Origin of the sequence: Rhodococcus sp. 05-2255-1e (genome assembly GCF_002259025.1) — a bacterium.
GTDB classification, from domain to species: Bacteria; Actinomycetota; Actinomycetes; order Mycobacteriales; family Mycobacteriaceae; genus Rhodococcoides; species Rhodococcoides fascians.
In genome coordinates this window covers 1-57,671 of record NZ_NOZE01000006.1, presented here as the reverse complement: position 1 = coordinate 57,671, position 57,671 = coordinate 1, and the positions used below count along the sequence as shown (strand labels likewise).

The following is a 57,671-nucleotide window of genomic DNA, read 5'->3' as shown; positions in this document are numbered from 1 at the left end:
CTCGCGCTCGTAGTCCTCGATGAGCCGGCGGAACAGCGCCAGATTCTCGTTGCCGAGGCTCTCGGTGATGGAGTCCTTGAACTTCGTGACGCGCTGCGCATTGACGTCGTCGACGCTGGGGAGCTGCATCTCGGTGATCGGCTGCCGCGTCGCACGCTCGATGGCCTTGAGCAGGTGACGCTCGCGGGGCGCAACGAACAACAGGGCCTGACCGGCGCGACCCGCGCGGCCGGTACGGCCGATGCGGTGTACGTAGGACTCGGTGTCGTGCGGGATGTCGTAGTTGATGACGTGCGAGATGCGGTCGACGTCGAGACCACGAGCCGCCACGTCGGTGGCCACCAGAATGTCGATCTGGCCGTTCTTGAGCTGGCCGATGGTGCGCTCACGCTGTGCCTGCACGATGTCGCCGTTGATCGCGGCGGCGGAGAATCCCCGGGCGCGCAACTTCTCGGCGAGCTCTTCGGTGGCCTGCTTGGTGCGCACGAACATGATCATGGCCTCGAACTCTTCGACCTCGAAGATTCGAGTGAGCGCCTCGAGCTTGCGCTGATGCGCCACCTGCACGTAGCGCTGCGTGATGTTCGGTGCCGTCGACGTCTTGGTCTTGACGGTGATCTCCACCGGATCGTGCAGGTACTGCTTGGAGATCTTGCGAATCGCGGCCGGCATCGTGGCCGAGAACAACGCGACCTGCTTGTACTCGGGAGTGTCGGACAGGATGCGCTCGACGTCCTCCTGGAACCCCATCTTGAGCATCTCGTCGGCCTCGTCGAGCACGAGGTACTCGAGCCCGGACAGGTCGAGCGTGCCCTTCTCGAGGTGGTCGATGACGCGACCCGGGGTGCCGACGATGATCTGCGCACCCTTGCGCAGGCCGGACAGCTGGATCCCGTAGGCCTGACCGCCGTAGATGGGCAGAATGTGCAGACCCGGAATGTGGGTGGCGTACTTGCCGAACGCCTCGGCCACCTGCAGTGCGAGCTCGCGGGTCGGTGCCAGCACCAGCGCCTGCGGCGTCCGACGCGAGACGTCGAGACGGGACAGGATCGGCACTGCGAACGCAGCGGTCTTACCCGTTCCGGTCTGCGCGAGGCCGACGACGTCGTTGCCCGCCATCAACGGCGGGATGGTGGCCGCCTGGATGGGCGACGGGCTCTCGTATCCGACGTCGCGCAGGGCCTTCAGGACCCGCTCGTCTATTCCGAGATCGGCAAAAGTGATGTCGTCATCCGCTGTCGAAGAAGACTCACCTGCGTGGACGGGAGGGGACGAACTCGTCTCGTCAGACGTCACGGCGGCATCCTGATCAGATTCTGAAGTGCTCATATACACCCGAGTTTAGTACCTGCCCGGCCCCCGCGACTCCTTCTGCGCTGATCAGGTGACGAAAACAGCGGCGGTGGACGGCAGGTCCGAGCGTTCTCACGACGGCAACCCGACGGAGATGCACGACCGGACACCGTTATGTTGTACCCCGAGTCACACTCAACTCCACTCGAAACGACGGAAAATCGACAAACCGGACAACCTCGGTGGTGCGTTACGGACTCGGGTGTGATGAAATGCACAACTACCACGCTATTTATCCGTAAGGGGTCCAGCAGTGCGCGAATATTCTGTGCCGGCGTCATTCACCATTCCCGACGACGCATCCATGGCCGACACCGTCTTCCGGTACGAGAAGGAAGCACCGAATCTCGTCCCGTTCCAGCGCCTGGTGAACGGGACCTGGACCGACGTCACCGCAGGTCAGTTCGCCAAAGAGGTCACCGCGGTGGCCAAGGGTCTGATCGCGTCGGGCATCGAACTGGGCGACCGCGTCGCCATTCTCAGCGCGACTCGCTACGAGTGGGTCGTCCTGGACTACGCCATCTGGACCGCGGGCGGATGCACCGTCGCGATCTACGAGACCTCGTCGCCCGATCAGGCGCAGTGGATCCTCGAGGACTCCGCGACCAAGCTGCTGATCGTCGAGACCGCGTCTCACGTCTCGAACCTGAAGGACGTCACCGACGGAGCCGCCGACCTGCGTGAGGTACTCCAGATCGACGGCGGTGCCATCGACGAGCTGACCACCCGCGGCGCAGGAGTCAGCGACGAGGACGTCCATACCCGTCGACACCAGGTCACTGCCGCCTCCCCCGCGACACTGATCTACACCTCGGGCACCACCGGCCGCCCCAAGGGTGTGCAGCTGACACACGCGAACTTCTACGCCGAGGTCCAGGCCACCCAGATCGCGCTGCACGACTCCATGCGCGAGGGCAACCGCACCTTGATGTTCCTGCCGATGGCGCACGTGTTCGCCCGCGCGGTGTCGTTCGGCTCGTTCGAGTCGAAGGTGACCGTGGGCCACACCTCGGACGTATCGACCCTGGTGGATCAGTTCGCCGTCTTCAAGCCGAACTTCATTCTGTCGGTGCCGCGCGTGTTCGAGAAGGTCTACAACTCGGCCAAGCAGAAGGCACACGACGGCGGCAAGGGCAGCATCTTCGACAAGGCCGCCGCGACGGCCATCGAGTGGAGCGAGGCCCAGGAGAAGGGCGGCGCAGGCCTGGTCCTCAATCTCAAGCACACCGTCTTCGACAAGCTCGTCTACTCCAAGTTGCGGGCAGCACTCGGCGGCAACTGCGATCGTGCGGTCTCGGGCGGCGGCCCCCTCGGCGCTCGCCTCGGCCACTTCTTCCGCGGCGCAGGGGTACCGGTCTACGAGGGCTACGGACTGACCGAGACCAGTGCGGCCGTCACCGTCAACACCACCAAGGAACAGCGCGTCGGCACCGTCGGCAAGCCCATCGACGGCCACGCGGTCAAGGTCGCCGAAGACGGCGAACTGCTGCTCAAGGGGCCGGTGGTGTTCAGCGGCTACTGGCACAACGAGAAGGCCACCGCCGAAGCGATCGTCGACGGCTGGTTCCACACCGGCGACCTCGGCTCGATCGACCAGGAAGGCTTCGTCTCGATCACCGGCCGCAAGAAGGAAATCATCGTCACCGCAGGCGGCAAGAACGTCGCCCCTGCGGTACTCGAGGACGCGCTGCGCGCCAACGCGATCATCAGCCAGTGCCTCGTCGTCGGTGACGCCAAGCCGTTCATCGGTGCGCTCATCACCCTCGACCCCGAAGCAATGCCGGGCTGGCTCGAACGCCACAACCTCGCTGCCGACATCCCGTTCTCGGAGCTGTCGAAGAACGCCGACCTCGTCGCCGAAATCGACAAGGCCGTGGCCGAGGCCAACAAGAAGGTCTCCAACCCCGAGCAGATCAAGAAGTACACGATCCTCGAGAACGACTTCACCGTCGAGACCGGCGAGCTGACTCCGACGATGAAGCTCAAGCGCAACATCATCCACACCGAACGTGGCAGCGACATCGAGGCCATCTACTCGTAGATCTCCCAGCACGAGTGCCGAAGGGCCCGACGCGAGCAATCGCGTCGGGCCCTTCGTCGTACAGCATGTGATCGTCAGTGCATGTGAGTGTCGAGGAATTCGGCGACCACCGTGGTCACGGCCTGATGAATCTTTTCGTGCAGCAGATCGTGTCCGCCGTCCTCGAACTCGCGCAGGCTCGCCTGCGGAACGCGCTCGATCCATTCACGCACGGCGTCGACCGGTGCCAGACGATCGTCGACCCCGTGCACGGCCAGCAACGGGATGACGTTGTCGGACAGGTCGTCGGCAGAACCGGTCACGGACTTGGGCGTGCCGCACAGGATTGCGCATCGGACGGCCTCGGGATGCGCACCCAGCGCTGCGATGGCCGTCGCGGCACCGAGCGAGTGGCCCATCAGAGCGAACGACAGCTCGGGGTGCTCGGCCTCGGCGATGTCGATCAACTGCAGCGCGTTCTGGGCCAGACCGGGGATCTGTGCTGCGTCGGTCAGTTCACCCTCGGTCAGGCCGTGCCCCACGTGATCGACAGCCCACACGTCCACCCCGCGCTCGTTCAGCAGCCGCGCGAAGCGGTGGTAGTGGGCGCTGTTCTGGCCGAGACCGTGCAGGAAAACGAGACCGAATCGAGCGTCGGCGACGGTCCAGGTTCGATAGTGGACAGCACCGGTGGCTCCGTCGAAAAAAGGCATTGGATCATTTTGCCTGTTCCCGCCGGCTTCCGCGCGCAACGTGACCGGTGCCGCTGTCGTGGGTCGCTAGGGTGGACGCTTGTGTTCCTCCTCGGCGATCAGGTCGTCTACAGCGCCAGCGACCTCGCCGCGGCGGCGTCCTGCGAATTCGGCCTGCTCCGACGACTCGACGCTGTCTCCGGCCTGATCCCCCGACAGAGCGTCGCAGCCGATCCGATGCTCGACCGCACGTCCACACTCGGATTCGAGCACGAACGACGCCAACTCGACGCGTTCGAGCAGCGCTTTCCCGGTGGCGTCCTGACCATGGACCGACCGGGCCGCACCGCACAGGAACTGGCGGACGCGGCGTGGGCGACCTTCACCGCCCTGACCTCCCGCATGCCGGTGCTCTACCAGGCCACCTTCTTCGACGGACGGTTTCTCGGTTTCTGCGACTTCTTGGTTGCCGACGGTTCTCGTTACACCGTCTACGACACGAAACTGTCGAGACACGCGAAGGTGCCGGCGCTGCTGCAGTTGGCCGCGTACGCAGACGCGCTGCAGGCCGGGGGTATCACTCCGAGCGAGCAGGTCCATCTGATGCTCGGCGACGGCAGCGACTCCGCGCACGCACTGGCCGACATTCTCCCGGTCTACCGGCAGTCGCGAGCACACCTGCAGCACATTCTCGACGAGCACCACGCCGAGGGCACCGTCGTCGAGTGGTTCGATCCGCGGTATTCGGGATGCGGGCAGTGCGATGCCTGCACCGCCGAGGTGGAGCAGCATCGCGATCTGGTGCTCGTCGCCGGCATGCGCGGCAGCACCAGGGACCGCCTACTGGACGCAGGTATTTCATCGATCGACGAGCTCGCCGAGTCGAGTACCCCGGTGGACGGCATGTCCTCCCGGACACTGGAGAACCTGCGGTCGCAGGCGGCCTTGCAGGTACGCCAAGAGCGCAGCGGGGCAGCCGAATTCGAGATCTTCGACGCCGAGGCACTGGGGGTCATTCCCGAGCCCGACGACGGGGACATCTTCTTCGACTTCGAGGGAGATCCGCTGTACGCGGAATCCGGTTCGTCCGACTGGGGTCTCGAGTACCTGTTCGGCGTCTACACCGCGGACGGCGACTTCCTGCCGTTCTGGGCGCACGACCGTGCGCAGGAACGTCGTGCGCTCATCGACTTCCTCGACTATGTCGCCGCCCGCCGAGCCCAGTATCCGAAGATGCACGTGTATCACTATGCGCCGTACGAGAAGACGGCTCTGCTGCGGCTGGCCGGACGGTACGGAGTGGGCGAGGACGCCGTCGACGATCTGCTGCGGGAGAACGTTCTCGTGGATCTCTACCCCGTCGTGCGGTCGGCTGTTCGGATCGGTGCCCGCTCGTACAGCATCAAGAAACTCGAACCGCTGTACATGCCCGCGGCCCGTGACGGAGACGTCACCGACGCGGCGGCGTCGATCGTCGAATATGCGCACTGGTGCGAACTGCGCGATCGAGGCAAGGACGCCGAGGCGGCAGCTCTACTCGCCGACATTGCCGAGTACAACCGCACCGACTGCGAATCGACACTGCGACTGCGTGATTGGTTGCTCGATCGGGCATCGGACGCTGGGGTGGCACCGCGGTCCCCGCAGCAGCTGGACCTCGAGGAGGTCGTCGACCGCACCGCGACCCCGCTCGAACTCGAACTGGCCGAGCACGCCGGACTGCCGTGGGATCGCACGCCGACGCAGCACGCGCTCGGATTGTTCGCCGGTGCCATCGGATATCACCGACGAGAGAACAAGCCGTTCTGGTGGGGCCACTACGACCGCCTGACCCATCCGCTCGACGAATGGGCCGACGCCGCGGACGTATTGAAGGTCGAGCGCGCCGAGCTGGTGCACGACTGGATGAAAACTGCACCCGGACAACGGGTGCTGCGTCGTCAGGTCAAACTGGTCGGGCACCTGAGCAACGGCGTGCTGTCCGGCTCGAAGGTGAAGCTGCTGTACGAGAACCCGGCGCCGGAGGGGTTGACGAAGCAGCAACCGACGCATCGGGCCACCACATCGGTCGAGATCGTGCAGACCGGGTACGAGGGAACCCTGGATGTGGTTGTCGTACAAGAGAATCTACGCAAGGGCGTGGAGGAGTACACCGATTTCCCGGTTGCCACCGCGCCCGAGCCGCCGCCGAACACCAAGCATCTCGAGCAGGCGATCGTCTCCGTCGCGACCGAGGTTCTCGGCGGGTTGCCGGAACTACCACGTACGGCTGTCGCCGATCTGCTGACGCGCTCGACGCCCCGAACTCGTTCCGGCGCCGGCCTTCCCGTGGTCCACGACAACGACTACGCACATGCGATCACGGCCGCGCTGCTCGATCTCGACAATTCGTACGTCGCGGTGCAGGGCCCGCCCGGCACCGGGAAGACCTACACGGCGGCGCGCGTCATCGAACACCTGGTGAACACACAGCATTGGCGGATCGGGGTGGTCGGCCAGTCGCATCACGTGGTGAACAACCTGCTCGACACCATCGTCGGTGCCGGGGTCGACGCCTCGAAAGTGGGCAAGAAGGCCCCGACCGCGCACACCGTCGTGGACATCGCCGGATACTCGCACTTCGTCACCGAGGCCGACGAGGGCTGCGTCATCGGCGGCACCGCTTGGGATTTCTCCAACCCCGGCCGAATTCCACCCGGCTCCCTCGATCTACTCGTCGTCGACGAGGCCGGTCAGTTCTCCCTCGCCAACACCATCGCGGTCTCGGTATCGGCGCGCAATCTGCTGCTTCTCGGCGACCCGGCGCAGCTCCCCCAGGTCAGTCAGGGCACCCACCCCGAGCCCGTCGACGAATCGGCCCTGGGATGGCTGACGACCGGGCACGCTACCCTGCCCGCCGACCGCGGCTACTTCCTGGCGACGACGTGGCGGATGCATCCGGATCTGTGCGCGCCGGTGTCGACGCTGTCGTACGAGGGCAAGCTCGAATCGAACAAGGATGTGACACAGTCACGTTCGCTGTCGGGTCTGGAACCGGGCCTGCACGTCGTCCTTCTGGACCACCACGGCAATTCCACCGACTCGATCGAGGAAGCCGACGAGATCGTCACGCGCGTCCGGTCGTTGCTCGGTCGGCCGTGGGTGGACCCCGCACACGGCACCGACCCGCGCCCGATGCAGCAGTCCGACTTTCTGGTGGTCGCGGCCTACAACGCACAGGTTGCCGTCATCGTCGCGCAACTCGCAGCCGCCGGGCTCGACGAGGTGTCGGTGGGGACCGTCGACAAATTCCAGGGCCGTCAGGCACCGGTGGTCCTCATCTCCATGGCAGCGTCGGCCATCGAGGACGTGCCCCGCGGAATGGGATTCCTGTTGTCGCGCAACAGACTCAACGTCGCCATCTCCCGCGGTCAGTGGGCCGCGATCCTGGTGCGCTCGCGCGCGCTGACCCATTATCTGCCGTCGACCCCGGACGGACTCGTCACGCTCGGCACGTTCATGCGGCTGTGCGAGAACGCACGTCAGCCGAACGCCATACCCTCGCCGCGGTAGGTGGGAACGGCGTCGACCGATCCGTCGGAATGCACCAGCGACAGAGTGTCGAACCGCTCGCACAACTCCCCGGCCTTGGCGTGGCGGAACCAGATTCGATCGCCGATGCGCACCTCCTCGGCGCCGATCACCGGGGTCTGCACCTCCCCCGCGCCCTCGTTGCGCAGCAGTTTCAGGCCCGACGTGACAACGCCCGCTGCCCTCCTGGACCAGCCGACCGGTCGGGGTGATCGCGACCAGGACGCCGGGCCCGACGCGATGTAGCCGCCGCCGAACGCGGTGGCGATCCGCGCAGTCGGCTTGCGCACCACCGGCAGTGCGAAGAACAGCGAGGGTTCTGCCGAGAAGGCGCGATACCGATCGAACAGGGTCGGCGCGAACAGACCCGAGCCCGCGGTGACCTCGGTGACAGCCGGATCCGCGGCAGAGAAATCGATCGACCCGGTACCACCGCTGTTGACGATCTCGAGCGGCCCGATCGCCGCGGTCACGGCGTCCACCACTGCTGTTCTCCGCGCACCGATCTCACGAGACGACAGCGACTTCATCAGCTCGACAGCGACGTTGGCGTCGGGAACACCGGCGATCTGCGCCTCGTAGAACATCAACCCCACCACCCGGAACCCCCGCGCGCGAGCCTGACGGGCGAACTGCGCCACCTGCTCCGGATCCCGAAGCGGAGAGCGCCTGACCCCGATGTGCAGCGGCCCCACCCGCAACGAAGCGTCCACGTCGATACAGACGCGGGGCTTGAGCAGGTCGCTCCGAGCGGCGTCTCGGACGAGGTCCAGTTGCGCGACGTCGTCGACCATCAACGTGATGCGCCCCGACAGCACGCGGTCGTTGACCACCTCGGCGAGCGCCGTTCGATCGACTGTCGGGTACCCCATCAGAATGTCGTCGACGCCGGCCCGCGCCAACCAGATCGCTTCGCGCAGCGAATAGGCCATCACTCCGGATACGCCCTGCGCCGCGAGGACCCGATTCAACACGGCTCGGCACCGCACCGACTTGCTGGCGATCCTGATCGGTACACCGTTCGCGCGGGCGCGCAGTGCTGCAGCATTGGCATCGAGAGCTGTCAGATCGACTGCTGCCGAAGGAGATTCGAGACCCTCGGTGGCTGCGGCAATGCGGGACAGCGGGGTCGTAGCGGTGGTGGTGTCACCGGCGATCGAACTCATTCGGCACATTCCTTCGTCGTCGTTGCCGGGCCGACACAGTCAAACACTCCGCAGCCGAGAAGTCCCGTCGAGCGGTTTTCCACTCAGCGATCTTCTGCCTTCGCGGCGATCAACCCGGACAGGTCGTCGATCTGGGCCAACACTTCGAGATCGTCGCCGTCGACCAACCACCGCAGCACCAAACCGTCGAGAGTCGCCATCCCGAAGCGGGCGATCGACTCCACCGGTTCGAGCCACCGCGTGCCGGTGTGGTCGGAACAATTCTCGAAGAACAGCTGCGCCTCGGAATCCCGGATTCGATACTGCCCGCTGGCGATCTCGGCGGCCGTGGCCGAACCCAGTGCGCGATGCCGCAACAGATACGTCTTGATCTCGTACGCCAACAGCTGCCGACCGTGCGATTTCTCGATCAGCAGCCACACCGCGCTCAGCCCGCTGTGCACCAGCTCGCGCAGCCCCCGAACACCGGGTAGTTCGTGTGTTCCGACCGCGCTGTCCAACGCGGCGTGCAGTATCTCGGTGACGTCGACGATGAGGTGCTCGCCCATCGCGATCACCAGATCCTGCTTGGTCTCGAAGTGGTATTGCACGATGCCTTTGGTGACGTCGGCATATTCCGACAGCGCCCGAACGGTGAGCGACTCGATACCGACCCGCTCGGCGACGTCGATTGCCGACTGCACCAGTTGTGCGCGGCGCACGTCGGCGGGCAGCCTCGATTGCATGACCCGATACTAGGTCGCGGTCGACATCTGTGCCTTGGATTGCCCCAGGGGAGCGCGCTGCGAGATAGTGATTCGATGATCGAGCGGTCGTGGCAGAACTGGGCGGGCAATCAACATGCATTCCCGGCGCGTCGAGCCGAGCCCTCGTCGGTCGAGGAGCTGCGTGCGATTCTGCGCGATGCCGCCGAACGCTCTCTGCCGGTGCGCTGCGTCGGGGCAGGGCATTCCTTCACTCCCATTGCCGTCACCGACGGTATCCAGATCGTCTTGGACGCGCTGAGCGGTATCGAATCCGTCGAACGCGACGACGACGGATCTGCTCAGGTGACGGTGCTGGCCGGCACTCGACTCCGGGAGTTGTCGGCGCGGTTGTGGGAGCTCGGTCTGGCGATGACCAATCTGGGCGACATCGACGAGCAGTCCGTCGCCGGGGCCATCTCGACGGGCACTCACGGAACCGGTGCCGGATTCGGCGGCATCGCCACCCAGGTGCACGCGCTGGAGCTGATGACCGCAGACGGACAGTCGGTGCAGTGCTCCCGAGACGAGAACACCGAACTGTTCGACGCGGCCCGCATCGGTCTCGGCGCTCTCGGCGTCATCACGCGTGTGACGGTGAACTGCGTCGCGGCGTTCGCGCTGCAGGCCGTCGAGACGCCGTCGACGCTGACGGCGACGCTGCGTGATCTCGATGCCACCGTCGCCGGCGTCGACCATTTCGAGTTCTATTGGTTTCCGCACACCGATCGTGTGCTCACCAAACGCAACACCCGCCTGCCCGGTGACACCGATCTGCGTCCGCTGGGCAAGGTGCGCTCGTATCTCGACGACGAACTGCTGTCCAACACGGTCTTCGAGGGCCTCAACCGAGTGGTGACGCGGGTGCCTGCGTTGATTCCCAGGGTGAACGCGGTCTCGGCCCGAGCACTGTCGGCTCGCGAGTACACCGACCGCTCGTACCGGGTGTTCGCGTCGTCGCGGACGGTCAAGTTCGTCGAGATGGAATACGCCGTGCCCGTCTCCGAGATCGCCTGGGTGCTGCGCGAGGTGGATCGCTGGCTCGAGCGTTCGGCAATCTCCATCGCGTTCCCGGTCGAGGTGCGGTTCGCGGCCGCCGACGACATCTGGCTGTCCACGGCATCCGGGCGGCCGACGGCGTACATCGCCGTGCACCAGTACCACCGGCGTGATCATCGCGAGTACTTCGACGCTGTCGAAGCCATCTGCCGCAGCGTCGGAGGTCGACCACACTGGGGCAAACTGCACTCTCTCGGCAGCGCCGAGCTGCGCGATTCCTACGAGCACTTCGACGACTTCCTCCGCATCCGCGGTTCCCTGGACCCGATGCAGCTGTTCCGCAACGACTACCTGGACCACCTGCTGTCGTGAGCGGTATCTCGTACCCTGCTACGAAATACCGCGCACGACGAGTTCGCTTACATTGGACTCGGTGAGCACAGGAAAACGCGCGCTGTCCGGCATCATCGCCGCCGGAGTCGTCCTCGGCGTCGGCGAATTGATCGCCGTCCCCATCGGACCGAACTCGTCACCACTGACCGCCGTCGGATCCTCGGCCGTCGACAACAGTCCGGCGCCGGTCCGTGAATGGGCCATCGACACGTTCGGCACCTCCGACAAGCTCGCCCTGTTCATCGGTATGGCCGTGGTCATCGGTGCTATCGCCGCCGCGGCAGGAATCGCTCGCAAACCGATCGGGGCCACGGTGTTCGCCGCCCTGGGCGTAATCGGCGTCCTCGCCGCGGTGACCCGACCCGACGCGACGGTGTTCTATGCAGTCCCGACCATCGGCGGCGTCATCGTCGGCATCGTCGTGCTGCACGCCCTCATCGGATCCGCCACCCCGGCGACCGACGGAATGAACCGACGCAGTTTTCTGACCCTCGCCGCCGGTGCCGCAGTACTCGGAGTCGTCGCAGGGACGGCCGGACGAATGCTCACCTCGGCGCGAGCGGTCACCGCCGATCGACTCGGCTTCATGCTCCCGACCCCGACGCCGCAAACGCCGATACCGGCGGGGGCGGACCTGAAGATCGACGGCCTCGCGTCGTACATCACCCCGAACGAGGACTTCTACCGCATCGACACCGCGTTGGTCGTGCCACGCGTGGCGTCGGATACATGGTCGCTGCGGATCCACGGCATGGTGGACCGCGAGATCGAGTTGACGTTCGCCGATCTGGCGCAGCGTCAGGCGGTGGAGAAAACAGTCACGTTGACGTGCGTGTCCAACATCGTCGGCGGCGACCTCGTCGGCAACGCGACGTGGATCGGCTACCCACTGAAGGACATCCTCGAAGAAGCGGGCATCTCCCCCGACGCCGACATGGCCCTGTCGTCCAGCAGCGACGCCTTCACCGCAGGCACTCCCCTCGAGGTGCTGCTCGACGGCCGGGACGCACTGTTGGCCGTCGGGATGAACGGCGCCCCGCTACCCGTGGAGCACGGTTACCCGGCCCGACTGGTCGTGCCCGGACTGTACGGATACGTCTCGGCCACCAAGTGGGTCACCGACATCGAAATCACCCGATTCGACAAGGTGACGGCGTACTGGACCGACCGCGGCTGGGGCGTACTCGGTCCGATCAAGACCGCTGCCCGCATCGACACTCCGCGGTCGGGCAGCTCCGTATCCGCGGGTAAGACCGTGTTCGCGGGCGTCGCCTGGGATCAGCACACCGGCATCGAAGCCGTCGAAGTACAAGTGGACGAGGGCAATTGGATGCCGGCAACCCTGTCGGAGGAGTACTCCAAGGACACGTGGAGGCAGTGGATGATAGAGCTCGACCTGCCGGCGGGACAGCACGCGATCCGCGCCCGCGCTACCAACTCCGCCGGGGAGCTGCAGACCAACAAGACTGCAGACACCGTCCCCGACGGAGCAACCGGCTACCCGAAAATCTCGGTGACGGCGAACTGATTCAGGAACTCGCGAAGCTGGCGCGAACCGAGTTCTCCGCCAACTGTGTGCGCTCGTCCGCGGTCAGACCCATGCCCTCTTCCAGCGCGGAGAAGTTGTCGTCGACGTACCCGCCGAAGTATGCGGGGTCATCGGAATTGATCGACACCGACAACCCACGTTCGAGCATCTGCCGTAGCGGCAACTGCGCGACATTGTCGATCACCTTGAGCCGAACGTTGGACAACGGGCAGACGGTGAGCGGAATCTGTTCCTCGACAAGTCGATTCACCAGCGCCTCGTCTTCCAGGCATCGCACGCCGTGATCGATGCGCTCGACCTTCAGCAGATCCAATGCCTGCCAGATGTAGTCGGGCGGGCCTTCCTCACCGGCGTGGGCGACCACGTGCAGGCCCTCCGCGCGTGCCTTCGCGAACACGTCGACGAACAGCGACGGCGGGTAGCCGACCTCGGCGGAGTCGAGACCGAGACCGATGATCGGTGCCTTCATCGCCAACAGGTCGTCGAGCAATTGGTTGGCGTGCAGCACCGGCTTGTCTCGCAGGATCGACGCGATCAACCCGCTGGTGACGCCGAACTCGCGCTCACTGGTCGCGCAGGCGTCGGCCAATCCCTCGACGACGGCCTGGAGCGGTACACCGCGCTCGGTGTGCGCCTGTGGATCGAAGAAGATCTCCGCATGCGTCACCCCGGCCTGCGCGGTGCGGCGGAAGTACGCGCGCGCCAGATCGGCGAAGTCCTCGGCGGTGCGTAACACGGCCATGTTCGCGTAGTACAGATCGAGGAAGGACTGCAGGTCGGTGAACTCGTACTTCGCCTGCAGTTCGTCGATATCGTTGTACGGCAGCGTGATTGCGTTGCGCTCGGCGAGATCGAAGATCAGCGGCGGTTCGAGCGACCCTTCGATGTGCAGGTGCAGTTCGGCCAGTTGATCATTACTCACTCATACGATTCTACTTGCCGGTGTACGTCGCCTTACCAGGGCCGACCTCGAGGAAGCTCGTCACCGCACCGCGCAGATCCTCGGTCTCGAACAATGCGCCCGACACCTCCGACGTGATGTCGTCCGCGTGCGCCACACCGCCCGAACGCCACGCCGCCACAATCTGTTTCGTGGCCGCATGGGCGACGGTAGGGCCGTCGGCCAGTCGATGTGTCAACGCGAGCGCCGCGGCATCGACGTCGTCGTGGATCTGGTTGACCACGCCCCACTCCTTCAACGTCTGGGCGTCGTAGAGATCTCCGGTCATGACGAATTCACGTGCCCGACCCGACCCGGCCCGCTCGGCCAGACGCTGCGGTCCGCCCATCGACGGCGTCAACCCGACGACGGTCTCGACCAAACCGAACTTGGCCTTGGGTCCGGCGAGAACGATGTCGCAGGCCAGCGAGATCTCGAACGCCGCGGTCAGCGTCAAACCGTGCGCGGCGTAGATCACCGGACACGGCAACGCCTCGAGCGGGTGAATGATGCCGGCGAACAACCCACGCCACAGATCGGCACCCTCGGCCGCGGACAATCCCTCGAACACGTGCACGTCGACGCCCGCCGAGTTGACCTTGCCCTCGGCACGCAGCAGAAGCGCACGTGGCGGGTTCGCGGCCAAATCGGCAACGTTCGCGGCCACCGCGTCGAACATGGCCTGATCGAACAGATTGAGGGGGCCGTGATCGAAGGTCAGGACAGCGACCTCGGCGCCGGCCGCAGTGGTCGATCGGACGAGCGAGGTAGGTGCGTCAGCCATGCCTCGCATAGTGCCATACGCGTTCCGGGGCGTAGTTACCGACGAGTATTGTGCGCGTATCAGCCGTTACCGAGAGGAACAAGTAAGTGAAGCGCAGCCTGTTCGAGTCCGACCACGACGACTTCCGCGCATCGGTACGCGAGTTCGTCACCAGGACGATCACACCGGTCGAGGAAAAGCTGGTCGAACAGCGATACATCGACCGCGAGATCTGGCTCGAAGCAGGACGCAACGGTTTCCTCGGCCTCGAAGTGCCCGAAGAATACGGCGGCAGCGGAGCCGAGGACTACCGATTCAACGCCGTCCTCGGTGAGGAACTCGCCCGCTCGAGTGCCGCGGTGGCGTCGTGCTTCGGTATCCACGTCGACATCGTCGCGCCCTACCTCGTCAAGCTCACCACCGAGGAGCAGAAGAAGCGCTGGTTGCCCGGGTTCTGCAGCGGCGAGATCCTCACCGCCATCGCCATGACGGAGCCCTCCGGCGGTTCGGACCTGGCCGCGCTGAAGACCACCGCCGTCAAGGACGGCGACGACTTCATCATCAACGGCTCGAAGACGTTCATCACCAACGGCAATTCCGCCGACCTCGTCATCGTCGCCACGCGCACGACGCCCGAGAAGAAGGCGAAGGGCATCACGCTGTTCGCCGTCGAGAACGGAACCGAGGGATTCACCCGCGGCCGCAAACTCGACAAGGTCGGCCAGCCCGAATCCGACACCGCGGAACTGTTCTTCGAGAACGTGCGAGTACCCAGCGCCAACATGATCGGCGAATTCGACGGCGGCTTCATCCACATGATGCAGCTGCTCCCCCAGGAACGCATCAGCTGCTCGGTGGCCAACCTCGGACACGTACGGCCCATTCTCGAAGAGACGCTGCAGTACGCCAAGGACCGCAAGGCATTCGGTCAGCAGATCGGCTCGCTGCAGTGGAACAAGTTTCTGCTCGCCGAGCTCGTCACCAAACTCGATGTGGCACAGGCATACATCGACAACTGCATCGTCGCCCACGGCCAGGGCGAGCTGACGGCCATCGATGCAGCCAAGGCCAAGTGGTGGAGCTCGCAGGTGCAGAACGAAATCCTCGACCACTGCGTCCAGCTCCACGGCGGCTACGGATTCATGAACGAATACCGCGCCGCCCGCGCGTGGAAAGACGCTCGCGTGACCAAGATCTGGGCCGGATCGAACGAAATCATGAAGGAACTGATCGGCCGGGATCTGGGGCTGTAGAGCGGCTTCGCCGCATGTGAGTGGAACTTCGTAGCAGGGGTCGAGGTTCCACTCACATGGGTTTCTCGAACGCGGGCCGGGCGTAGAAGCAGACCGCGACCATGCCGACCAGGAGCACGACGGCGGGGAGGATCAGCGACTGCGCCATGGCGGTGGTGAAGCCGTCACGCAGCATCTCGGGCACTCGGCCGGCGAATTCGTTTGCTCCCGAAGCCGATCCACCGGTAGGTAGTTCGGCGGCCAAGCGCGATTGGATGAGCGCGCCGATGCCCGCGCTGCCGAGCACGGACCCGATCATGCGGGTGGTGTTGTAAATTCCCGAACCCGCGCCCGCCTGGCTCATCGGAAGATTACGAGTGGCCGTCGCTGCCAACGGAGACCAGATCAACGCATTCGCCACACCCATTGCAGCGACGGGGAGCAGCAACTTCCAGATGGCCGTCGTCGGCGTCATCTCGTAGGCGAACCACAGCAGCGACGCGGCGAGGATGAACAGTCCCGATCCGGCGATGTACCGCGGATGAGTCCTGTCGACGAGCTTGCCGATATTGGGTGCGAGCAGTCCGGTGAGCAGCGCCATCGGAACGAACAGCAATGCCGATCGGGTGGGCGTCAGACCGGTGACGCTCTGCGCGTAGAACATTATCGGCAGCATCATGCCGGACATCGCGAAACCCATTGCGGCGATACCGATATTGGACAGCGAGAAATTGCGGTCGCGGAACAGGGCCAAGGGCACCAGCGGCTCGCTGGTGTTCACGGACTGCCAGTAGACAAACCCCGCGAATACCAGCAGACCGACACCGATGAGGATCCACACGCCGGTACCCCAGTCGTACTTCTGACCTTCCTGGATACCGAAGACGATGCAGAAGAGTCCGACAGCGCTGAGCGCAACGCCCAGCAGATCGAACTTGTGATCGTGGGTCGGCAGCACCGGAACGAATTTCAGCGCCAACGCAATTGCGAGAATGCCCACCGGCACGTTGATGAAGAAGATCCATTCCCAGCCGAGCGAGTCGACCAGCACACCGCCGAGAATCGGCCCGACGAGCGTTGCGACGCCTGCAACGGCACCCCATGCCCCCATCGCCGTTCCACGCTTCTCCGCCGGGAACACACGAGTGATCACCGCCATCGTCTGCGGGGTGATCATCGCCGCGCCGAGACCTTGAACCGCGCGCGCCGCGATGAGCATCTCGATCGATCCCGACAGTCCACACCACACGGACGCGAGAGTGAACAGCACCAGGCCGGCGATGTACAGATTCCGCGGACCGAACTTGTCACCCAATCGGCCCGTGACCAGCAGTGGAACGGCGTAGGCGAGGAGATACGCGCTGGTGACCCAGATGACGTTGTTGATGTCGGTGTTCAGCCCGGTGAGGATCGCAGGTTGCGCGACCGCGACGATCGTCGTGTCCACCAGGATCATGAAGAAGCCCAAGCACAGTGCCCACAGCGCCGGCCACGGTCTGATCTCGTGCTGCGACGGGGCAGTCTCGACGGAATTCATGTAGCGCTCCCTATCCCCGAAGTCGGGTTCGTGTGATGTGCGGAGATGTGATGCGGCCAGTCGAGCTCGCCGCTGTCGATCCGATCGAGGTAGCGCGTCAGCCACTGCACTTCTGCGCGCAGCATGTGGTGAATGTAATCGATTCCGGCCCAATAGATTTCGGATATCTGGCGATCTGCTGCGAGCTGTTGATAGCCCGACAGTTCGTCGATGTCCGCGGTCAGGTCCACGATTCGCTCCCGTAACAGGGCGGTCGCGTCGGATGCGGGTAGGTTGTGCATTTCGGACAGGCCGAGGACGAACTGCGGGTATTCCCGCACCGGGGTTCTCAGAATTTCGGTCAGCCGATCGGTCAGCACGTGCCGTCCGGCCGAGGTGATCCGATAGGTGGTGCGCTCCGGACGGTTGCCACCCCGGTCGGTTCCGACCTCGTCGACCAGTTCCTGCTCGTGCAGACGTGCGACCGCGTGATAGAGCGAACCCGGGCGAATCTTGACGATTCGATCTTCCTTGCGGGAGAGCAGCAATTGATACATCTCGTAGGGATGCATCGGGCCCTCCGAGAGCAGAGCCAGAATCGAGACGCCCAGCGGATTGACGGTTCCGGCTCGCATCGATCCCCCTGTCACCTATCCCGCACGAATTATTCCAACTGGAATATAGGGCCGGCGATAGCCTCGGAGCAACCCGGACAATGCGCCCACCAGGGGACAAAGGCGTCTTTCGACGCAGAATGGGCACCGACCGCGGTCGATGCCCTCACCGAACAGACGAAGGCCGGATACTCGGAAATACTTCCGTGTATCCGGCCTTGTCACCGAGTTTCTGGTGCTGAAAAAGTCTAGAGTTTCAGTCCACCAGGAGAAATCGGGTTACGAAGCTTGAATCAGATGGCGCGGACGCCGGTAGCCTGGGGGCCCTTCTGACCCTGGCCCACCTCGAACTCCACGCGCTGGCCCTCGTCGAGCGACTTGAAGCCGCTACCCTGAATCTCCGAGTAATGAACGAAAACGTCCGGTCCGCCACCATCCTGCTCGATGAAGCCGAAGCCCTTTTCGCCGTTGAACCACTTCACACTGCCCTGCGTCATTCTGTAAACCTTCTGTAAGCGAGCTAGATCTTCACGTCGAAGCTCTAATCTCAAAACCGAGTCTGCCATCTATTGGCGCTGAGCGAAACACCGGGGGCGAAAAAGTTCGAAAGATTGCTTTGGGACGGTGAAACAGAAATGCCGCCACAGCTGCCGCAGCCCGTCGGTTCAAGTGCCGTCGCTACTGTCGAACCGTGGAATTGCCTGCCTACGATGCCGACCGATTCGATCCCCACCGATTCGATCCCCACCGACTCGACATCGTCCGACTCGCCTGGTGCCGACGGCTGTCGTTGGACGACCGTGCCCTCGATACCACCGCGGACCGCGTCGAACATCGGACCGACACCGAGAACATCGTCGTACTCCGACTGGCACAGACCACCCTGATCGTCGGTCCTTCCTGGGCCGTGGACGCCGCACGCGGCGTCGAGGGCCAGGCAGACACCGGTCGGACGTGGTTGTCGACGCTGCTGGGCGATCGCGTCGAGCAGTACGAGATCGACTCCCACACGCTGGCCTACGGATCCGAGATCGGCCACACCATCGACGTCCACGATCCGCTGATCTCCCACGAAGCGGAGCACGCCCGCGCTCTGGCGGAGCACTGCAGCGAGGCCGACGTGACGGAGGCATTCGGCGAGCCGGTGTCGCGGCACTGGTTCACTTTGCTCGGAGACGACCGACCCGCGGATTCGGCGCGATCCCTGGCCTCGGCCGGGTACTCGGAAGAAAACATGATCCTGGCCGACATGCGCGTTCTCACCGACCCGGACCACCGACGACACGGATACGCCGCGGTCGTCGGGCGGCTCGCGACCAACGATGCCATCGACGACGGCCTGATACCGCAGTGGCGCGCGCGACCGGAGAACACGACCGCTCGACGCCTTGCCGCCCGGCTCGACTACGTGGAGATCGGCGCCTGCCACACCGCCGTGCGTCGAACCTAGGCGCTTGAATCCGGTCCGGACTGGGTAGCGTTCGTGAAACCGACCGATGTGAGGAGTTCGATCATGGCCGAGGACGCCACCTACGTGAAGCCGGGCGAGGAATTCAAGCGCGATACCAACTACATCCCGACGCGCATCACCGCCGACGGCCGGGACGGATACCCGGTGGAGCCCGGGCGTTACCGGTTGATCGCGGCGCGGGCCTGCCCGTGGGCCCATCGATCCATCATCGTGCGTCGACTCCTCGGACTCGAAGATGTTCTGTCCCTTGGCATTCCGGGTCCGACCCACGACCCGCGCAGCTGGAACTTCCAGGAGGAGCCGGGCGGCGTCGACTCGGTTCTACAGATCCCTCGGCTGCAGGACGCATACTTCGCACGGTTCCCGGACTACGAACGAGGCATCACCGTGCCGGCGATCGTCGACGTTCCCACCGGCCAGGTCGTCACCAACGACTACCCACAGATCACCCTCGATCTCAGCACCGAGTGGACGCAGTACCACCGCGAGGGCGCGCCCGATCTGTACCCGGAGGCGCTCCGCGGCGAGATCGACGAGGTGGCCGATCTGGTGTTCAAGGACGTCAACAACGGCGTCTACCGATGCGGATTCGCCGGCTCGCAAGAGGCATACGAGAAGGCGTACAACCGCCTGTTCGCTCGCCTCGATTGGCTCGTCGAACGGCTGTCCACCCGGCGGTATCTCGTCGGCGAGCACATCACCGAGGCCGACGTGCGACTGTTCACCACCCTCGTCCGTTTCGATCCCGTCTACCACGGCCACTTCAAGTGCAACCGCAGCAAGCTCACCGAGATGCCGGTGCTGTGGAACTACGCACGCGACCTGTTCCAGACCCCCGGATTCGGTGACACCGTCGACTTCGATCACATCAAGCGGCACTACTACGAGGTGCACACCGACATCAATCCGTCGGGCATCGTGCCGAAGGGGCCCGATCTGGCCGGCTGGCTCGAACCGCACGGACGTGAATCACTCGGCGGATCGCCCTTCGGCGACGGCACCGCGCCGCAGCCGCCGAAGCCGGACGAACTGGTCCCGCCCGAGCACTGGGTGTAACAGTGACGGCTATGCCCCGGCGTAGGTACCGAAGCTCCAGTAGACCCCCTCGGCGTCGCGGCAGGTGAAGCCGCGGCTGCCGTAATCCTCCTCGCGCAGGCCCTGCGTGACGGTGCCGCCCGCCGCGACCACGCGATCGTGGATGCCGTCGGGGTCGTCGGTGACGATGTAGATCGACCCGACACCCGGCGGCAGTTCGCCGATGGCACTCCCGTCGCGAACACTGCCCAGCATCACCCCGCCGCCGTCGGGCCAGCGCAGTTCCGCATGATCGACGCGGTCGCCTTCGCCGTGAACCGCGCACTCCTCGAATCCCAACACGTCGACGATGAATCGAATTGCGTCGCGTGCGTTGTCGTACTTCAGAGTGGGCCAAACGTGTGTCGTCATGACGCCATACCTTCCTCGTCGGCCGCGCGGATCGTCACCGGCGACGCCGCGATGCCGCTCGACAGAGTCTCGAACATGCCCGCACCCCGACGCGGCGCGCGCCACCGGACACCACCTCGCTCGCAGGAATCTGCACGCCACCAGTCTAAATTGCCCCGAACGTGTGCAACGAGGAATTCGCGGGTAACTCCCCCGACCAGCGTCACCGACGCTCGCAACCGAAAGAGGTATCGATGGCAGGCAAGAAGGACGACGCTCAGGTCGAGATCTCGAGCGGAGGCAAGCTCGAACGGGCCCTGGTCAACATCCTGGACAACGCCAGCCGCCTACAGGGGCCGGCCGTCGACAAATACGTCGCGCACGTGCGTCGAGCACACCCGTACGACACCCCGGCCCAGATCATCGAACGGCTCGAGAAGCGATTTTTGCTGGCGGTCACCGGCAGCGGATCGGCAGTGGGAGGCGCAGCGGCGGTCCCCGGAATCGGTACGGTCGCATCGCTCGCCGCCGTCGGTGCCGAGACCGCGTTCTTCATCGAGTCGTCGGCTCTGCTGACGCTGTCGGTCGCCTCCGTGCACGGCATTCCCGTCGAGAATCACCAGCAGCGACGCGCGCTGGTGCTCTCGGTGGCACTGGGCGAATCAGGCATGCAGATCGTTCAACGAACAGTGGGCAAGACAGCCAAGAACTGGGGCCCGCTCATCACCTCACGCATTCCGGGCGGCTCGATGGCCAGCATGAACAAATCGCTGGTGAAGAAGTTCGTCACCAAATACCTGGCCAAGCGCAGCGCACTGCTGGTCGGCAAGATGCTTCCCGCCGGAATCGGCGCGGCGATCGGCGGCGCGGGCAACCGAGTGGTCGGCAAAGGCGTCATCAAGAACGCCCGTGACGCCTTCGGCCCGCCGCCCGCACGGTTCCCGGAAAATCGCATCATCGAACCGGACGAATGAGAATGCCCGGAATCTTCGAGAGGCTGCTGCGTTGACTTCGAACATGACTTCCACACCTGAACTCGGCAAGTACGGCGTCTGGCGACTGCACTCGGCGTTCACGCCGGAATTGTCCCGCGCCATCGAGTCCTTCGGCTACGGGACCATCTGGCTCGGCGGATCCCCGCCCGCGGACCTGACGACCACCGAGGAGATCCTCGACGCCACGGACACCATCGTCGTCGCCACCGGCATCGTCAACATCTGGTCCGATGCAGCCGCCGACGTCGCCGCGTCGTATCACCGCATCGAGAGCAAGCACCCCGGACGGTTCGTCCTGGGCATCGGTGCCGGTCACCCCGAGGCCACCCAGGAATACCGGAAGCCGTACGACGCATTGGTGAGCTACCTCGACGACCTCGACGAGGCCGGAGTCCCGATGGAGCGTCGGGTCCTCGCCGCGCTCGGCCCCAAGGTGCTCGCGTTGGCCGCGAGCCGGACCGCAGGCGCGCACCCCTACCTGACCACTCCCGAACACACTCGTGAAGCCCGAGAAGCAGTGGGGCCGAACAAGATTCTCGCTCCCGAGCACAAGGTGGTGCTCGAGACCGATCTGGAGAAGGCACGCGCGATCGGTAGGCCACCGGTGAACAATCCCTACCTGCATCTGCGTAACTACACCAACAATCTGAACCGGCTCGGCTACTCGGACGAGGAAATCGGCGACGGCGGCAGCGACCGACTGATCGACGCGCTCGTCGCACACGGCGATGCCGACGCCATCGCGGCGCGACTCGACGAACACCTCACTGCAGGCGCGTCGCACGTGACGCTGCACTCGCTGCCCGACGACGCCGACCCGCTCGAGACGTACCGGGAGATCGCTGCGGCGTTGCATCGCTGAAACCGGGGTCATCCTGCCCGTCGGTCCTACCCCGTAACCTCGTATACCGGTTGCCGCCAAGCAACCGGCACACGAGGTGCACCGACGGCCAGGGGGACACCGCACAGATGACCAGCTACTCGGCTCCGGCGCTGGAAGCGCAGGCTCTGACGAAACAATTCGGTACTGTTCGCGCGGTCTCGGACCTGAGCTTCGTCGTTCCACGCGGAACCGTCACCGGCTTTCTCGGGCCGAACGGCTCCGGCAAGTCCACGACACTGCGGATGCTGCTCGGCCTCGTCGCCCCGACTTCGGGCGTCGGCCTCGTCAACGGCGTTCCGTTTCGCACGGCGACCCACCCGGCCCGTACCGTCGGGGCCGTTCTCGACTCGCTGAGTCTGCACCCCAAACGCAGCGCCGAGCACCACCTGAAGATCTACACCGCGGCGATCGGGGTACCCGACAGCCGCGCCCTCGACGTCCTGAACCTCGTCGGTCTGGGCGACGCCGCGCACCGCGCAGCAGGCGGGTTCTCTCTCGGCATGCGTCAGCGACTGACGCTGGCGACAGCTCTACTCGGCGATCCCGAGATCCTCGTACTCGACGAACCCGCGAACGGCCTCGATCCCGAGGGGATCGCCTGGCTTCGAGACTTCCTCAAAGCGTTCGCGGCATCGGGGAGAACCGTCCTGGTATCGAGCCACATCCTGCGCGAGATCGAGCAGACCGTCGACACTCTCGTCATCGTCAGCGCCGGCACCCTGATGTACCAGGGATCCATCGCTCAGCTGCGATCCACCCGCCCGAGTCGCGTGCTCGTCGCCGCGTCCGACCCGGCGAAACTAGCCCTGGCATTGGCGTCCACCGGACTCACCGACACCCAACTGCTGCCCGACGGCCGCATCGGCGTCGCGGGTGCCGACGCTGCCACCGTCACGCGCATCGCGGCCGACGCTGGGGTCACGGTCTTCGGCACCACCAGCGAACACGTCGACCTCGAGCAGGTGTTCCTCTCCATGACCGCCGGTCAGTACACCGCAGCACCCGTCCAACCCACTGCATACGGACCGCCTCCGGGATACGGGCCGCCGCCTGGTTACGGGCCGCCGCCTGGATACAACCAGGGGTATCCACCGCCGCCACAGAACTACGGACCACCGCAGAACTGGACCGGGGGTTCGCGATGAACGCGCTGTTGACATCAGAGATCCGCAAGGTCACCACACTGAAGTTCTGGTGGGCGCTGGCGATCGCACCGATCGTTGTCGGCGTGTTCGCGTCCGTCATCACCTCGGTGATCGCGAACCAGCTGGGCGAGTTCGAGGAAGATCTTCAGATCGCCGGCGGTGTCGCCTCCATCGGCCTGTACGTCGCCGCGGGTGCCGCCATCCTGTTCGCCGGCATCTTCGGCGCGGTCAACGCCGGTACCGAGTTTCGACACAAGACCATCACCACCAGCTTCCTGACGGCCCGCGGCAGGGACGGCGTCATTGCCGCCAAACTCATCGTCACCGCCCTGTTCGGCCTGGGGTACGGCCTCGTCGTGCTCCTGGCGAGCCTGGTGTGTCTGCTGATCTTCAGCCAACGAACAATCGTCCTCGACGGCGCTTTCATCGGCGTCGTCGCGTCGTGCTTGCTCGCCGTGGTGCTGTGGTCGCTCATCGGAGCCGGGCTGGGGTTGCTGCTCAAATCCCCGACCTGGGCCGCCATCGTGCTCGTCGCCTGGCTGCCGTTCGGTGAAGGACTGCTGTCCCTGATTCTGTTCGGAGTCGGTTTCGGACCGGTGGCAACCGCGCTGCCGTCGAACCTGACATTGCCGACGATGGCAGCGACACAATTGGACGATGCGGGCGACCTCGCGTCGTGGCCGTGGGCTCCGCTCGGACTTGCCCTGTGGGCCGTGATCCTCACCGGTGGCGGTTGGTTCCTCGCCCGTACCCGGGACATCGACTGACCACCGCATCGGTGGGGATGTTCGCCCGATCCTGCTGTCGGTAGCCAGGTCTACCGTGTGAATCGATGGCACACAGCGAATACGTGAAGGATCGAGCAGCGTCGGGCAGCAATACGGGCAGTACCCGTCTGCTGGAAACCGACCCCGGCTCGTCCGGCGTACCCACCGACTCCCGGCCGACCACCGCGTCGTCGATCACCGCGTCGTCGATCACACGGCGTGGCTGGATCAGACGTCTGCTCGCGCAGTGCATGTTGCACCGGCGGACGGCACTCGGCGCACTGGGCGTGACGATGATCGCCGCCCTCATCGACATCTCGTTTCCGCTGCTGACGCGCCTCGCGATCGACGACGCCAGCGCAGGCAAGAACGACGTGATCGCCGGAGTCGCGATAGCCATCGCACTGCTGGGTGCTCTGCGATTCGCCTGCCAGTTCGGTCGGCGCATGCTCGCCGGTCGCCTGTCGATCGATGTTCAACACGACCTGCGGATGGACCTGCTGGCGTCGCTGCAGCGGCTCGACGGTCGTAAGCAGGACGAAATCCGAACCGGCCAGGTCGTGTCGAGATCGATCACCGACCTGCAGTTGGTGCAGGGTCTGCTCGCCATGGTGCCGCTGTCGGCCGGGGCAATTCTGCAGTTCGTCCTGGCCCTGGTCGTGATGGCCTACCTCTCACCGCTGCTCACCCTTGTCGCGGTCGTCATCGTTCCCGCGGTCAGCGTCGTCGTCTACCGAATGCGACCCACCCTCTTCGCTGCCACCTGGTCCGCACAACAGCGCGCCGCCGATCTGGCCCAGCACGTGGAGGAGACCGTCACCGGAGTCCGGGTGGTCAAGGGCTTCGGGCAGGAAGCGCGTGCGGTGGATCGCATCGAAGCTCTCGGGCGCAGGCTGTTCGCCGAACGCATGCGCTCGGCCCGCATCAATTCACGGTTCGCACCGACCATGTCAACCATTCCTCAGCTCGGACTGGTCGGCGTCATCGCTCTCGGCGGCTGGTTGGCACTGCACGGCCACATCACCATCGGCACCTTTCTCGCCTTCGCCACCTACGTGGCCACGCTGTCCGCCGTCACCCGAACCGTGTCGTCGGTGGTGATCATGGCGCAGCTCTCCCGCGCGGCCGTCGAGCGCGTCTACGAAGTGGTCGACACCGAGCCGACCGCACCGGAACCGGCGCACCCCATCGCACTGCCCGACGGCCCCCTCGGCGTCCACCTCACCGGCGTCACGTTCGGATTCGAGGCAGAGCGCAACGTTCTCAGCGACCTCGACCTGAGCATCGCCCCCGGGGAGACGGTGGCCGTCGTGGGACACGCGGGCTCGGGAAAGACCGCGCTCTCCCTGCTGCTCCCCCGCTTCTATCGCCCTACTCGCGGCCGGATCGCGGTGACCTCCGGGGACACGTCCATCGACATCGACGACCTGGATTCCGCGTCACTGCGCGAAGCGGTGTCGTTGGTCTTCGACGAGCCGTTTCTGTTCTCCGACACCATCGCCGCCAACATCGCGCTCGGCAGGCCCGAGGCAAGCGCGGAGGAGATCGAACACGCGGCTCGGCTGGCTCAGGCCTCGACCTTCATCGACGCTCTGCCCGAGGGCTACGACAGTCTCGTCGGCGAACGCGGCCTCACCCTCTCGGGCGGGCAACGCCAACGCATCGCCTTGGCTCGCGCCCTGTTGGTCGAGCCGCGGATTCTCGTCCTCGACGACGCCACCTCCGCCGTCGACGCCGAGACCGAGGCCGCCATCTTCGACGCACTGCGCGGCGTGCGTACCCGGGCGACCCTCGTCCTCGCACACCGCCGATCGACACTGACGTTGGCCGACCGAGTAGCCGTCCTCGACGGTGGACGCATCATCGACACCGGCACAGTCGACGAACTCGACGAGCGCTGCCCACTGTTCCGCGCTCTCCTCGCCGGCGGAGACGAGAACGAACACAGCGACGCCGCACCGGAACCGCGGACGGAACCGTCGGCGGCGATGCTCTGGCCGGACGATGCTCTGGAAGCCGTATCGAACCCCGGTGCCGCGATGCCGCCCGCAGGTGCCGGAGGTGGAGGCACACACGGCGCAGCGATGGCCGGCGCATTCGGCTCGTTGGCACCGACGCAGGCCATCTCCGACGCGGTGGCAGCCCTACCACCGGCAACGGAGGAACCAGGCGGATCGGGACAACAGTTGCGTCGACCAGACCCGGAATTCCGGCTCTCACGACTGCTGAGTCCTGTCCGGCTGCTGCTGGCAGGTGTCGTGGTGCTGCTGGCGCTCGACTCGATCGCCTCCATCGCCTTCCCCTCACTCGTCCGGTACGCGGTGGACAGCGGCGTGGCCCGCGGGGACTCCGACACCCTGTGGATCGCAACATCGATAGGCGTCGCCCTGGCTGCTGCCAGCTGGTTCGTGGTCTGCGCGACGACCGTGCTCACCGCACGAGCCGGCGAGCGGGTGCTGTTCGGATTGCGAGTACGCAGCTACGCGCACATTCAGAGACTCGGGCTGGACTACTACGAGCGCGAGCTGTCCGGGCGCATCATGACGCGAATGACCACCGACGTCGATGCGCTGTCGTCGTTCATCCAGACCGGCGCGTCCACGGCCGTGGTCAGCGTGCTGACCGTCGTCGGCATCGCGATCGCACTGCTCGTCACGGATACGACACTCGGGCTGGTGGCCCTGGCGGTCGTGCCGCCACTCGCCGTTGCAACCGTCGTCTTCCGACGCATCTCCTCGGCTGCGTACTCGACCTCGCGCGAACGCATCTCCATCGTCAACGCCGATTTCCAGGAGAACGTCACCGGACTGCGCGCAGCGCAGGCATACCGACGTGAGGAGTACGCAGCCTCTCGCTTCGCCGAACGCAGCAACCGCTACCGAGCGAGCCGCATGCGATCGCAGACCGCGATCTCGGTGTTCTTCCCGTTCATCACACTGCTCTCGGATGTCGCGCTGGCCGTCGTCGTCTTCGTCGGTGCGCATCAGATCGCCACGGGCACCGCCACCGCGGGCACCCTGGTGGCGTTCGTGTTGTACCTCGGCCTCCTCTTCGGCCCGATCCAGCAACTCTCGCAGGTATTCGACGGCTACCAACAGGCCCGCGTCGGCGTCGGCCGAATCGGAGACCTCCTACGCACGACGAGTTCGATCGAAACAGCGACAGCGACCGGGTCCGGTGCAGTCGTCGGCGATCGCCTGAACGCCGACATCGACCTCGTCGACGTCAGCTTTCGGTATGCCGGAGCTCACTCCGACGCGCTCAGTGAGGTATCTCTCAGCATCCCGGCCGGCACCACCGTCGCATTGGTCGGTCGCACCGGAGCAGGCAAATCCACCGTCGTGAAGCTGCTCGCTCGGTTCTACGACCCGACCTCGGGATCGGTACGCGTGGGTGGCCACGACCTTCGCGACTACCGGTTGTCCGACTACCGCCACCGGCTGGGCGTCGTACCGCAGGAAGCCCACCTGTTCACCGGAACCATCGCGTCGAACATCGCGTACGGCAGGCCCGACGCCAGCCGGGCCGACATCGAGAACGCGGCACGCTCGGTCGGGGCCCTCGACACCATCGCTGCACTTCGCGGCGGTATGCAGCAACCTGTCGGCGAACGCGGCCAAGGGTTGTCGGCCGGCCAGCGACAGCTGATTGCGCTGGCCCGCGCCGAACTGGTGGATCCCGATCTACTCCTGCTCGACGAAGCGACCGCAACCCTAGATCCGGCCACCGAACGCAAGGTCCTCGAAGCCAGCAACGCCGTTGCGCGGACCCGCACCGCAGTGGTCGTCGCGCACCGATTGGCCACCGCCGCACGAGCGGATTTGATCGTGGTCGTCGACGGTGGTCGTATCGTGGAAGTCGGACGACATTCCGAACTTCGCAAACGGGACGGCTTCTACGCCACATTGTGGGCTGCAGCCGAAACGAACCGGGGGAATAATTCGATAGTCAACGGGGTCATCGACAACGAGGCCGATGGTTACCGGTGAGTACATATCACAGCTACGTCCCGGACGCACGCGATCTCGACCGGAGGTCTAGCCTGGAGTCGTACGCGCGCTGATCGGGAACGAAGACAGAAACGAGGCGAACTACTGCCGTGAGCAGCAGCTCTACTACCCAATTCGGACAAAATCAATGGCTGGTCGACGAGATGTACCAGCGGTTCAAGCAGGACCCGTCCTCCGTCGACGCGAGCTGGCACGAGTTCCTCACCGATTACGACCCCGAAGCCGTGATCGACGAGAACCCCATCTCCAACGGTAAGTCCGGTTCCAACGGCTCGGCCTCGAACGGCAGCTCGGCCAAGTCCGCTCCTCCCGCAGCACCCGCGCCTCCTGCGAAGCCCGCCGCCTCGGCCGCGAAGACCGAAGCCCCGAAGACCGAAGCTCCCAAGAAGACCGAAGCCCCCGCGAAGGCCGCAGCTCCCAAGGCTGCTGAATCCAAGCCTGCTGAATCCAAGCCTGCTCCGGCGAAGTCGGCCCCGGCCAAGCCGGCCGAGAAGAAGGCAGCCCCGGCCAAGACCGCCGCTGCCGAATTCGGTGAAGAGTCGAGCAAGATTCTGCGCGGCGCAGCTGCGGCGGTTGCCAAGAACATGTCCGCCTCGCTGCAGATTCCGACAGCTACCAGCGTGCGAGCCATCCCGGCCAAGCTCATGGTCGACAATCGCCTCGTCATCAACAACCACCTCGCGCGTACCCGCGGCGGCAAGATCTCGTTCACGCACCTGCTCGGCTACGCCATCGTGCAGGCCGTCAAGGCGTTCCCGAACATGAACCGCCACTTCGCCGAGGTCGACGGCAAGCCCAACGCCGTCACTCCGGCGTCGATCAACCTCGGTCTGGCGATCGACCTTCCCGGCAAGGACGGCAACCGTTCCCTCGTCGTCGCGGCCATCAAGAACACGCAGGACTTCACGTTCACGCAGTTCTACAACGCGTACGAGGACATCGTCCGGCGTGCCCGCGACGGCAAGCTCACCGGCGAGGACTTCCAGGGCGTCACGATCTCGCTGACCAACCCCGGCGGAATCGGCACCGTCCACTCCGTCCCGCGCCTGATGAACGGCCAGGGTGCCATCATCGGTGCCGGTGCCATGGAGTACCCGGCGGAGTTCCAGGGTGCCAGCGACGAGCGTCTCGCCGAGTTCGGCGTCGGCAAGCTCATGACGCTGACCTCGACGTACGACCACCGCATCATTCAGGGTGCGGAGTCGGGCGACTTCCTCAAGACGATCCACAATCTGCTGATCAGCGACGAGTTCTACGACGAGTTGTTCCATTCGCTCAAGATCCCGTACGAGCCGATCCGCTGGCGCAAGGATCTGCCCGAAGGCACCGTCGACAAGAACACCCGCGTGCTCGAGCTCATCGCGGCGTACCGCAACCGCGGTCACCTGATGGCCGACACCGACCCGTTGCAGTTCACCAAGGACAAGTTCCGGATGCATCCGGACCTCGACGTGATCAGCCACGACCTGACGCTGTGGGACCTCGACCGCGAGTTCAAGGTCGGCGGATTCCACGGCAAGGACAAGATGAAGCTGCGCGACGTGCTCAGCGTCCTGCGCGACTCGTACTGCCGCCACGTCGGCGTCGAGTACACCCACATCCTCGAGACCGAGCAGGTCTCGTGGCTGCAGGAACGCGTCGAAGCCAAGCACGTCAAACCGACTGTGGCGCAACAGAAGTACATCCTCAGCAAGCTCAACGCAGCCGAGGCCTTCGAGACGTTCCTGCAGACCAAGTACGTCGGACAGAAGCGCTTCTCGCTCGAAGGTGCCGAGTCGGTCATCCCGATGATGGACTCCGTCATCGACCAGAGCGCCGAGTACGCCCTCGACGAGGTCGTCATCGGCATGCCGCACCGCGGTCGCCTGAACGTGCTGGCCAACATCGTCGGCAAGCCGTACTCGAAGATCTTCACCGAGTTCGAGGGCAACATGAACCCGGCTGCCGCACACGGCTCCGGTGACGTGAAGTACCACCTCGGCGCCGAGGGCACGTACATCCAGATGTTCGGCGACAACGACATCAAGGTCTCGCTCACGGCGAACCCGTCGCACCTCGAAGCCGTCGACCCCGTCCTCGAAGGCCTCGTCCGGGCCAAGCAGGACCTGCTTGACAAGGGCACCGGCCAGGGCGGTTACTCCGTGCTGCCGCTGATGCTGCACGGCGATGCGGCCTTCGCAGGCCAGGGCGTCGTCGCGGAAACGCTGAACCTGTCCGATCTGCGTGGCTACCGCACCGGCGGAACCGTGCACATCGTCGTCAACAACCAGGTCGGCTTCACCACCTCGCCGGAGTTCTCGCGCTCGTCCGAGTACTGCACCGACGTGGCCAAGATGATCGCCGCGCCGATCTTCCACGTCAACGGCGACGACCCCGAGGCATGTGCCTGGGTGGCTCAGCTGGCAGTGGACTTCCGTCAGAAGTTCCACAAGGACGTCGTCATCGACATGATCTGCTACCGCCGTCGCGGACACAACGAGGGTGACGACCCCTCGATGACCCAGCCGGCGATGTACGACGTGATCGACACCAAGCGCAGCGTCCGCAAAAGCTACACCGAATCGCTCATCGGCCGTGGCGACATCTCGCTCAAGGAAGCCGAGGACGCGCTCCGCGACTACCAGGGTCAGCTCGAACGCGTCTTCAACGAGGTACGCGAACTCGAGAAGTACACCCCGGAGCCCAGCGAATCGGTCGAACTCGACCAGCAGTTGCCGACCAAGCTCACCACCGCCGTCGACAAGGCCGTCCTGCACCGAATCGGTGATGCGCACCTCGACATTCCCGAGGGATTCAACGTGCACCCCCGCGTCAAGCCGGTGCTCGAGAAGCGTCGGGAGATGGCGTACGAGGGCAAGGTCGACTGGGCCTTCGGCGAACTGCTCGCACTCGGCTCGCTCGTGGACGAGGGACGCAACATTCGTTTCTCGGGCCAGGACACCCGCCGCGGCACGTTCACGCAGCGGCACTCGGTGATCATCGACCGCAAGACCGGTTCCGAGTACACGCCGCTGCAGAACATCGGCAGCGACAACCCCGGCAAGTTCATGGTCTACGACTCCGCACTGAGCGAGTTCGCGGCCGTCGGCTTCGAGTACGGGTACTCCGTGGGCAACCCGGACGCACTGGTGATGTGGGAAGCGCAGTTCGGCGACTTCGTCAACGGTGCCCAGTCCATCATCGACGAGTTCATCTCGTCCGGTGAAGCCAAGTGGGGACAGCTCTCCGACGTCGTGCTGCTGCTCCCGCACGGCCACGAAGGTCAGGGCCCGGACCACACGTCCGGACGCATCGAACGCTTCCTGACGCTCTGCGCCGAAGGGTCGATGACCGTCGCACTCCCCTCGACTCCCGCGAACTACTTCCACCTGCTGCGCAGGCACGCGCGTGACGGAATCCGTCGCCCGCTGATCGTCTTCACCCCGAAGTCGATGCTGCGCAACAAGGCAGCAGTGAGCAACATCGAGGACTTCACCGACGGCAAGTTCCACTCGGTGTTCGACGAGCCCACCTACGACACCGGCACCGGTGACCGCAGCAAGGTCAAGCGCGTGCTGATGGTCAGCGGCAAGCTCTACTACGAGCTCCTCGCTCGCAAGCAGAAGGACAACCGCGACGACGTCGCCATCGTCCGAATCGAGCAGCTCTACCCCGTGCCGACGCGTCGAATCCGGGAAGCACTCGAGAGCTACCCGAACGCAACGGAATTCCGCTGGGTTCAGGAAGAGCCTGCCAACCAGGGTGCCTGGCCGTTCTTCGGTCTCGCACTGCCCGAACTCATGCCCGAAAAGCTGGTCGGCATCAAGCGCATCTCCCGTCGCGCCATGTCCGCACCGTCCTCGGGATCGAGCAAGGTGCACGCCGTCGAGCAACTCGAAATCATCGACGAGGCCTTCAACAAGGTCGGCGAAGACTAGATCTGCGACAGCGACAAGCGGCCCACTCCTTCGGGAGTGGGCCGCTTTCGTCGTTTCTGTGCGCACCCGGGTTGGGATCAATGTGGGATTCAGTCGGTCAGACTGCAACAAAGGGACATTGATCCCAACTGGGGAGGACCTGCAACCGGGGAGGACGTCCAACCGGGGAGGACGTCCAACCGGGGGGACGCACACTAGGGCGGGGCTCAGGCGTCGGCGTCGGCTCCCAGGAGTGCGGAGATCATGCCCGGGGCCAGGGCGACAGCAGGTAGGGCGTTGACGTTCAGGTCGATCAACTCGTCGCGGGTGATCTGTGGATTTCTGAGCCAGGTGATGGTGGCTTCTTCGACGAAGGCGATCCAACCGCGGACGGCGAGGTCGATGGTGGGGGTGACATCGACGTCGAGTTGAGCGAGTTGGACGAGAGTGCGATCGGCCATGGTGGTGCGGGTCTGCTCGAACACCTCGCGCATCTGGGGGTCTCCGCTTGCCGTGCCGCGGAGCAGAGAGATGAAGGTGTCTCGTTTCTCGCTGACGTAATCGACGTAGTTGGCGATGGAGTCGCGCAGAATCTCGAAGGGTTCGAGGTCGGGGTCGGGTGCGGTCCGTTCGATCATCGACCGCGACGCCTCGCGGACTATTTCGAGGTGAAAGTCCTGCTTGGACGCGAAGTAGTGGAACAGTAGACCTCGGGAGACTCCGGCCTGATCGGCGATGTCCTCGACGGAGATCTGTTCGAGTGGCCGATCGGCGAGCATCTCGGTGCCGAGCTCGATCAGCTGCGCTCGTCGTTGCTGCGGACTGAGTCTGGTCCTTTTCGTCGTCGATACTCCAGCGCGGTTCACATCCGCCATGCAATCATCCTATTGAATAGTAGTCAATAACTATTGACTCACACTCAGTAAGCTTCTAGTCTGCTCTACATGAGTCTTCCCGTAACAGATACTTCGGACCGCGCAACGTCGCCGCGTCACGTCGATACGCTGATCATCGGCAGTGGTTTCGCCGGGCTCGGAGCGGCGATCAAGCTGACCAAGGCAGGCAAGAAAAACTTCGTCGTCGTCGAACGCGGCCACGATGTGGGCGGTACCTGGCGCGACAACACCTACCCCGGTGCAGCCTGCGACGTGCCCTCGCATCTGTACTCGTACTCGTTCGCGCTGAACCCGGAGTGGACTCGTTCGTTCTCCACCCAGCCCGAGATCCAGAAGTACATCGCCGGAGTTGCGCGCAAGTACGGCGTCATGGACAAGCACGTCTTCGGCACGGACGTGACGTCGGCGAGATGGAACGCCTCCACCAGCCGTTGGGACGTCGAGACGACCACCGGCAACTACACCGCCAAGATCGTCGTCTCGGCCGTCGGCGCACTGTGTGAGCCGAACCTGCCCGACATCAAGGGAATTCACGACTTCGAGGGCGACGTCTTCCACTCCGCTCAGTGGAACCACGCTGTCTCGCTCGCCGGCAAGCGCGTCGCCGTCATCGGGACCGGCGCGTCGGCGATCCAGATCGTTCCCGCCATCGCAGGCCAGGTCGAGCACCTCGACGTCTACCAGCGCACCGCGCCGTGGATCCTCCCTCGCGCCGATCGCCCGTACACCAAGCTCGAGCGCTTCGCCTTCAAGCACGTGCCCGGCTTCCAGCGCCTCGCCCGCGCCGGCATCTACGCGATGCGTGAGACCCAGGTCGTCGGACTGGCGAAGAACCCCGCGTTCATGAAGCCGCTGCAGTGGGCGTCGGAGAATCATCTGCGCACGCAGATCAAGGACAAGGCGCTGCGCGCGAAGGTGACCCCGAACTTCCGCATCGGCTGCAAGCGCATGTTGATCTCCAACGCGTACTACCCCGCTCTCGCGCAGAGCAACGTCGACCTCGTGACCGACGGCATCGCCGAGATCCGCAAAGGATCGATCGTCACCAAGGACGGCACCGAGCGCCCGATCGACGCACTCGTCGTCGCCACCGGCTTCCACGTCACCGATTCACCTGCCTACCAGGCCATCGTCGGCAAGGACGGCCGCACGCTGGCGCAGACGTTCGACGACGGCGGACAGCAGGGCTACAAGGGCGCCGCGGTGGCGAACTTCCCGAACATGTTCTTCCTCGTCGGCCCCAACACCGGCCTCGGGCACACCTCGATGGTCTTCATGATCGAGTCGCAGATCAACTACCTGGTCGACGCCCTGAACACCATCGACAAGCACGACATCGGGACCATCGAAGTGCGCAAGGACGTGCAGGACGAGTACAACGTGACCCTGCAGGACCAGCTCGCCAAGAGCGTCTGGATGAACGGCGGCTGCGCCAGCTGGTATCTGGACAAGCACGGAAACAACACCACCCTGTGGCCCGGGTTCACGTTCGAGTTCCGTCGTCAGACCAAGCATTTCGATCTCGATGCGTACCGTAGCGTCGCAACCGCAGATCTGACCTCCGCGTCGGCGAGCACGGCCGCCGGCAACAACACAGACAAGGTGTCCGCACGATGAGCACATTCACAGGCAAGGTAGCCGTCGTCACCGGCGCGGGTTCGGGAATCGGCCGGGCCCTGGCCCTCGAGCTGGCCGGACGCGGAGCCAAGCTCGCACTGTCCGACGTCGACACCGCCGGACTCGACGAGACGGTGCGCCGCGTCGAGGCACTCGGAGCCGAGGTGAAGTCCGATTTCCTCGACGTCTCGCAGCGCGAGACCGTGCTGGACTATGCCGAGGCCGTCGTCGCGCATTTCGGCAAGGTCAACCAGATCTACAACAACGCGGGCATCGCCTACCACGGTGACGTGGAGAAGTCGTCGTTCAAGGACATCGAGCGCATCGTCGACGTCGATTTCTGGGGCGTCGTCAACGGCACCAAAGCATTTCTGCCGCACATCAAGGCCTCCGGCGACGGCCACATCGTTAACATCTCCAGCCTGTTCGGCCTGTTGGCGATGCCGTCCCAGTCCGCGTACAACGCAGCGAAGTTCGCCGTCCGCGGTTTCAGCGAGTCGCTGCGCATGGAGATGTTGATCGCGAAGGCTCCGGTGAAGGTGACCGTGGTGCACCCCGGCGGCATCAAGACTGCCATCGCCCGCAACGCCACCGTCGCCGAGAATTTCGACCAGGCCGACGTGGCGAAATTCTTCGACAGCAAGTTGGCGAAGACCACCCCGATCGACGCGGCCAAGACCATTCTCAAGGGTGTCGAGAAGGGCAGGGGTCGCGTGCTCATCGGTTCCGACGCCATCGCGCTCGATCTGCTGCAACGCATCACCGGCTCGCGGTACCAGGGCCTGATCGCTGCGGTGTCCAAGCGGGCCATGCCACGGTCGAAGAAGTAGGCGGGTCGCGTCGTGAAAGCCTTCTACGTTCCACTGCCGATCGTTGCGGCGGCGCTCAAGCCCTTCTACCGCCTCGCGCTGAATCCGCGTCTGTCCTTCCGGGCACAGCGGGCGGTCCTCGAGGCCGCGGCTCCCGTGCAGACGCTCCCACACGGGACCGTCGCGCAGAAGCTGACGCTCGCGGGCAGGCGAGCCGAGCGCATCACCGTCGGAGCCACCGAACGCGACACCGCCATCCTGTACCTCCACGGGGGCGCGTTCACGATCGGTTCGATCAACACCCACCGATCGCTCGCCGCCCATCTGGCCCGAGAGTCGGCCAGCGCCGTGTACGTACTCGACTACCGACTGGCCCCGGAGAACCCGTACCCGGCCGCGCTCGACGACGCCGTGGCGGCGTTCCGAGAACTGGTGCGTTCGCACGGCTTCACCCCGGATCGCATCGCCATCGCCGGTGATTCGGCAGGCGGCGGGTTGACCGTCGCGACGGCGAGGCGGCTGGTGGACGACGGCGCGAGGCCGGCAGCACTCGGATTGATCTCACCGTGGGTCGATCCGGGCGCACGCGACGCGGTCAAGCCGCGCGACCTGGTGGTCAACACCGGGTGGTCGAACTCCTCGGCCGACGCGTATCTCGGGGCGGGCGACCCGCTGGATCAAGGCTTCGCGCCGCTCCAGGGCAACCTCGATGAGCTGCCTCCGGTCGTCATGCACGTCGGGACGGACGAGGTGCTCTATCCGCAGATCACCGCGTTCGCGGACACGCTGCGCCTGTCCGGCGTCGAACTCGAGTACATCGAGTACAAGAAGCTCTGGCACGTGGCGCATCTGCAGGCGTCGATCCTGCGGGAAGCAGCCGAAGCCGTCCATCACATGGGTTCCTATCTGGGCCGCAAGCTCAGAGCAGAGCCGAAGTCCGACGTGTCAGAGGCTGTGCTCGCCGAGCCAGCGGCCGGCGACATCGCCTGACGCAGCACCCCCGCGGACCTCGCCGATCATGTCGGCGAGGTCCGCTGTCGTCAGCTCCCCCGCCACCACCGAGAACGACTTCACCGCACTCTCGTCCAGCACACCGGTGCGGTACAGCGGAACGACGTTCTGCGCTGGATACACATGATCGTCGTCGGGCAGAGTCGTCAGATCCTTGGCCAGCGGACCGAACGACGCCGTCCGAATCGCGAGAGCATCCACCGCACCGGAATTCAGGTCATCGGCGGCGAACTGCGCATCCGGGTAGACCATGAAATCTGTGGCACTTGCCCCGGTGAAGGCCGGAGCCGTCCGCGGCGCATTCATGACGTTCATCGGGTCGACCTCCCCCTCGACCGTGCCGACTGTCACGTCGTCCCGACGAAGAAATTCGGTCACCGTCGCGTCGTCGTCCACTGCATTGCTCGACGCGACCGCGAGGGCCAATCGATCCTCGGCGGTTGCGTAGTCTCCCACCGACAGTCCGGCGGGCAGCGATCGGTTCAGTTCGGTGAACACGTCCTCTGCTTCGGTTGCCCCGGCCAGGGTGTCGAAGGTTCGCAACAGGTCCCCGGTCAGGTCGGGGATCATCGATACCTCGCCGCGGTCCAGCGCCGCGAGGTACGCCGTCCGATCCCCCAGGTTCTCGGCGACGGAGACCTCGGCTCCCGTCGACCGGAGTCCTCCCGCGTAGATCTGTGCGAGCAACCGGGAGAGGTCGGAATTCCCGGCTCCGACGACGACGGGCATGTGCCCGGGTTCGGCCCGGTCGGCCGCACTGCACCCACCGACGGAACCTGCAATAGTGACCGCGAGGGCCGCTGCCAGAATCGACGAACGCACTCTCATTTTCTCCTGTTCACTGCCCGTGGGGTTTACCGATCCCGACCGCGGGGCACAGATGCGAACGAGAGGGTAGTCGAACCAACCTTATGGGCACGGCGACGTCGACTACCATCCCGAGCAGCCCGAGTCCTGGTTCGGCGGTGTCCCCGGTGATCGGGCGGCACCCGTCGGAGTTGGGGCTTCGTCTGTGCCCGAACCGATGGAAGGACACCATGACCACCTCCCGAATCACGCGCGCGTTCTCCGCCCCGAAGGCAGTGGCGGCAGTTGCCGCGCTCGCCCTGTCGGTCACCGCACTGACCGCCTGCGGCGGAAATTCGGATCCGCTCTCGAGCGGAGGCGGCGAGAGCAACGACGACACGAACTCGATCATCGTCGGCTCGGCCAACTTCCCGGAGTCCGAGACCGTCGCGAATATCTACGCAGAAGCATTGCGCGCCAACGGTTTCGAGGTGAGCACCAAGCTCAACATCGGTAGCCGCGAGGCGTACATTCCCGCCGTCCGCGACGGCTCGATCGACCTGATTCCCGATTACACGGGCAACCTGCTCCAGTACTTGGACGAATCTGCCACGGCCACCTCGTCCGAGGACGTGCTCGCGGCACTGCCCGCTGCACTCGGCGACGACCTCTCGGTGACGGCCCAGGCACCCGGCGAAGACAAGGATGCCGTCGTCGTCACCCGCGCGACCGCAACCGAGCGCAATCTGAAGACCGTCGGCGATCTCGCACCGTTCTCCTCGGAGGTGACGTTCGCAGGCACGCCGGAATTCCAGGAGCGCGTCGGCGGACTGCCGGGCCTGAAAGCGAAGTACGGCCTGGACATCTCCCCCGGTAACTACGTGCCCATCTCCGACGGCGGCGGACCGGCCACGGTCGAGGCACTCGTGTCGGGCCAGGTCGTCGCGGCGGACATCTTCACCACCTCGCCGGCCATCGCGCAGAACGATCTCGTGGTTCTCGAAGACCCGGAGAACAATTTCGCCGCTCAGAACGTCATCCCGGTGCTGCGGACGTCCAAGCAGTCCGACAAGCTCACTCAGGTTCTCGACGCCGTCTCGGCGCAGATCACCACCGAAGAGCTCATCGCACTGAACACGTCGGTGTCCGGCGACCAGAAGGTCGAACCGGCTGCGGCGGCAACGGCGTGGGTCAAGGACAAGGGTCTGGACCAGCCGGTCAGCTGATGATCACCTTCGAGAACATCACCAAGACGTACCCGGACGGCACCACGGCAGTCGACTCGTTGGACCTGGTGATCCAGCCACACTCGTTCACCGTGTTCGTGGGGCCGTCCGGCTGCGGCAAGACGACGTCGATGCGGATGATCAACCGGATGATCGCGCCCACCTCGGGTGTCATCACGGTCGACGGCCGCAACATCGCCGACACCGACGCGGTGAAGCTGCGCCGGGGAATCGGCTACGTCATCCAGAGTGCCGGGCTGCTGCCCCATCGTTCCGTCGTCGACAATGTTGCGACGGTTCCGGTCCTCAACGGTCAGTCCCGGCGCGCTGCCCGCAAGGCGGCGCTCGAGGTACTGGAGCGAGTGGGCCTGGATCCCGCTCTCGCGTCCCGCTACCCGGCGCAGCTGTCCGGCGGGCAGCAACAGCGCGTCGGTGTGGCCCGCGCGCTCGCCGCGGACCCACCGATTCTGTTGATGGACGAGCCCTTCAGTGCTGTCGACCCAGTGGTGCGTGAGGATCTGCAGACCGAGATGCTCAGGCTGCAGGCCGATCTGAAGAAGACGATCGTGTTCGTCACGCACGACATCGACGAGGCCGTGCGGCTGGGCGACCACATCGCAGTCTTCGGACCGCAGGGTCGTCTGCAGCAATACGACAAGCCCGAGACCGTGCTCGCGGCACCGGCGACGTCGTTCGTGGCGTCGTTCGTAGGCCGCGACCGCGGCTACCGAGGCCTGTCTTTCCGCTCCGCGCAGTCGGTGACGATGCATCCGATCCATACCGCGACCGAGGACGAGATGAGCACCCTGCGACTCGACCAGGGGCAGTGGGTTCTGGTCGTGGACTCCCAGCGTCGTCCCCTCGGCTGGATCGACGCCACCGGCGTCGAGAAGGTACGCGGCGGCGGCAGCCTGGACGAGAGCACGGCGGCCGGTGGGTCGCTGTTCCTCGAGGGCGGCGATCTACGGCAGGCGCTCGACTCGGCGATCTCGTCTCCGTCGGGAATCGGCGTCGCCGTCGATTCGACCGGTGCCGCCGTGGGCAGCGTCGACGGTGCGGAGATTCTCGAAAACCTGGCCGTACAGCGCAAGTCCGAAGACGAGGAGCGCAATCGCCACCACTTCGGCGCGGCCGGGAACGATGCACAGTGACCTGGCTGTTCGACAACTTCGGCGTCGTACTCGGGTACACGAAGACACATCTGTATCTTTCGCTCGTGCCCCTGCTCATCGGACTGCTCATCGCCGTTCCGGTCGGCACCCTGATTCGCAACACGCGGTGGGTCCGCCGAATCACGTTGACGGTGGCCAGCATTGCGTTCACGTTGCCGTCACTGGCACTGTTCGTCACCATTCCTGCGGTCGTGGGACTGCCCGTGCTCGATCCGCTGAACGTGGTGATCGCACTGACGGTGTACTCCACGGCTCTGCTCGTTCGCGCGGTTCCGGAGGCACTCGATTCGGTTCCGTTCGCCGTCGTCGATTCGGCTCAGGCCATGGGCTTTTCGTCGTTACGCCGGGCGGTGACCGTCGAGCTACCGCTGTCCTTGCCGGTGCTCATCGCCAATATTCGAGTTGTCACGGTCACCAACATCTCGTTGGTCTCGGTGGGTTCGGTGATCGGTATCGGTGGTCTCGGCCAGCTGTTCACCCAGGGCTACCAACGTGACTATCCCGATCAGATCTTCGCCGGCATCATCTCGATCGTGTTCTTGGCGTTGATCTTCGACGCCGCCCTGTACCTGGTGGGCCGTCGACTCACGCCGTGGACCCGGCAGGGCAGCTCGTCGACGAGGAAGGCGCGCGCATGAATCTGTTCTCCGAAGCGTTCTCGTACATCCTCGACGGTGCCAACTGGGCCGGGCCGACGGGAATCGGCGCTCGACTGCTCGAGCACATGTGGTATTCGCTGTTGGCCGTTGTGCTTTCGGCCGCTGTCGCGATTCCCATCGGACTGATCATCGGTCACCTGCGCCGCGGCGAAGCGGTGGTCGTCGGACTGGTCAACGCTCTGCGCTCACTGCCGACTCTGGGTGTGTTGGTGTTCCTGGTCCTGGTGATCGGATTGGGTCTGATCCCGCCGATCATCGCGCTGGTCCTGCTCGGGATACCGCCGCTACTGGCGGGCACCTACTCGGGAATAGCCAACGTCGACGCCCACGTGGTCGACGCCGCCCGCGCGATGGGGATGACCGAATCACAGGTGCTGCTTCGGGTAGAGATCCCCAATGCACTCCCACTGATCCTCGGCGGACTACGGAACACCACCCTGCAGATCATCGCGACCGCGACCGTTGCGGCGTACGTCAACCTCGGCGGGCTCGGTCGCTACATCTTCGACGGTCTCGCGCTCTACGACTACGGCCGGGTTCTGGTGGGGGCGATCCTCGTCGCGCTGCTCACACTCGTCGTCGACGGCCTTCTCGCCCTTGCGGTGTGGACGTCGGTGCCGGGAACCGGTCGCCTCCGGCGCATGCCGACCGGACTGGCAAAAGTCTGACGACGACTCACGCAAACTAAAAGCACCCCGAACCACCGACCCGGATAGGGCGGGGTTCGGGGTGCTTTTTCTGTTTTCCTACGCGACGCCCTCGGCTCGCGCTGCTGCCGCAACTGCGTCCGCAACGGCCGGGGCGACGCGAGGATCGAGTGGGCTCGGGACGATTCTGTCCGCGGCCAACTCGTCGCCGAGAACCGAGAGGATTGCCTCGGCAGCGGCGAGCTTCATGCCTTCGGTGATACGGCGTGCACCGGCGTCGAGCGCGCCCTTGAACACACCGGGGAAGGCCAGAACGTTGTTGATCTGATTGGGGAAATCGCTGCGTCCGGTCGCGACGATGGCCGCGTACTTCCTGGCCACCTCCGGGTGTATCTCCGGATCCGGGTTCGAGAGCGCGAACACGATGGACTCGGGGGCCATCGAGGCGATGACGCTCTCGTCCACCTTGCCTGCGGACAGTCCCAGGAACACGTCGGCTCCGGCCAGAGCATCGCCCGGTCCCCCGCTCAGTCCACGAGGGTTGGTCCGTGCGGCGAGGTCGGCCTTGACGCCGGCAAGGTCACCGCGATCGGCCGAGACGACGCCTTTGGAATCGAGGACCACGACGTCGGAGATGCCGGCGGCGAGCAACATGTTCGCGCACGCAACGCCTGCAGCGCCTGCACCCGAGACGACCACTCGAAGCCCGGCCAGTTCCCGGCCCTGTACCCGTGCGGCACCCGTCAGCGCCGCAAGGACGACGATGGCCGTGCCGTGTTGGTCGTCGTGCATCACGGGGCAGTCCAGTGCCTCGACGACGCGTCGTTCCACCTCGAAACACCGCGGGGCGGAGATGTCTTCGAGGTTGACGGCTCCGAAACTGTGCCGCATCCGCACGATCGTCTCGACGATCTCGTCGACATCGTGGGTATCGAGCACGATCGGGATGGAATCGAGGCCGGCGAACTTCTTGAACAGCGCCGCCTTGCCCTCCATCACCGGCAACGACGCGCGAGGACCGATGTCGCCGAGGCCGAGCACCGCGGAACCGTCGGAGATGACGGCGACCAGTCGGTCGGTCCAGGTGTAGCGCTTGGCCAGTGCCGGGTCGGCGGCGATGGCACGGCTGACCTGGGCGACCCCCGGGGTGTAGGCGATCGAGAGATCGCGCTGGGTCTCGAGCGGCGCGGCCAACTGGACCGAAAGCTTGCCGCCGAGATGCCCGGCGAAGATCTCGTCGTCGGTGATCGCGGCCGCAACTGCCGATGGTGTTCCTGTGGTGTCTTCGACTGCCGTCACGGTGAAAGCTCCTCGCACTGTCGGCCTCGACGAGGCAACTCGTGTCTACGAAGTGATTGATGCTCGAAAGGGTCGCGGGCTACCGGAGGGCGCCAGTACTGGCTGCCGACTGCCGAAAGCGTGTCTCGCACGTGCGGCGGGTGTGCCTGCACAGTCAACGATGGGCTGTAGCCGCATCGCTGCAACGGCCCAAGTGTGCCATACCGGCGACCGACCTGACCACAGAGTCAGAAACCAGCGTGAACTACTGCCACCACTGCCCTACTGCCACCATTGGGTCCACAGGACGAGACCGGTGACCACGAAGACCACGATCGCTCCGAGGAAGGCGGTGAATCCGCGTCGGTGATCGGCAATGCGCTGCGCTGCGATGGCGACGACAGCGGCAACGATGTGCACGGTGACCGACAGCGCGCCCGGTCCCGGGTAGCCGCGGGACTGACCGAGATATTGGGTGACGCCGACGCCGATCGCCAGCACCACGAGTCCGGCGGTGACGATGCCGCTGAGCCCGCGCAGGAAGCGCAGTCCGGCGCCCGCTCCGGCCCCGCTCATGCTCCGGCCACGAATCCGCGGACGGAATCCGCGATCAACTGCACCGCGATAGCGGCGAGCAACAGGCCTGCGATACGTGCCAGCAGCGAAATGCCGCCTTCGCCGAGCAGCCGGATGAGGACGGTGGAGAATCGTAGAATCACGAAGAACAGGACGTGAATCGTGATGATGCCCAAGGCAATTGCGAGCAACGAGCTCGCGTTGCCGTCGGCCTGACTGACGTAGACGATCACCGCGGCGATGGCTCCGGGGCCCGCCATCAACGGCGTTCCCAGCGGGACGAGTGCGACGTTGACGTCCTCGGCCGCCGCGTCGCCGCCCGCGCCCTTACCGGTGAGCAACGACAACGCGATGAGCAGGAGCAGAAGTCCACCCGCGCCCTGCAGTGCCGGAATGCCGATGTGCAGGTAGCTCAGAATGGCCTGGCCGCCGATCGCGAACACCGAGATGACGGTGAGCGAGACTGCGGGTGCCTGCCATGCGGCCTTGTTGCGCACTTCCTTGCTCTTGCGTCCCACCAGGGACAGGAACACCGGAATCGCGCCCGGTGGATCCATGATCACGAACAGCGTGATCAGAACCGTCAGGTACAGCGTCACGTCGAAGTTCATGAGCGGGCCGCCGCGACCAGTCGGTCGTACTGCTCCGGGTCGGTGGTGTACTCGCCCAGCTTCACGGTCTTGTTGGTGCCGTGATAGTCCGAGGACCCGGTGACGATGAGGTCCAACTCCGCGGCCAACTCGGCCATCACCACGGTGTCCTCCGGCGAGTGGTCCATGTGGTGGACTTCCACACCGCCGAGCCCGAGCGGGGTTAGTTCTCGGATGTGGTCCAGATCCAGGATGCGTCCGCGCTTGCGGGCCCGGGCATGCGCGAGCACGCTGACGCCGCCTGCGGCGGCGATCATCTCGACGGCGACGTCGAGTGGAGTGTCGACCTTGCCCACGTAATACTTGCCACCCGTTGCCAGCGGACCGGCGAACGCCGCGTCCATGTCCGAGACGTAGCCGGCCTCGATCAGAGCCTGGCCCAGATGGGGACGACCGGCGGCCTCCCCGGCCGAGGCGAGAACCGCGTCGGGATCGATGGGTAGGCCGTCCGCGGCCATGTTCTCGGCGATGGCCCGCAGCCGGGTCACCCGCTCACCGCGCAGTCGTGCACGCTCGGCGGCGAATGCCTCGTTCTCGGGGTCGAACAGGTACGCCAGCAGGTGCACCGGGACGGGCGTGCCGTCCTCCCCACGACCGGTGCACGACAGTTCCATGCCGCGCACGAGCGTCAGGCCGGCGGGCGATGCGGCAGCGGCCTCGTCCCATCCCGCCGTGGTGTCGTGATCGGTGAGCGCCACCACCGACAGGCCCGCTGCCGACGCAGCGCGAACCAGCTCGGCCGGGCTGTCGGTACCGTCGGACGCTGTCGAGTGGGTGTGGAGATCGATGAGCACCAGAACAGTGTCCCAGGCGTACCGCCGTGATGTTCCGGGCCCACTGTTCTGTCGTTTTCCTGGCGTACGATTGCCCGCCATGCCGTCCCTTCCACCGCGTCCCTCACTGCCCTCGCTGCACCGACGAGGAAACAAGGCCGTTCCCGATTCGAGTCCACGAATACCGGTGCCGACGGCGCGCGCCATCGTCGACTGCGCTGTCTACGTCGACGGCTCCCGGCTACCCGGCCGGTTCACTCACACTTCCGCGATCGCCGAAGTACGAGCCCGCGGCGAGGGGTTCGTCTGGGTGGGCCTGCATGCGCCGGACGACCGTCAGATGAACGCGATCGCTCAGTGTTACGACCTGCACGAGTTGATGGTCGAGGACACCGTGCACGCGCATCAGCGGCCCAAGCTGGAGCGATACGACGACGTCGCATTCCTCGTCCTGCGCACAGTCAAGTACGTCGAACACGAGTCGGTGACGACGGCGAACGAGATCGTCGAGAGCGGCGAGATCATGGTGATGGTCGGTCGAGATTTCGTCATCACCGTCCGACACGGCGAACACTCCGGATTGGCCGGCGTGCGCCAGCGACTCGAGGACAATCCGGAACAGCTCGCGCTCGGCCCGTCGGCGGTGCTGCACGCGGTGGCCGACCACGTCGTCGACGAGTACCTGGCCGTCACCGACTCGATCGAGAGGGACGTCGACGGCATGGAGGAGGAGGTGTTCTCTCCGCATCACCACGTGCCGATCGAGAACATCTATCTGCTCAAGCGGGAGGTCGTGGAACTGCGCCGGTCGGTGACTCCGTTGTCGACGCCTCTCGCACGGCTGGTCCAGGAGCCCAGTGTTCCGAAGTCCGTCCGGCGGTACCTGCGCGACGTGCAGGACCATCACACCACTGTCGCCGAACGTATCTCCGAATACGACGAGGTGCTCAGCTCACTCGTCGACGCGGCCCTGGCTCGGGTGACGATGCAGCAGAACCTGGACATGCGCAAGATCTCGTCCTGGGTGGCGATCGCGGCGGTGCCGACCATGGTGGCAGGCATCTACGGCATGAACTTCGACAACATGCCCGAACTGCACTGGACCTACGGCTATCACGCAATCGTCGCGATCGTCGCCTGCGTGTGCGTCGGTCTGTGGCGAACGTTCCACAAGAACAACTGGCTGTAGATCCCGCGCCTGAGATCTAGAGCCAGGGACGACCTCCGACAGAAGCGGGTAGCCCCCGGAAGTCGACACCCTGTGCGCAGGAGCGCCCGATCAGAGGCTGGCTGCGGACCGGTTGGGGTCTCGAACGTCGATCCCCGCTTCCTTCCAGGCCTCGCGCAACGCGTCCGCCCCGCGCAACCGCACCCAGGCGGCCTCGGTTCCGGTCAACGGCACCGCGGCGAAAAAATGAACCGGATCGAAAGGCTCCGGCAGCGGCAGGTCCGCGATGTCGCTCGGCCCGAGCAGCACGGCCGTGAACGGCGCGTTGGTCCACAGCGGCTCACCGAGATCGAGCAGGGCGTCCTCCACCAGCACGACGCCCTCCACTGCGGGCGAGGCCGCGAGCACGGCCAAGCTCTTGTGGACGCCCGACGCCACGCCTGCGCCACCGCGAAGGGTCAGTACCAGTTCGGCGCGAGGGCCACGGGACGGATCGGCGACCATGTCGTTCGGGTCTGCCATGGGATGACGCGAGCAGCCGAGGCTGACGTACCGCACCACCTCGGAGTCCGCTCCGAATCGCAGCACGTCCAGTGACTCCAGGCCGAGGAACGTCACGGACGCGGACGACGGGTTGTCGTCGCCGATCTCGGTCAGCAGATGTGCGCGTACCGCGGTAATGACACTCTCGCTCACGAGACCCATCCAACACCACCGGTGCCCGAGAAGTCCGTTCGGAGGTGCCACCGCGGACGAGGTGGGTACCGTCGTACCCGTGGTATCCGTTCTCGCTGTGTCCGACGAAACGATCGAATCTCTGTGGAGTCCGCAGGTGAAGTCGCTCGGCGTCGATCTGATTCTCGGCGCGGGTGACCTTCCGTTCGATTACCTCGAGTACCTGACCGATGCGTTGAACGCTCCGTGCGTGTTCGTGCCCGGCAATCACGACGCGGACCTGACGGGTTATTCGGCCGGGAAGGCCGGCTGGATGCGCGCCGGGCTGCCTGCCACCTGGCCGGGGCCGGTGGGTGCGATCAACGTCGACCGGCGGATCGTGTCCGCTGCCGGTCTGCGTATCGCCGGTCTCGGCGGGTCGATCCGCTACAACGGCGGCCCCAATCAATGGACGCAACGTCAGCAGCGCAGACGCTCACGCACCCTCACTCGAACATTCGCGTGGAATCGCAACGTCCGCAAGGACGTACGGCCGGTGGACATTCTGCTCACTCACAGCCCACCCCTCGGAGTCGGCGACGACACCGACCCGGCACACGTCGGCTTCGACTGCCTGGACGAGGTGACGCGTCGACTCTCCCCACAGTTGTTGTTGCACGGCCACATTCATCCACACGGCCACACCCCGGACGATCTGGCCCTGCACGGGGCGGCGGTGATCAACACCGTCGGATACACCCTGCTCGACGTCGAACCGGGTGGGCAGCGACAGCACGTCGAAGCACCGAGGATCGTGAGGCGCAGACATGGCACGTGACACCGGATTTCCGGCCGCCGACGCGGAGAACGACTTCACCCGCCAGCGTCGACGCGCCGACGTGGCGAGACTCGTCGGGTGGCTGCGGCGTCAACCCGACGACGTCAACACCATCCTGCCGTTCGACGAGGTGGTCGCTGCCCTCGGCAAGGTCGGGGAACGGCACCTGGGTCTGCAGGTCATTCGCGTCGAGACCATCGTCGGCAGCGTCGACCGCACCCGGGACTTCGACAGATTCTTCAGGCCGACCTCGGCGCGGATCAGGGAACGCTGGCAGCGGTTGGCGGCGGCGCAGCGCCGCGGTGAAGCGATGCCGCCGATCCAGGTGTATCGCATCGGCGGCATGCACTTCGTCGTCGACGGGCATCATCGGGTGTCGATTGCGTTCGCGATGCATCGCACGACGATCGACGCCGTCGTCACCGAGATCATCACGCGTATCTCCCCCGAGGGCATCACCCGGCGCGGCGATCTGTTGATCAAGGATCATCGCCGCATCTTCCTGAGTCGGGTGCCCCTGGTGGGACGCGCGCGCGAGGCGGTACAGGTCACCGACCCGTTCGATTACGCGCAACTGAGCGAGTCGGTGGAGGCCTGGGGATTTCGGCTGATGCAGGAACTCGGGGAGTTCGTCGACCGCGGAACGGTCGCGCGACGTTGGTTCGGTGAGGAGTACCTGCCGGTGGTCCGCATGGTCCGGGCGGCCGAGATTCTCGAAGACCGCACCGATGCCGAGGCCTATCTGTGGATGAGCCGTGAGCGCTATCGGTTGGTGCGCGAGCACGTCTGGAACGACGAGATCGTCAGTGAACTCCGGCAGAAGGCCCTGGGGAAGCCCAACCGGGCCCAGTAGCTCATCCGAGGCACCTCGGCTCACACCGGGGAAACCGGTACCCGATAATTAATTAGATGCGTTCAACATTTTAGTTCGATCGGTTCGTATTTTCGGTTGTCATAGGTAACGAGGTAGCTCTTCCATGTCCACCCGCCGCACACTGCTGCCAGGACTCTGTTTCATCGTCATGACCCTCGCCGTCCTGCAGACGATGGTCGTTCCCATCGTGGGCACCATCGGCACCCAACTGGGCGTCAGCACCACCGCTGCCGGGTGGGTGCTGACGGCGAACCTGTTGGCCGCGGTCATCGCCACCCCCGTCATCGGCCGACTCGCCGACCTGCACGGCAAACGCCCCGTGCTCATCGGCGTCCTGACCGTCGTGCTGGCCGGGTCGCTGCTGGCAGCGTTGACCGATTCACTGACCTGGCTGCTGGTCGGCCGCATTCTGCAGGGCGTCTCGTACGCCCTGTTCCCCATCGCCCTGGCGGTGTTGCGCGACGAGATGCCACCGCGCGCACTCGTCGGCTCGATGTCGATCCTGTCCGGCACTCTCGGCGTGGGCGGCGGATTCGGATTGGTGCTGACGGGGCTGCTCACGGCCAACGGCGCCGACTACCACCGCGTCTTCTGGCTCACCGTCGCCATCGTCGTGGTTGCACTCGGCATCGCGTGGTTCGGTGTCCCGGCCCGACCGCGTAGCGGCAGCGGGTCGGTCGACTGGTGGGGTGCCGTGCTGCTGGCGGGCACACTCCTGCTGTTGTTCCTGGCCCTCACCCAGGGCCGCACGTGGGGCTGGGGTTCGGTGGCCACCATCGGATGCGCTGTCGCGGGCGTGCTGCTGGGAACCGTCTGGTGGATCTTCGAGAAACGCATCGATGCCCCGCTCGTCGCACCCCGCATGCTCACTCACGGGCCACTGCTTGCCACCAACGTCGCCACCCTGTTCGTCGGCGTCGGAATGTTCGCCAACTTCCTGGCCTGCTCCTACTTCGTACAGACCCCACGTGCCGTCGCCGGCTACGGATTCACCGCCAACGTTCTCGAAGCGAGTGTCGTGTACCTGCTACCCGGTGCAGCGGTAGGAGTGGTGGCCGCGGTGATCAGCGGTCGCCTCATCGGATCGTTCGGGCCGCGCCGAGTTCTCGTCGGCGGCGCGGTGATCGGCGTTCTCGGATTTGCGTTCGTCGCGGTGGCCCACGATCACACCTGGCAGCTCATCACCGCGGGCATCGTCATCAACACGTTCGTCAGCCTCGCGTTCGCGGCCCTGCCCAACCTGCTCATGGCCGAGGTCAGCGCAGCGGACACCGGCGTGGCCAACAGCGTCAACTCGATCGTGCGCACTGTCGGCACGTCGATCGCGAGTGCGTCATTGTCCACCGTGCTGGCGATGTTCACCATCGACGGCACAAACGTGGCCCGCGAGAGCGCGTACACCGCAGCCTTTGTCGCCGGTGCCGTGGCCTGCGCCGTCGTCGCCGCGGCAGCCCTGGCCATCAGAAGCACCCCGGCAGCGCGGCAATCGGTGCGGGTTGCCGAGTCCGAACCGAACACCACGTCGAACGTGCCACTGTAGAGACTGCGGCATGTGAGTGGAACTTCGTAGTGGGCTACGAAGTTCCGCTCACATGCGGCGCAGCCGCTCAGATTGTCAGGTTCGCACCCGACGCCTGGTCGAACACCGAGATCTTGCCCGGGTCGAACCACAGTTCCACCTGACCACCCTCGGCGGCCTTGGATTCGGCTGCCAGACGCGCAACCACCTGTGCGCCACCGAGATCGGCGATACCGGCATCGGCGGCCAGCTCCTGGAGTTCGCTGGACTCGACCTTGGCACCCTTCAGCGTGAAGTAGACGTACTTGTCGCTGCCCATGGACTCGAGCACGTCCACGGTTGCGGTGAAGGTCGCGCCGCTCATCTTCTGGTAGCCGTCGATCAGTGCCGCGTCCTCGAAGTGCTCGGGACGGATACCGACGACCACCTCGCGGCCCGGGTTCTTGGCCTTGATCGCGTCCATTCGCTCGAGCGGGATCTCGATGTCGCCGAGGGCCGTGGACACTCCGTTCGAGGTGAGCTGTCCCGGAACGAAATTCATCGAGGGCGATCCGATGAAGCCGCCCACGAACAGGTTTCGCGGCTTGTCGTAGAGCTCCTGCGGAGAACCGATCTGCTGCACCAGCCCGCCGCGCAACACCACAACGCGGTCGCCGAGGGTCATGGCCTCGGTCTGATCGTGCGTGACGTAGACGGTGGTGGTGCCCAGGCGCTTCTGCAGCCGCGAGATCTCGGCGCGCGTCTGGACTCGCAGCTTGGCGTCGAGGTTGGACAGCGGCTCGTCCATCAGGAAGGCCTTGGGGGTGCGAACGATGGCGCGCCCCATGGCAACTCGCTGTCGCTGACCACCGGAGAGGTTGGCGGGCTTCCGGTCGAGGTGCTGACTGAGATCGAGGATCTTGGCAGCCTCTTCGACCTTGTCGTTGATCTCGGTCTTCGAGAGCTTGGCGAGCGTCAGCGGGAAGGCGATGTTCTGCCGGACCGTCATGTGTGGGTAGAGCGCGTAGGACTGGAACACCATCGCGATGTCGCGATCCTTCGGTGCCTTCTCGTTGACGCGCTCCCCCGCGATCCGCAGCTCACCGGACGAGATGTCCTCCAGCCCGGCGATCATGTTGAGCGTGGTGGACTTTCCGCAGCCGGACGGTCCGACGAGGATGATGAACTCGCCGTCGGCGATGGTGATGTCGACGTCGCTGACGGCAGCGGCGCCGTCCGGGTAGAGCTTGGTGACTTTGTCGAGAACGATTTCGGCCATGACGGTTATCCCTTCACTGCGCCGGACGTCAAGCCCGCCACGATACGTCGTTGGAAGAAGAGCACGAAAATGATGATCGGGATCGTGATGACGACGGCGGCTGCCGCGATCGATCCCGTGGGCTCCTCGAACTGAGAGCTACCGGTGAACTGCGAGATGGCCGCCGGGACGGTGACCGAACGTTCCGTCGCCGTCAGCGAGATGGCGAGCAGGAGGTCGTTCCAGGCGAAGATGAACACCAGGATCGACGCGGTGACGATGCCGGGTGCCGCCAGCGGGGCGATGACCTTGCGGAAAGCCTGTGCGGGCGTTGCTCCGTCCATCTTCGCCGCCTTTTCGAGCTCCCACGGGATCTCGCGGAAGAATGCGGAGAGGGTGTAGATCGCCAACGGCAACGCGAAGGTGATGTACGGGATGATCAGACCCGGCCAGGTGTCGAACAGACCGAGCGAGCGCGAGATGTCGAACAACGGTGTCACCAGCGAGATCTGGGGGAACATCGCGATCAGCAGAGCCGCACCGACCAGGAGCTTCTTGCCCGGAAAGTCCAGCCGGGCAACGGCATACGCGGCCATGGTGCCGATCACGACGGCGATCACCGTGGTGATCAACCCGATTCCGATGGAGTTCACCAGCGCCGAGGTGAACTGGTTGGTGGAGAAGATGCCCTTGTAGTTCTCCAGAGTGAACGACTGCGGGATGAACTTTCCGTCGGCGATCGTGGCCGTCGATTTGAACGACAGGCTGATGATCCACGCCAACGGAACGAGCGCGTAGAGGAGGACGAGGACGTTGACGACCGTCCAACCGACCTTCTTGCGAGGCGTAACAGTGGTCATTACTTGCGGCCTCCGTCGTCGGATCCCGGTGCCGAGGCACCGAACAACTTGATGAACACGAACGCGATGATCGCGACGCAGAAGAAGATCAGGATGCTGATCGCCGACCCGAGTCCGAGGTTGAACGCGCCGAACAGGTTGTTGTAACCGAGAATCGACACCGATCCTGTCTCGTTGCTCCCTCGGGTGAGGACGTAGATGTTGTCGAAGATGCGGAACGCGTCGAGCGTGCGGAAGAGCACCGCGACGAGAATTGCCGGCTTCATCAACGGAATGGTGATCCGCATCAGCCGCGTCCAACCACCCGCTCCGTCCACCTCGGCGGCCTTGAGCAGATCGTCGGGCACCAGAGCCAGGCCTGCCAGCAGCAGCAGAGCCATGAACGGGGTCGTCTTCCACACCTCGGCCAGAACCACGATCGCGAGCGACGGGAACTGCTCGGTCAGTGGCGCGCTGCCGTCGGGCAACAGGTTGGCGAGATAACCGGTGCCCGGGGTCCAGGCGTAGTACCAGCTGTACGCGGCGGCGACGGTCACGATGCCGTACGGAATGAGCACCACGGTGCGGACGAGTCCGCGGCCGAAGATGGTGCGGTGCATGACCAGAGCCACTGCCAGACCGAGGATGAACTCGATGATCACCGAGATGATCGTGATGCCGGCGGTGACGCCGAATGCCGTCCACCAGTAGCCGTCGGACAGCACGGTCACGTAGTTGGAGATGCCGACGAATTGGCGATCCTCGGGGAACGCGAGGTTGTACTTCTGCAGGCTGAGCCAGAAGGCGTACACGATCGGGTAGCCGGTGACCGCGAGCATCAGGATCGCCGCGGGTGCGACGAGGAGCAATCCCAGGCGTCGTTCGGCTTTCTTACCGTCGGAGATGTTCTTCAGAGCCGCCTGCCGATCGGCGGGCTGCGGCTGCGATTCGGTGGGATCGCTCATGGAATCAACCCTTCGGAATTGACGGCCTTGCTGACCAGTTCTGCGAGCTTGTCCACGTCGGCAACCGGATCGATGTTCTGCGGCGGGTTGAGGGCATCGGTCAACAGAATCGAAATGCTCTGGTAGGCAGGCGAAACGGGCCGCACTGCCGCGGACTCGATGGAACCGAGCACCCCTTCCCATGCGGGATAGACGGCCTGGAACTCCGGATCGGAGTACAGCGACTTCAGCACCGGGGGCACGCCGCCGTTGACGGCGTTGTTGCGCTGATTCTCCTGGTTGGTGAGGCACTCGACGGCTTCCCAGGCGAGGTCCTCGTGCTGAGTGGTCTTCGCGACGCCGATGTTGAAGCCGCCGATGGTGACCTTGGCGGGCTCCCCCGCGTTCACCTCGGGGTACGGAGCACTGCGGAAGACCTCGGCGATGCGTGCATCCTGCTGATCGGCAGGCACATTCGCCAGATCGAGGAACGACACTGCCCCGGCGACGGCGTTCTCCTTCAGGCCGGGAAGCACGAACGGGTAGTTGACCTGGAAGGCCATCCGCCCCGACTCCATCCCGAGTCGAGCTGTCGCCTCGTCGCTCTGCGAGACCGATGGATCGCGGCCGTCGGCCGTGGCCACCCGCTTGATGATCTCGAGGGCCTTCTCGGTGGCGGCGCGGTGCTCGGGAGTGTCGTTGAGGGTCACCGTCGTTCCGTCTTCGGCGACCACCGACCCACCTGCGCTCTCGAGCAGCGAGTTGAACCAGACCATGAAGCCCTCGTACTGCTTGGCCTGCACACCGATCTGAGCGGGCTTACCGGCGGCCGCGTTGGCCTCGGCCACGTCGATCAGCTGATCCCACGTCTGCGGCGGGGTGCCGCCCGGCACCTCGTCGGGCCGGTACCAGAGCAACTGGGTGTTGGAGTTGAGCGGAACGGCGTAGAGCTGGTCCTGCCATTCCGCGGTGGCGAGCGGACCTTCCAGGGTGGACCCGTCGCGCAGCTTCGCCGAGAGGTCGTCCGGGACGGGCAATGCCCATCCGGCCTCGGCGAATTCGGCGGTCCAGACGACGTCGAGCGTCATCAGATCCAACGTCTTGTCGTTTCCGGCGAGACGCCTCGCGAGCTGCAGGCGCTGATCGTTGGCACTCTTGGGCAGTGTCCGCTGCTCCACTCGATACCGGCCGTTGGAGGCGTCCGAACACACCTGTGCCGCAGCGGCGTACTGCTCTGCGCCGTCTGCGGCAGTGTAGAAACTCAGAACCGGAACCGAACTGTCCGACGAACCACACGCTGCGAGCAACGGACTCGTCACCAGAGCCGCTGCCGCCAACACCCCTATCCTCGTTGCTTTTCCACGCCTACGACCACGATGTCTCGGCACTGTCCCGCCTCCGTACGTTCGGTTACTCGCGCAGCCCTTGTGTCGGCACTGCCGTGCACGAGAGAAACGTAACCGAACTCACTGGCCTCGAGGGCGATTTGGGGCTATTCCGTTACCTGTCGGTTGCCTGGTCGTCCAACCGGTGTGATCAAATCGACAGTTTGGCGAGCAGGTCGCGTGCTTTCTCCGCTGTCCGGGGCTCGCAGATGACGTCGTAGCGTCCGGCGACCAACTGCATGCTCGACGCGAAATCTCGTTGTCCCTTGGTCGCGGCATACGGAATGGATGCCGAGATCAGGCCGAAGATGATGCCGCCGCCGACGCCGATGAGCAACGCGCCGAAGATGTTCTCGCTGAAGATACCGAGGACGAGACCGAGGAACACACCCAGCCATGCGCCCGAAACGATCCCTCCACCAATGACTTTGGGCCAGGTGAGCCGGCCGAGAACACGTTCGACCTGCATCAGATCGACGCCGACGATAGTGACGTCCTGTACCGAGAATTCCTCATCGGAGAGGAAGTCGACGGCGCGCTGCGCCTCGGCATAGGTGGGGTAGGAACCGATGGGCCAACCGGACGGCGGCGTCGGCAATCCTTGCCCTGGGCGGCCCGGCTGCGAGAGGGGATTGGTCATGACTCCATTGTGCCCCGAAACGGACTTTTCTGGTCGCTTCTGCAGGCTCCGCTCCGGCACCGTCACACCCATTGTTCTGTCCGCGAACACGGCGTGGATCAGGAGGTGGGCGGCTCGAACGTCGTCGTGCGTGTCAGACCGGCCGCGCGGCCCTTCGCCGAGACGACCAGCGCCATCTTGCGACTCGCCTCGTCGATCATCTCGTCGCCGAGCATCACCGCACCGCGAGCGCCACCCGCCGCCGAGGTATGGAACTCGTAGGCGTCGAGAATCAGCTCGGCCTTGTCGTAATCGTCCTGTAGTGGCGCGAAGATCTCGTTGGCCGCCTCGATCTGCGTCGGGTGCAGCACCCACTTGCCGTCGAACCCGAGGGCGGCCGTCCGTCCCGCGGCCCGGCGAAACGCGTCGAGATCACGAATCTGCAGGTACGGGCCGTCGATTGCCTGCAATCCGTGCGTCCGAGCCGCCAGCAGGATCGTCATCAGAATGTGGTGATAGGCGTCGCCGGTGTCGTATCCCACCGGCTGTTCCCCAACGATGAGGGTGCGCATGTTGACGCTCGCCATCAGGTCGGCCGGCCCGAACACCAACGTCTGCACCCGGGGGCTCGCGGTCGCGATCTCGTCGATGTTGCGCAGGCTGCGCGCGCTCTCGATCTGCGGCTCGATGCCGATGGCCCCGAGGTCGAGACCGTGCTCCTTCTCGAGCTGAGTGAGCAACAGATCCAACGCCTGTACGTGCGCCGCGCACTCGACCTTCGGCAACAGGATGGCGTCGAGATTTCCACCCGCCCCGGACACGACGTCGATGACGTCGCCGTACGTCCACTGCGTCGTCCAGTCGTTCACGCGCACGACCTTGAGCTGATCGCCCCAACCGTCGGAGTTCAACGCGTCGACGATGCGTGCGCGGGCCTCGACCTTGGCGATCGGCGCGACGGCATCTTCGAGATCGAGGAAGATCGCGTCGGCAGGCAGGCCCTTGGCCTTGGCGATCATCTTGTCCGAACTGCCCGGAACGGCCAGTACCGATCGACGCAATCCCGAAGCACCCATCGAAAGCACTACCCCTGTCTGATTCACCCGCTGTATTGCCCTGCCTCTAACCTTGCCATCATGGCAGCACTGAGCAAGGTATTCGCGGCCAGGCTCGCCGGCCTCGGCGTCCTGGGCCCCGACGGCGAATCGATCGGGCGAGTGCGCGACGTGGTGGTCTCCATGCGCGTGGGCAGGGCACAGCCGCGAGTCCTCGGACTCGTGGTCGAATTGGCAACGCGCCGAAGAATTTTCGTCCCGATGCTGCGAGTGACCAGCATCGAGCCCAACTCCGTTCAGCTCACCACCGGAAACGTCAGTCTGCGCCGATTCACTCAGCGCGCGAACGAGATTCTGGTGTTCGCGCAGATCCTCGACTCCAAGGTGCGCGTCGACGATCCCGAGCTCGACGAATTGCACGACACCGATTCCGTCGTCGTCGATCTCGGCATCGAGCTCACCCGAACTCGAGACTGGAAGGTCGCACGCGTGGCGGTGCGTAAGCAGCGCCAACGCCTTGCGCGACGCGGTGCCATCCATGTCGTCGACTGGCAGCACGTGCAGGGACTGACGCAGAACGAACTGTCGATGCCCGACCAGGGTGTGGCGCAGCTGTTGATGCAGTTCGAGGATCTACGTGCGGCAGATGTCGCGAATGCCATGCGCGAGCTCCCCGTCAAACGCCGCATGGAGGTGGCGCGGGCATTGGACGACGAGCGACTCGCCGACGTCGTCCAGGAATTGCCCGACGACGATCAGGTGGAGCTGATGCACTACCTCGGAGTCGACCGTGGTGCCGACGTGCTCGAGGCCATGGACCCCGACGACGCTGCCGACCTCCTCGGCGAGCTGCCCGAGACCGAAGCGGAATCGCTTCTGCGACTGATGGATCCAGAGGACTCGGCGCCGGTCCGCCGCCTGCTCGAACACTCCCCCGACACCGCCGGCGGTCTGATGACGCCCGAGCCCGTGATCCTCACCGCGTCGACGACGGTGGCCGAGGCCCTCGCTCGGGTACGCAACCCCGACCTGACGCCTGCGCTGGCCTCACTGGTGTTCGTGGTGCGGCCGCCGACCGCAACACCGACCGGCCCATATCTGGGCTGTGTTCACCTGCAGCAACTGTTGCGAGAACCCCCGGCGAGTCTGGTGGGCGGAGTCGTGGACAGCGCACTCCCGCGGCTGTCCCCCGAGGACAGCCTGACCGCGGTGACGCGGTACTTCGCGACGTACAACCTCGTCTGCGGCCCGGTGGTCGACGACGAGGATCACCTGGTCGGGGCCGTGACCGTGGACGACGTCCTCGATCACCTGCTGCCCGAGGACTGGCGAGATCAGGAAGTGGCCGGACAGTGAAAGAAACAGCACGCCAAAGAATGGACACGCCGCGCGGTTCGCGGCTGTTCAACGTCAACTTCGACTTCGATCTCGGCAAGTCGGGTGAGAAAGCCGCCAGGTTCTTGGGCACCGGACGCTATCTGGCGATTCAGACCGGCATCGTCATCGTCTGGATCTTCCTCAACGTCGTGGCCGTCAATCTGCAGTGGGACCCGTATCCCTTCATCCTTCTCAACCTCGCCTTCTCGACGCAGGCCGCGTACGCCGCGCCGTTGATCCTGCTCGCCCAGAATCGGCAGGACGATCGCGACCGCGTCTCTCTCGAAGAGGATCGGTCGCGGGCTCAGCAGACCAAGGCCGACACCGAGTTCCTCGCGCGGGAGCTCGCAGCTCTGCGTATCGCCGTCGGTGAAGTCGCCACCCGTGACTATCTGCGCCGCGAACTCGACGACATCAGGGCGTTGCTGGAACAAGCGACGGGTCAACCCGCCAACGCACCGAAGAAGGCGCGCAAGAAAGCAGCCGCACGCCTGGCCGACGACGCGTCGGGCGAGACCGACCCGCAATAGACCGCGCACCGCTCCGCGCCTGGTAACGGCCCGATAACGGAACAGTCTCGAATCAGGTACCCTCGATCCCGGTCATCAGGTCGGGCCCCGGAGAACATCCGGGGAAATCAGGAGGTACAGCGCGCGTGGGTCGTCACAGAAAAGCATCGAATTCCAAGGTTCGACGGAACTCGGTGATTGCTCTGGCAGGCCTCGTCCCCGCAGGACTCGTCACGGCCGCGACCAGCGCCGGAGCCACCGAATACATCCCGTTCGTCACCGCCAAGACGGCCCCGGCCGCACAGGAATCGAACTCCGTGGTCGAGACCCCGCAGGCGATCGCCCAGGACCAGCAGGCGCAACCGGTGGCTCAGGCCGAGCTGCCGACACCCGCCCCGGTCCCCGCGCCCG

Annotated in this window: 49 protein-coding genes and 1 pseudogene (1 of these 50 running past the window's edge); 27 read left to right on the top strand and 23 right to left on the bottom strand. The window is 65.1% G+C overall.

Features of this window, described 5'->3' with window-relative positions:
• On the bottom strand, positions 1-1,329 hold the 5' portion of the coding sequence (locus tag CH262_RS02660) for a DEAD/DEAH box helicase (protein WP_032364895.1). It extends 474 nt beyond the left edge of the window; only the first 1,329 of its 1,803 coding nucleotides appear in the window; it begins with the start codon at positions 1,327-1,329; the stop codon falls past the left edge of the window.
• A gap of 277 nt (positions 1,330-1,606) precedes the next feature.
• On the opposite strand from CH262_RS02660, the gene CH262_RS02655 reads away from it, so the two are divergent.
• Complete coding sequence (locus tag CH262_RS02655) at positions 1,607-3,394, top strand: AMP-dependent synthetase/ligase (RefSeq protein WP_179274897.1); 1,788 nt, start codon at positions 1,607-1,609, stop codon at positions 3,392-3,394.
• Positions 3,395-3,468: 74 nt separating this feature from the next.
• On the opposite strand, the gene CH262_RS02650 is transcribed toward CH262_RS02655, so the two are convergent.
• Complete coding sequence (locus CH262_RS02650) at positions 3,469-4,086, bottom strand: alpha/beta hydrolase (RefSeq protein WP_094716804.1); 618 nt, start codon at positions 4,084-4,086, stop codon at positions 3,469-3,471.
• Positions 4,087-4,167: 81 nt separating this feature from the next.
• Between CH262_RS02650 and CH262_RS02645 the strand changes: the two genes are divergently transcribed.
• Entirely contained in the window at positions 4,168-7,617 is a 3,450-nt protein-coding gene (locus CH262_RS02645) for a TM0106 family RecB-like putative nuclease (RefSeq protein ID WP_094716803.1), read from the top strand.
• Here CH262_RS02645 and CH262_RS02640 read toward each other — a convergent pair.
• Entirely contained in the window at positions 7,587-8,801 is a 1,215-nt protein-coding gene (locus CH262_RS02640) for an alanine racemase (protein WP_094716802.1), read from the bottom strand. The two genes, CH262_RS02645 and CH262_RS02640, sit on opposite strands and share 31 nt — an antisense overlap.
• An 83-nt stretch (positions 8,802-8,884) precedes the next feature.
• Positions 8,885-9,526 (bottom strand): TetR/AcrR family transcriptional regulator, encoded by a 642-nt coding sequence (locus tag CH262_RS02635; RefSeq protein ID WP_027498003.1) that lies wholly within the window; start codon positions 9,524-9,526, stop codon positions 8,885-8,887.
• A 75-nt stretch (positions 9,527-9,601) separates the two neighbouring features.
• Here CH262_RS02635 and CH262_RS02630 point away from each other — a divergent pair, with 75 nt between their 5' ends.
• Both CH262_RS02630 and CH262_RS02625 read left to right on the top strand, forming a co-directional pair.
• Positions 9,602-10,915, top strand: coding sequence for a D-arabinono-1,4-lactone oxidase (locus CH262_RS02630; protein WP_094716801.1), 1,314 nt, complete (start codon positions 9,602-9,604; stop codon positions 10,913-10,915).
• A gap of 61 nt (positions 10,916-10,976) precedes the next feature.
• The gene (locus tag CH262_RS02625; protein WP_094716824.1) at positions 10,977-12,464 is read left to right on the top strand and encodes a molybdopterin-dependent oxidoreductase; all 1,488 of its coding nucleotides are present in this window, start codon (positions 10,977-10,979) and stop codon (positions 12,462-12,464) included.
• A gap of 1 nt (position 12,465) precedes the next feature.
• Here the strand turns inward: CH262_RS02625 and CH262_RS02620 are convergent, their stop codons facing one another.
• Positions 12,466-13,407: an adenosine deaminase gene (locus CH262_RS02620; protein WP_094716800.1), complete on the bottom strand. Its 942-nt coding sequence runs from the start codon at positions 13,405-13,407 to the stop codon at positions 12,466-12,468.
• Between the two features lie 10 nt (positions 13,408-13,417).
• Complete coding sequence (locus CH262_RS02615; protein ID WP_094716823.1) at positions 13,418-14,209, bottom strand: enoyl-CoA hydratase/isomerase family protein; 792 nt, start codon at positions 14,207-14,209, stop codon at positions 13,418-13,420.
• Positions 14,210-14,295: 86 nt separating this feature from the next.
• On the opposite strand from CH262_RS02615, the gene CH262_RS02610 reads away from it, so the two are divergent.
• Positions 14,296-15,441, top strand: a complete 1,146-nt coding sequence (locus CH262_RS02610; protein WP_027498008.1) for an acyl-CoA dehydrogenase family protein — start codon at positions 14,296-14,298, stop codon at positions 15,439-15,441.
• A gap of 52 nt (positions 15,442-15,493) precedes the next feature.
• On the opposite strand, the gene CH262_RS02605 is transcribed toward CH262_RS02610, so the two are convergent.
• The 3 genes from CH262_RS02605 to CH262_RS02595 all read right to left on the bottom strand — a co-directional run bounded on the left by CH262_RS02605 (position 15,494) and on the right by CH262_RS02595 (position 18,047).
• Complete coding sequence (locus CH262_RS02605) at positions 15,494-16,957, bottom strand: DHA2 family efflux MFS transporter permease subunit (RefSeq protein ID WP_032386327.1); 1,464 nt, start codon at positions 16,955-16,957, stop codon at positions 15,494-15,496.
• Positions 16,954-17,571 carry a PadR family transcriptional regulator gene (locus CH262_RS02600; RefSeq protein WP_052054800.1) on the bottom strand — a complete coding sequence of 206 codons (618 nt, stop codon included), beginning with the start codon at positions 17,569-17,571 and terminating at the stop codon, positions 16,954-16,956. Before CH262_RS02600 ends, CH262_RS02605 begins: the two co-directional genes overlap by 4 nt.
• 272 nt (positions 17,572-17,843) lie before the next feature.
• Positions 17,844-18,047: a cold-shock protein gene (locus tag CH262_RS02595; RefSeq protein ID WP_008714360.1), complete on the bottom strand. Its 204-nt coding sequence runs from the start codon at positions 18,045-18,047 to the stop codon at positions 17,844-17,846.
• 194 nt (positions 18,048-18,241) lie between these two features.
• On the opposite strand from CH262_RS02595, the gene CH262_RS02590 reads away from it, so the two are divergent.
• A complete protein-coding gene (locus CH262_RS02590) occupies positions 18,242-19,000 on the top strand; it encodes a GNAT family N-acetyltransferase (RefSeq protein ID WP_256988643.1) in 759 nt (252 codons plus the stop codon).
• Positions 19,001-19,063: 63 nt separating this feature from the next.
• Positions 19,064-20,077 carry a glutathione S-transferase family protein gene (locus CH262_RS02585; protein ID WP_094716799.1) on the top strand — a complete coding sequence of 338 codons (1,014 nt, stop codon included), beginning with the start codon at positions 19,064-19,066 and terminating at the stop codon, positions 20,075-20,077.
• Positions 20,078-20,086: 9 nt separating this feature from the next.
• On the opposite strand, the gene CH262_RS02580 is transcribed toward CH262_RS02585, so the two are convergent.
• The gene (locus tag CH262_RS02580) at positions 20,087-20,467 is read right to left on the bottom strand and encodes a VOC family protein (protein ID WP_032365504.1); all 381 of its coding nucleotides are present in this window, start codon (positions 20,465-20,467) and stop codon (positions 20,087-20,089) included.
• A 233-nt stretch (positions 20,468-20,700) separates the two neighbouring features.
• Here CH262_RS02580 and CH262_RS02575 point away from each other — a divergent pair, with 233 nt between their 5' ends.
• The 6 genes from CH262_RS02575 to CH262_RS02550 all read left to right on the top strand — a co-directional run bounded on the left by CH262_RS02575 (position 20,701) and on the right by CH262_RS02550 (position 32,163).
• Positions 20,701-21,420, top strand: a complete 720-nt coding sequence (locus CH262_RS02575) for a hypothetical protein (RefSeq protein ID WP_032365401.1) — start codon at positions 20,701-20,703, stop codon at positions 21,418-21,420.
• A 43-nt stretch (positions 21,421-21,463) separates the two neighbouring features.
• Positions 21,464-22,303 (top strand): LLM class F420-dependent oxidoreductase, encoded by an 840-nt coding sequence (locus CH262_RS02570; RefSeq protein ID WP_094716798.1) that lies wholly within the window; start codon positions 21,464-21,466, stop codon positions 22,301-22,303.
• A 107-nt stretch (positions 22,304-22,410) separates the two neighbouring features.
• Complete coding sequence (locus tag CH262_RS02565) at positions 22,411-23,469, top strand: ATP-binding cassette domain-containing protein (RefSeq protein WP_094716797.1); 1,059 nt, start codon at positions 22,411-22,413, stop codon at positions 23,467-23,469.
• A gap of 8 nt (positions 23,470-23,477) precedes the next feature.
• On the top strand, positions 23,478-24,236 hold the full coding sequence (locus CH262_RS02560; RefSeq protein ID WP_230591712.1) for a hypothetical protein: 759 nt from the start codon (positions 23,478-23,480) through the stop codon (positions 24,234-24,236).
• Positions 24,237-24,487: 251 nt separating this feature from the next.
• A complete protein-coding gene (locus CH262_RS02555) occupies positions 24,488-28,225 on the top strand; it encodes an ABC transporter ATP-binding protein (RefSeq protein WP_094716821.1) in 3,738 nt (1,245 codons plus the stop codon).
• Positions 28,226-28,335: 110 nt separating this feature from the next.
• A complete protein-coding gene (locus CH262_RS02550; protein WP_094716796.1) occupies positions 28,336-32,163 on the top strand; it encodes a multifunctional oxoglutarate decarboxylase/oxoglutarate dehydrogenase thiamine pyrophosphate-binding subunit/dihydrolipoyllysine-residue succinyltransferase subunit in 3,828 nt (1,275 codons plus the stop codon).
• A 206-nt stretch (positions 32,164-32,369) separates the two neighbouring features.
• Here the strand turns inward: CH262_RS02550 and CH262_RS02545 are convergent, their stop codons facing one another.
• The gene (locus CH262_RS02545; RefSeq protein ID WP_032371667.1) at positions 32,370-33,017 is read right to left on the bottom strand and encodes a TetR/AcrR family transcriptional regulator; all 648 of its coding nucleotides are present in this window, start codon (positions 33,015-33,017) and stop codon (positions 32,370-32,372) included.
• 69 nt (positions 33,018-33,086) lie between these two features.
• On the opposite strand from CH262_RS02545, the gene CH262_RS02540 reads away from it, so the two are divergent.
• The 3 genes from CH262_RS02540 to CH262_RS02530 are packed head-to-tail and all read left to right on the top strand — an operon-like array spanning position 33,087 to position 36,454.
• Positions 33,087-34,655, top strand: coding sequence for a flavin-containing monooxygenase (locus CH262_RS02540; RefSeq protein WP_094716795.1), 1,569 nt, complete (start codon positions 33,087-33,089; stop codon positions 34,653-34,655).
• Positions 34,652-35,485, top strand: coding sequence for an SDR family NAD(P)-dependent oxidoreductase (locus CH262_RS02535; RefSeq protein ID WP_032365394.1), 834 nt, complete (start codon positions 34,652-34,654; stop codon positions 35,483-35,485). The genes CH262_RS02540 and CH262_RS02535 overlap by 4 nt, the downstream gene beginning before the upstream one ends.
• Positions 35,486-35,497: 12 nt before the next feature.
• The gene (locus CH262_RS02530) at positions 35,498-36,454 is read left to right on the top strand and encodes an alpha/beta hydrolase (protein WP_094716794.1); all 957 of its coding nucleotides are present in this window, start codon (positions 35,498-35,500) and stop codon (positions 36,452-36,454) included.
• On the opposite strand, the gene CH262_RS02525 is transcribed toward CH262_RS02530, so the two are convergent.
• The gene (locus CH262_RS02525) at positions 36,410-37,303 is read right to left on the bottom strand and encodes a glycine betaine ABC transporter substrate-binding protein (protein WP_094716793.1); all 894 of its coding nucleotides are present in this window, start codon (positions 37,301-37,303) and stop codon (positions 36,410-36,412) included. The two genes, CH262_RS02530 and CH262_RS02525, sit on opposite strands and share 45 nt — an antisense overlap.
• 209 nt (positions 37,304-37,512) lie before the next feature.
• On the opposite strand from CH262_RS02525, the gene CH262_RS02520 reads away from it, so the two are divergent.
• From CH262_RS02520 to CH262_RS02505, 4 genes are read left to right on the top strand one after another with little or no spacing between them, the layout of a single operon-like run.
• Positions 37,513-38,487 carry an ABC transporter substrate-binding protein gene (locus CH262_RS02520; protein WP_032365502.1) on the top strand — a complete coding sequence of 325 codons (975 nt, stop codon included), beginning with the start codon at positions 37,513-37,515 and terminating at the stop codon, positions 38,485-38,487.
• Positions 38,487-39,638, top strand: a complete 1,152-nt coding sequence (locus tag CH262_RS02515; RefSeq protein WP_032390505.1) for an ABC transporter ATP-binding protein — start codon at positions 38,487-38,489, stop codon at positions 39,636-39,638. Before CH262_RS02520 ends, CH262_RS02515 begins: the two co-directional genes overlap by 1 nt.
• Positions 39,635-40,297, top strand: a complete 663-nt coding sequence (locus CH262_RS02510; protein WP_032365390.1) for an ABC transporter permease — start codon at positions 39,635-39,637, stop codon at positions 40,295-40,297. The genes CH262_RS02515 and CH262_RS02510 overlap by 4 nt, the downstream gene beginning before the upstream one ends.
• Positions 40,294-40,986: an ABC transporter permease gene (locus CH262_RS02505; RefSeq protein ID WP_027498027.1), complete on the top strand. Its 693-nt coding sequence runs from the start codon at positions 40,294-40,296 to the stop codon at positions 40,984-40,986. The genes CH262_RS02510 and CH262_RS02505 overlap by 4 nt, the downstream gene beginning before the upstream one ends.
• A gap of 78 nt (positions 40,987-41,064) precedes the next feature.
• Here CH262_RS02505 and CH262_RS02500 read toward each other — a convergent pair whose 3' ends face one another.
• From CH262_RS02500 to CH262_RS02485, 4 genes are all read right to left on the bottom strand, one after another.
• The gene (locus tag CH262_RS02500) at positions 41,065-42,264 is read right to left on the bottom strand and encodes an NAD(P)-dependent malic enzyme (protein ID WP_032371946.1); all 1,200 of its coding nucleotides are present in this window, start codon (positions 42,262-42,264) and stop codon (positions 41,065-41,067) included.
• Positions 42,265-42,525: 261 nt separating this feature from the next.
• On the bottom strand, positions 42,526-42,819 hold the full coding sequence (locus tag CH262_RS02495; RefSeq protein ID WP_051365246.1) for a hypothetical protein: 294 nt from the start codon (positions 42,817-42,819) through the stop codon (positions 42,526-42,528).
• Positions 42,816-43,430: a MarC family protein gene (locus tag CH262_RS02490; RefSeq protein WP_027498030.1), complete on the bottom strand. Its 615-nt coding sequence runs from the start codon at positions 43,428-43,430 to the stop codon at positions 42,816-42,818. The genes CH262_RS02495 and CH262_RS02490 overlap by 4 nt, the downstream gene beginning before the upstream one ends.
• Positions 43,427-44,263: a PHP domain-containing protein gene (locus CH262_RS02485; RefSeq protein WP_094716792.1), complete on the bottom strand. Its 837-nt coding sequence runs from the start codon at positions 44,261-44,263 to the stop codon at positions 43,427-43,429. The genes CH262_RS02490 and CH262_RS02485 overlap by 4 nt, the downstream gene beginning before the upstream one ends.
• Positions 44,264-44,342: 79 nt before the next feature.
• On the opposite strand from CH262_RS02485, the gene CH262_RS02480 reads away from it, so the two are divergent.
• Positions 44,343-45,431 (top strand): magnesium and cobalt transport protein CorA, encoded by a 1,089-nt coding sequence (locus tag CH262_RS02480; protein WP_032386320.1) that lies wholly within the window; start codon positions 44,343-44,345, stop codon positions 45,429-45,431.
• 90 nt (positions 45,432-45,521) lie between these two features.
• Here the strand turns inward: CH262_RS02480 and CH262_RS02475 are convergent, their stop codons facing one another.
• Positions 45,522-46,115: a suppressor of fused domain protein gene (locus CH262_RS02475; RefSeq protein WP_176458017.1), complete on the bottom strand. Its 594-nt coding sequence runs from the start codon at positions 46,113-46,115 to the stop codon at positions 45,522-45,524.
• 70 nt (positions 46,116-46,185) lie between these two features.
• Between CH262_RS02475 and CH262_RS02470 the strand changes: the two genes are divergently transcribed.
• From CH262_RS02470 to CH262_RS02460, 3 genes are all read left to right on the top strand, one after another.
• On the top strand, positions 46,186-46,902 hold the full coding sequence (locus CH262_RS02470; protein WP_027498034.1) for a metallophosphoesterase family protein: 717 nt from the start codon (positions 46,186-46,188) through the stop codon (positions 46,900-46,902).
• Entirely contained in the window at positions 46,892-47,755 is an 864-nt protein-coding gene (locus CH262_RS02465; RefSeq protein WP_032371672.1) for a hypothetical protein, read from the top strand. The genes CH262_RS02470 and CH262_RS02465 overlap by 11 nt, the downstream gene beginning before the upstream one ends.
• 124 nt (positions 47,756-47,879) lie before the next feature.
• Positions 47,880-49,316 carry an MFS transporter gene (locus CH262_RS02460; protein WP_051365247.1) on the top strand — a complete coding sequence of 479 codons (1,437 nt, stop codon included), beginning with the start codon at positions 47,880-47,882 and terminating at the stop codon, positions 49,314-49,316.
• Between the two features lie 67 nt (positions 49,317-49,383).
• On the opposite strand, the gene CH262_RS02455 is transcribed toward CH262_RS02460, so the two are convergent.
• The 6 genes from CH262_RS02455 to CH262_RS02430 all read right to left on the bottom strand — a co-directional run bounded on the left by CH262_RS02455 (position 49,384) and on the right by CH262_RS02430 (position 55,395).
• Positions 49,384-50,553, bottom strand: a complete 1,170-nt coding sequence (locus CH262_RS02455) for an ABC transporter ATP-binding protein (protein ID WP_027498036.1) — start codon at positions 50,551-50,553, stop codon at positions 49,384-49,386.
• Between the two features lie 5 nt (positions 50,554-50,558).
• The gene (locus CH262_RS02450; RefSeq protein ID WP_027498037.1) at positions 50,559-51,392 is read right to left on the bottom strand and encodes a carbohydrate ABC transporter permease; all 834 of its coding nucleotides are present in this window, start codon (positions 51,390-51,392) and stop codon (positions 50,559-50,561) included.
• Positions 51,392-52,336, bottom strand: a complete 945-nt coding sequence (locus CH262_RS02445) for a carbohydrate ABC transporter permease (protein WP_027498038.1) — start codon at positions 52,334-52,336, stop codon at positions 51,392-51,394. The genes CH262_RS02450 and CH262_RS02445 overlap by 1 nt, the downstream gene beginning before the upstream one ends.
• Positions 52,333-53,655, bottom strand: coding sequence for an ABC transporter substrate-binding protein (locus CH262_RS02440; RefSeq protein WP_027498039.1), 1,323 nt, complete (start codon positions 53,653-53,655; stop codon positions 52,333-52,335). Before CH262_RS02440 ends, CH262_RS02445 begins: the two co-directional genes overlap by 4 nt.
• Positions 53,656-53,851: 196 nt before the next feature.
• Positions 53,852-54,340 carry a general stress protein gene (locus CH262_RS02435; protein ID WP_027498040.1) on the bottom strand — a complete coding sequence of 163 codons (489 nt, stop codon included), beginning with the start codon at positions 54,338-54,340 and terminating at the stop codon, positions 53,852-53,854.
• Between the two features lie 98 nt (positions 54,341-54,438).
• A complete protein-coding gene (locus CH262_RS02430; protein ID WP_032386319.1) occupies positions 54,439-55,395 on the bottom strand; it encodes an HpcH/HpaI aldolase/citrate lyase family protein in 957 nt (318 codons plus the stop codon).
• A 60-nt stretch (positions 55,396-55,455) separates the two neighbouring features.
• Between CH262_RS02430 and CH262_RS02425 the strand changes: the two genes are divergently transcribed.
• From CH262_RS02425 to CH262_RS02415, 3 genes and pseudogenes are all read left to right on the top strand, one after another.
• Positions 55,456-56,730, top strand: coding sequence for a magnesium transporter MgtE N-terminal domain-containing protein (locus CH262_RS02425; protein ID WP_027498042.1), 1,275 nt, complete (start codon positions 55,456-55,458; stop codon positions 56,728-56,730).
• 20 nt (positions 56,731-56,750) lie between these two features.
• Positions 56,751-57,281, top strand: coding sequence for a DUF1003 domain-containing protein (locus CH262_RS02420; protein WP_045840756.1), 531 nt, complete (start codon positions 56,751-56,753; stop codon positions 57,279-57,281).
• 173 nt (positions 57,282-57,454) lie between these two features.
• Positions 57,455-57,671 (top strand): annotated as a pseudogene (locus CH262_RS02415) (lytic transglycosylase domain-containing protein); the annotation flags it as partial.

Excerpts from the sequence above, each read along its gene's own strand:
- CH262_RS02605 (WP_032386327.1), bottom strand. The coding sequence starts at position 16,957 with ATGAATTCCGTCGAGACTGCCCCGTCGCAGCACGAGATCAGACCGTGG.
- CH262_RS02545 (WP_032371667.1), bottom strand. The coding sequence starts at position 33,017 with ATGGCGGATGTGAACCGCGCTGGAGTATCGACGACGAAAAGGACCAGA.
- CH262_RS02435 (WP_027498040.1), bottom strand. The coding sequence starts at position 54,340 with ATGACCAATCCCCTCTCGCAGCCGGGCCGCCCAGGGCAAGGATTGCCG.
- CH262_RS02475 (WP_176458017.1), bottom strand. The coding sequence starts at position 46,115 with ATGGGTCTCGTGAGCGAGAGTGTCATTACCGCGGTACGCGCACATCTG.
- CH262_RS02535 (WP_032365394.1), top strand. The coding sequence starts at position 34,652 with ATGAGCACATTCACAGGCAAGGTAGCCGTCGTCACCGGCGCGGGTTCG.
- CH262_RS02650 (WP_094716804.1), bottom strand. The coding sequence starts at position 4,086 with ATGCCTTTTTTCGACGGAGCCACCGGTGCTGTCCACTATCGAACCTGG.
- CH262_RS02580 (WP_032365504.1), bottom strand. The coding sequence starts at position 20,467 with ATGACGACACACGTTTGGCCCACTCTGAAGTACGACAACGCACGCGAC.
- CH262_RS02575 (WP_032365401.1), top strand. The coding sequence starts at position 20,701 with ATGGCAGGCAAGAAGGACGACGCTCAGGTCGAGATCTCGAGCGGAGGC.
- CH262_RS02565 (WP_094716797.1), top strand. The coding sequence starts at position 22,411 with ATGACCAGCTACTCGGCTCCGGCGCTGGAAGCGCAGGCTCTGACGAAA.
- CH262_RS02420 (WP_045840756.1), top strand. The coding sequence starts at position 56,751 with ATGGACACGCCGCGCGGTTCGCGGCTGTTCAACGTCAACTTCGACTTC.
- CH262_RS02495 (WP_051365246.1), bottom strand. The coding sequence starts at position 42,819 with ATGAGCGGGGCCGGAGCGGGCGCCGGACTGCGCTTCCTGCGCGGGCTC.
- CH262_RS02430 (WP_032386319.1), bottom strand. The coding sequence starts at position 55,395 with ATGGGTGCTTCGGGATTGCGTCGATCGGTACTGGCCGTTCCGGGCAGT.
- CH262_RS02455 (WP_027498036.1), bottom strand. The coding sequence starts at position 50,553 with ATGGCCGAAATCGTTCTCGACAAAGTCACCAAGCTCTACCCGGACGGC.
- CH262_RS02615 (WP_094716823.1), bottom strand. The coding sequence starts at position 14,209 with ATGGCTGACGCACCTACCTCGCTCGTCCGATCGACCACTGCGGCCGGC.
- CH262_RS02465 (WP_032371672.1), top strand. The coding sequence starts at position 46,892 with ATGGCACGTGACACCGGATTTCCGGCCGCCGACGCGGAGAACGACTTC.
- CH262_RS02640 (WP_094716802.1), bottom strand. The coding sequence starts at position 8,801 with ATGAGTTCGATCGCCGGTGACACCACCACCGCTACGACCCCGCTGTCC.
- CH262_RS02450 (WP_027498037.1), bottom strand. The coding sequence starts at position 51,392 with ATGACCACTGTTACGCCTCGCAAGAAGGTCGGTTGGACGGTCGTCAAC.
- CH262_RS02520 (WP_032365502.1), top strand. The coding sequence starts at position 37,513 with ATGACCACCTCCCGAATCACGCGCGCGTTCTCCGCCCCGAAGGCAGTG.
- CH262_RS02445 (WP_027498038.1), bottom strand. The coding sequence starts at position 52,336 with ATGAGCGATCCCACCGAATCGCAGCCGCAGCCCGCCGATCGGCAGGCG.
- CH262_RS02585 (WP_094716799.1), top strand. The coding sequence starts at position 19,064 with ATGGCCGAGGACGCCACCTACGTGAAGCCGGGCGAGGAATTCAAGCGC.
- CH262_RS02595 (WP_008714360.1), bottom strand. The coding sequence starts at position 18,047 with ATGACGCAGGGCAGTGTGAAGTGGTTCAACGGCGAAAAGGGCTTCGGC.
- CH262_RS02490 (WP_027498030.1), bottom strand. The coding sequence starts at position 43,430 with ATGAACTTCGACGTGACGCTGTACCTGACGGTTCTGATCACGCTGTTC.
- CH262_RS02540 (WP_094716795.1), top strand. The coding sequence starts at position 33,087 with ATGAGTCTTCCCGTAACAGATACTTCGGACCGCGCAACGTCGCCGCGT.
- CH262_RS02570 (WP_094716798.1), top strand. The coding sequence starts at position 21,464 with ATGACTTCCACACCTGAACTCGGCAAGTACGGCGTCTGGCGACTGCAC.
- CH262_RS02555 (WP_094716821.1), top strand. The coding sequence starts at position 24,488 with ATGTTGCACCGGCGGACGGCACTCGGCGCACTGGGCGTGACGATGATC.
- CH262_RS02505 (WP_027498027.1), top strand. The coding sequence starts at position 40,294 with ATGAATCTGTTCTCCGAAGCGTTCTCGTACATCCTCGACGGTGCCAAC.
- CH262_RS02480 (WP_032386320.1), top strand. The coding sequence starts at position 44,343 with ATGCCGTCCCTTCCACCGCGTCCCTCACTGCCCTCGCTGCACCGACGA.
- CH262_RS02460 (WP_051365247.1), top strand. The coding sequence starts at position 47,880 with ATGTCCACCCGCCGCACACTGCTGCCAGGACTCTGTTTCATCGTCATG.
- CH262_RS02515 (WP_032390505.1), top strand. The coding sequence starts at position 38,487 with ATGATCACCTTCGAGAACATCACCAAGACGTACCCGGACGGCACCACG.
- CH262_RS02635 (WP_027498003.1), bottom strand. The coding sequence starts at position 9,526 with ATGCAATCGAGGCTGCCCGCCGACGTGCGCCGCGCACAACTGGTGCAG.
- CH262_RS02630 (WP_094716801.1), top strand. The coding sequence starts at position 9,602 with ATGATCGAGCGGTCGTGGCAGAACTGGGCGGGCAATCAACATGCATTC.
- CH262_RS02425 (WP_027498042.1), top strand. The coding sequence starts at position 55,456 with ATGGCAGCACTGAGCAAGGTATTCGCGGCCAGGCTCGCCGGCCTCGGC.
- CH262_RS02525 (WP_094716793.1), bottom strand. The coding sequence starts at position 37,303 with ATGAGAGTGCGTTCGTCGATTCTGGCAGCGGCCCTCGCGGTCACTATT.
- CH262_RS02600 (WP_052054800.1), bottom strand. The coding sequence starts at position 17,571 with ATGCGAGCCGGAACCGTCAATCCGCTGGGCGTCTCGATTCTGGCTCTG.